41 protein-coding genes are annotated in these 43,646 nt (G+C 39.9%); 24 read left to right on the top strand and 17 right to left on the bottom strand.

Features of this window, described 5'->3' with window-relative positions; all coding sequences use genetic code 11:
• Nucleotides 1-126: 126 nt before the first annotated feature.
• On the top strand, nt 127-483 hold the full coding sequence (locus tag H6G75_RS27900; RefSeq protein WP_190983154.1) for a Spx/MgsR family RNA polymerase-binding regulatory protein: 357 nt from the start codon (nt 127-129) through the stop codon (nt 481-483).
• A gap of 95 nt (nt 484-578) precedes the next feature.
• Here the strand turns inward: H6G75_RS27900 and H6G75_RS27905 are convergent, their stop codons facing one another.
• The 6 genes from H6G75_RS27905 to H6G75_RS27930 form a co-directional block, all read right to left on the bottom strand.
• Nucleotides 579-1,907 (bottom strand): serpin family protein, encoded by a 1,329-nt coding sequence (locus H6G75_RS27905; RefSeq protein WP_190983155.1) that lies wholly within the window; start codon nt 1,905-1,907, stop codon nt 579-581.
• 275 nt (nt 1,908-2,182) lie between these two features.
• Nucleotides 2,183-4,027, bottom strand: a complete 1,845-nt coding sequence (locus H6G75_RS27910) for a lipopolysaccharide assembly protein LapB (protein ID WP_190983156.1) — start codon at nt 4,025-4,027, stop codon at nt 2,183-2,185.
• A gap of 279 nt (nt 4,028-4,306) precedes the next feature.
• Nucleotides 4,307-4,927 (bottom strand): hypothetical protein, encoded by a 621-nt coding sequence (locus tag H6G75_RS27915; protein WP_190983157.1) that lies wholly within the window; start codon nt 4,925-4,927, stop codon nt 4,307-4,309.
• Nucleotides 4,928-5,063: 136 nt separating this feature from the next.
• Complete coding sequence (locus H6G75_RS27920) at nt 5,064-6,623, bottom strand: Hsp70 family protein (protein WP_190983158.1); 1,560 nt, start codon at nt 6,621-6,623, stop codon at nt 5,064-5,066.
• A 72-nt stretch (nt 6,624-6,695) separates the two neighbouring features.
• Nucleotides 6,696-7,328 (bottom strand): hypothetical protein, encoded by a 633-nt coding sequence (locus tag H6G75_RS27925; protein ID WP_190983159.1) that lies wholly within the window; start codon nt 7,326-7,328, stop codon nt 6,696-6,698.
• Between the two features lie 11 nt (nt 7,329-7,339).
• Nucleotides 7,340-7,552, bottom strand: coding sequence for a DUF2997 domain-containing protein (locus H6G75_RS27930; RefSeq protein WP_190983160.1), 213 nt, complete (start codon nt 7,550-7,552; stop codon nt 7,340-7,342).
• A 303-nt stretch (nt 7,553-7,855) separates the two neighbouring features.
• Here H6G75_RS27930 and H6G75_RS27935 point away from each other — a divergent pair, with 303 nt between their 5' ends.
• Together H6G75_RS27935 and H6G75_RS27940 are read left to right on the top strand one after the other, a co-directional pair.
• Nucleotides 7,856-9,112: an STM4015 family protein gene (locus H6G75_RS27935; RefSeq protein ID WP_190983161.1), complete on the top strand. Its 1,257-nt coding sequence runs from the start codon at nt 7,856-7,858 to the stop codon at nt 9,110-9,112.
• Nucleotides 9,113-9,143: 31 nt separating this feature from the next.
• Nucleotides 9,144-10,352 (top strand): STM4014 family protein, encoded by a 1,209-nt coding sequence (locus tag H6G75_RS27940; RefSeq protein WP_190983190.1) that lies wholly within the window; start codon nt 9,144-9,146, stop codon nt 10,350-10,352.
• On the opposite strand, the gene H6G75_RS27945 is transcribed toward H6G75_RS27940, so the two are convergent.
• Nucleotides 10,331-10,717 carry a four helix bundle protein gene (locus tag H6G75_RS27945; RefSeq protein WP_190983162.1) on the bottom strand — a complete coding sequence of 129 codons (387 nt, stop codon included), beginning with the start codon at nt 10,715-10,717 and terminating at the stop codon, nt 10,331-10,333. The two genes, H6G75_RS27940 and H6G75_RS27945, sit on opposite strands and share 22 nt — an antisense overlap.
• A gap of 180 nt (nt 10,718-10,897) precedes the next feature.
• Between H6G75_RS27945 and H6G75_RS27950 the strand changes: the two genes are divergently transcribed.
• The 4 genes from H6G75_RS27950 (at nt 10,898) to H6G75_RS27965 (ending at nt 15,305) form a co-directional block, all read left to right on the top strand.
• Nucleotides 10,898-11,689, top strand: a complete 792-nt coding sequence (locus H6G75_RS27950; RefSeq protein ID WP_242051663.1) for an STM4013/SEN3800 family hydrolase — start codon at nt 10,898-10,900, stop codon at nt 11,687-11,689.
• Nucleotides 11,690-11,789: 100 nt separating this feature from the next.
• Nucleotides 11,790-13,181: an STM4012 family radical SAM protein gene (locus H6G75_RS27955; RefSeq protein ID WP_190983164.1), complete on the top strand. Its 1,392-nt coding sequence runs from the start codon at nt 11,790-11,792 to the stop codon at nt 13,179-13,181.
• Between the two features lie 20 nt (nt 13,182-13,201).
• A complete protein-coding gene (locus H6G75_RS27960; protein ID WP_190983165.1) occupies nt 13,202-14,248 on the top strand; it encodes an ankyrin repeat domain-containing protein in 1,047 nt (348 codons plus the stop codon).
• Between the two features lie 193 nt (nt 14,249-14,441).
• Entirely contained in the window at nt 14,442-15,305 is an 864-nt protein-coding gene (locus H6G75_RS27965; RefSeq protein ID WP_190983166.1) for an STM4011 family radical SAM protein, read from the top strand.
• A 227-nt stretch (nt 15,306-15,532) separates the two neighbouring features.
• Here the strand turns inward: H6G75_RS27965 and H6G75_RS27970 are convergent, their stop codons facing one another.
• Entirely contained in the window at nt 15,533-16,036 is a 504-nt protein-coding gene (locus H6G75_RS27970) for a DUF2808 domain-containing protein (RefSeq protein ID WP_190983167.1), read from the bottom strand.
• A 473-nt stretch (nt 16,037-16,509) separates the two neighbouring features.
• Here H6G75_RS27970 and H6G75_RS27975 point away from each other — a divergent pair, with 473 nt between their 5' ends.
• The 3 genes from H6G75_RS27975 to msrA all read left to right on the top strand — a co-directional run bounded on the left by H6G75_RS27975 (nt 16,510) and on the right by msrA (nt 18,986).
• Nucleotides 16,510-17,679 carry a cell wall metabolism sensor histidine kinase WalK gene (locus H6G75_RS27975; RefSeq protein WP_199338055.1) on the top strand — a complete coding sequence of 390 codons (1,170 nt, stop codon included), beginning with the start codon at nt 16,510-16,512 and terminating at the stop codon, nt 17,677-17,679.
• A gap of 153 nt (nt 17,680-17,832) precedes the next feature.
• Nucleotides 17,833-18,306: an N-acetyltransferase gene (locus H6G75_RS27980; protein ID WP_190983168.1), complete on the top strand. Its 474-nt coding sequence runs from the start codon at nt 17,833-17,835 to the stop codon at nt 18,304-18,306.
• Between the two features lie 2 nt (nt 18,307-18,308).
• Nucleotides 18,309-18,986, top strand: a complete 678-nt coding sequence (gene msrA / locus H6G75_RS27985; RefSeq protein WP_190983169.1) for a peptide-methionine (S)-S-oxide reductase MsrA — start codon at nt 18,309-18,311, stop codon at nt 18,984-18,986.
• A gap of 95 nt (nt 18,987-19,081) precedes the next feature.
• Here the strand turns inward: msrA and H6G75_RS27990 are convergent, their stop codons facing one another.
• Nucleotides 19,082-20,251 carry a serine/threonine-protein kinase gene (locus tag H6G75_RS27990; RefSeq protein ID WP_190983170.1) on the bottom strand — a complete coding sequence of 390 codons (1,170 nt, stop codon included), beginning with the start codon at nt 20,249-20,251 and terminating at the stop codon, nt 19,082-19,084.
• A gap of 297 nt (nt 20,252-20,548) precedes the next feature.
• Here H6G75_RS27990 and H6G75_RS27995 point away from each other — a divergent pair, with 297 nt between their 5' ends.
• The 5 genes from H6G75_RS27995 to folE all read left to right on the top strand — a co-directional run bounded on the left by H6G75_RS27995 (nt 20,549) and on the right by folE (nt 26,584).
• The gene (locus tag H6G75_RS27995; RefSeq protein WP_190983171.1) at nt 20,549-22,090 is read left to right on the top strand and encodes an FAD-dependent oxidoreductase; all 1,542 of its coding nucleotides are present in this window, start codon (nt 20,549-20,551) and stop codon (nt 22,088-22,090) included.
• Nucleotides 22,091-22,325: 235 nt separating this feature from the next.
• The gene (gene hemB, locus H6G75_RS28000; protein WP_190983172.1) at nt 22,326-23,336 is read left to right on the top strand and encodes a porphobilinogen synthase; all 1,011 of its coding nucleotides are present in this window, start codon (nt 22,326-22,328) and stop codon (nt 23,334-23,336) included.
• Nucleotides 23,329-24,561 (top strand): NAD(P)-binding domain-containing protein, encoded by a 1,233-nt coding sequence (locus tag H6G75_RS28005; protein ID WP_190983173.1) that lies wholly within the window; start codon nt 23,329-23,331, stop codon nt 24,559-24,561. Before hemB ends, H6G75_RS28005 begins: the two co-directional genes overlap by 8 nt.
• 123 nt (nt 24,562-24,684) lie before the next feature.
• Nucleotides 24,685-25,701 (top strand): GTP-binding protein, encoded by a 1,017-nt coding sequence (locus H6G75_RS28010; RefSeq protein WP_190983174.1) that lies wholly within the window; start codon nt 24,685-24,687, stop codon nt 25,699-25,701.
• A 229-nt stretch (nt 25,702-25,930) separates the two neighbouring features.
• The gene (folE, locus tag H6G75_RS28015; protein ID WP_190971085.1) at nt 25,931-26,584 is read left to right on the top strand and encodes a GTP cyclohydrolase I FolE; all 654 of its coding nucleotides are present in this window, start codon (nt 25,931-25,933) and stop codon (nt 26,582-26,584) included.
• A gap of 85 nt (nt 26,585-26,669) precedes the next feature.
• Here the strand turns inward: folE and H6G75_RS28020 are convergent, their stop codons facing one another.
• Both H6G75_RS28020 and H6G75_RS28025 read right to left on the bottom strand, forming a co-directional pair.
• On the bottom strand, nt 26,670-27,620 hold the full coding sequence (locus tag H6G75_RS28020) for a class I SAM-dependent methyltransferase (protein ID WP_190983175.1): 951 nt from the start codon (nt 27,618-27,620) through the stop codon (nt 26,670-26,672).
• A 226-nt stretch (nt 27,621-27,846) separates the two neighbouring features.
• Nucleotides 27,847-28,200 carry a hypothetical protein gene (locus H6G75_RS28025; protein ID WP_190983176.1) on the bottom strand — a complete coding sequence of 118 codons (354 nt, stop codon included), beginning with the start codon at nt 28,198-28,200 and terminating at the stop codon, nt 27,847-27,849.
• A gap of 598 nt (nt 28,201-28,798) precedes the next feature.
• Here H6G75_RS28025 and H6G75_RS28030 point away from each other — a divergent pair.
• Complete coding sequence (locus tag H6G75_RS28030; protein ID WP_190983177.1) at nt 28,799-29,431, top strand: hypothetical protein; 633 nt, start codon at nt 28,799-28,801, stop codon at nt 29,429-29,431.
• A 271-nt stretch (nt 29,432-29,702) separates the two neighbouring features.
• Here the strand turns inward: H6G75_RS28030 and H6G75_RS28035 are convergent, their stop codons facing one another.
• Nucleotides 29,703-30,413 carry a mobilization protein gene (locus H6G75_RS28035; protein WP_096582981.1) on the bottom strand — a complete coding sequence of 237 codons (711 nt, stop codon included), beginning with the start codon at nt 30,411-30,413 and terminating at the stop codon, nt 29,703-29,705.
• A gap of 643 nt (nt 30,414-31,056) precedes the next feature.
• On the opposite strand from H6G75_RS28035, the gene H6G75_RS28040 reads away from it, so the two are divergent.
• Complete coding sequence (locus H6G75_RS28040; protein ID WP_190983178.1) at nt 31,057-32,424, top strand: NAD-dependent succinate-semialdehyde dehydrogenase; 1,368 nt, start codon at nt 31,057-31,059, stop codon at nt 32,422-32,424.
• Nucleotides 32,425-32,517: 93 nt separating this feature from the next.
• Nucleotides 32,518-34,161: an acetolactate synthase large subunit gene (locus H6G75_RS28045; protein ID WP_190983192.1), complete on the top strand. Its 1,644-nt coding sequence runs from the start codon at nt 32,518-32,520 to the stop codon at nt 34,159-34,161.
• A 109-nt stretch (nt 34,162-34,270) separates the two neighbouring features.
• Here the strand turns inward: H6G75_RS28045 and H6G75_RS28050 are convergent, their stop codons facing one another.
• From H6G75_RS28050 to H6G75_RS28060, 3 genes are all read right to left on the bottom strand, one after another.
• Nucleotides 34,271-35,098: a hypothetical protein gene (locus H6G75_RS28050; protein ID WP_190983179.1), complete on the bottom strand. Its 828-nt coding sequence runs from the start codon at nt 35,096-35,098 to the stop codon at nt 34,271-34,273.
• A 208-nt stretch (nt 35,099-35,306) separates the two neighbouring features.
• The gene (locus tag H6G75_RS28055) at nt 35,307-35,705 is read right to left on the bottom strand and encodes a hypothetical protein (RefSeq protein ID WP_190983180.1); all 399 of its coding nucleotides are present in this window, start codon (nt 35,703-35,705) and stop codon (nt 35,307-35,309) included.
• A 5-nt stretch (nt 35,706-35,710) separates the two neighbouring features.
• Entirely contained in the window at nt 35,711-36,325 is a 615-nt protein-coding gene (locus H6G75_RS28060; RefSeq protein ID WP_190983181.1) for a hypothetical protein, read from the bottom strand.
• A 281-nt stretch (nt 36,326-36,606) separates the two neighbouring features.
• Here H6G75_RS28060 and H6G75_RS28065 point away from each other — a divergent pair, with 281 nt between their 5' ends.
• A complete protein-coding gene (locus H6G75_RS28065; RefSeq protein ID WP_190983182.1) occupies nt 36,607-36,840 on the top strand; it encodes a hypothetical protein in 234 nt (77 codons plus the stop codon).
• A gap of 114 nt (nt 36,841-36,954) precedes the next feature.
• A complete protein-coding gene (locus H6G75_RS28070) occupies nt 36,955-38,100 on the top strand; it encodes a serine/threonine-protein kinase (RefSeq protein WP_190983183.1) in 1,146 nt (381 codons plus the stop codon).
• Nucleotides 38,101-38,106: 6 nt separating this feature from the next.
• Here H6G75_RS28070 and H6G75_RS28075 read toward each other — a convergent pair whose 3' ends face one another.
• Nucleotides 38,107-39,279, bottom strand: coding sequence for a cysteine desulfurase family protein (locus H6G75_RS28075; RefSeq protein ID WP_190983184.1), 1,173 nt, complete (start codon nt 39,277-39,279; stop codon nt 38,107-38,109).
• A gap of 137 nt (nt 39,280-39,416) precedes the next feature.
• Between H6G75_RS28075 and H6G75_RS28080 the strand changes: the two genes are divergently transcribed.
• Both H6G75_RS28080 and H6G75_RS28085 read left to right on the top strand, forming a co-directional pair.
• Nucleotides 39,417-39,692, top strand: a complete 276-nt coding sequence (locus H6G75_RS28080; protein ID WP_190983185.1) for a hypothetical protein — start codon at nt 39,417-39,419, stop codon at nt 39,690-39,692.
• Nucleotides 39,677-40,075: a type II toxin-antitoxin system VapC family toxin gene (locus H6G75_RS28085; RefSeq protein WP_190983186.1), complete on the top strand. Its 399-nt coding sequence runs from the start codon at nt 39,677-39,679 to the stop codon at nt 40,073-40,075. The genes H6G75_RS28080 and H6G75_RS28085 overlap by 16 nt, the downstream gene beginning before the upstream one ends.
• A 366-nt stretch (nt 40,076-40,441) precedes the next feature.
• On the opposite strand, the gene H6G75_RS28090 is transcribed toward H6G75_RS28085, so the two are convergent.
• Nucleotides 40,442-41,815: an HNH endonuclease domain-containing protein gene (locus tag H6G75_RS28090; RefSeq protein ID WP_190983187.1), complete on the bottom strand. Its 1,374-nt coding sequence runs from the start codon at nt 41,813-41,815 to the stop codon at nt 40,442-40,444.
• Between the two features lie 116 nt (nt 41,816-41,931).
• Between H6G75_RS28090 and H6G75_RS28095 the strand changes: the two genes are divergently transcribed.
• Together H6G75_RS28095 and H6G75_RS28100 are read left to right on the top strand one after the other, a co-directional pair.
• The gene (locus H6G75_RS28095) at nt 41,932-42,162 is read left to right on the top strand and encodes a hypothetical protein (RefSeq protein WP_190983188.1); all 231 of its coding nucleotides are present in this window, start codon (nt 41,932-41,934) and stop codon (nt 42,160-42,162) included.
• A 113-nt stretch (nt 42,163-42,275) separates the two neighbouring features.
• Nucleotides 42,276-43,184, top strand: a complete 909-nt coding sequence (locus tag H6G75_RS28100) for a DUF4351 domain-containing protein (RefSeq protein ID WP_190983189.1) — start codon at nt 42,276-42,278, stop codon at nt 43,182-43,184.
• The last annotated feature ends 462 nt before the right edge of the window (nt 43,185-43,646 follow it).

Consider the following 43,646-nt stretch of genomic DNA (forward strand, 5'->3'; position numbering starts at 1 on the left):
TCCAGTTTTAAGGCTTTTTGTAGTTTCTCTATTTGCTGAGAAGTTAAATGATTTTTTGCTGGCATTATTCCTTTTTTTTACTTAATTCAGCTTTCTATTATACACAATTTAAATGCTGAACAGCTTATGTCTATTCAAGTCTATGGCATCCCCAACTGCGGTACCTGCAAAAAAGCTCTAACTTGGCTGCAAAACAACCAAATTGACTATGAGTTCATCAATACCAAAGAGACTCCGCCCACCCGTGAACAAATCGAAAACTGGGTAAAGTCTCTGGGTTCTGCTCCGATGCGAAATACCTCTGGGCAATCTTACCGCGCTTTAGGCGAACAAAAAAAGACTTGGAGTGAACAACAATGGATTGACGCATTTACACTTGATGCTATGTTGCTCAAACGTCCGTTGTTCGTTAAAGATGGAGTAGCCGTATTGACTGGTTTTAGAGATGAGACATTGGTGCGAGAAAAATTAAATTTGAGTTGAATATTCGTCTTATCTGCCTTGTCTCCCTTGTCTTCCTTGCCCACAAAAATTGTCAAGGTATGGGTTTAAAGATTTTGAACATCTATACCCTTCTTTCAGGTTGGTTCAAAAATTGAACCCATAAACAAAATGCTACCTGTTTGATTATCTCGAATGGCACAGAAGAAGGGACGGTCAACAATCATCCGGAATGGTTCTGGTTTTTCTCTCAAGGATGTGGCTACAATTCCCACTGATGTCGCCGCAGCCGCTTCTGTGCCTTCTTCATTGACTTCTACAAAAGTTTTATGTTTTACCTGGCTAATAGCTAAATTTTCCCCTATTCCAGAAAAGTTAGCTTGTTTACTAAAAGCTTCCTGCATACCTAAAGCTTTTAGTGCATCGTTGAGTGTCACTTCGTAGTCGGTTTTAAACTTGGGTAGGCGAATAAAACCTTCTTGGCTATGGAATTGTGTTAACCATTTTTCCCAGTTCTGGGCATTTAGGTTTTGATAAAAAGATTTGAGATTCGAGTTTTGTTTTGGCAGAAAGATATAAAAGCTGACTTTGCCGTCTTTGCCATAAGGTAAACTTACGGCTTGAAATTGCTCATTTTCATAATATTTATATTCCCCTGTTTGAGACATCATCGGGTGTAGTTTCTGCTGCCCTGATGCGCTGTAAAAAGGATGTTCAGCAGTTTGATTTTTATCAAACTTTTCACTCCATTGTCCTTTAAAGTAAATAGCATTAATTAAAAACAGAACTTGATTGGGTTCGATTTGGTCAACTATTTTGTTGATTTTGCCTTTGGTATTATCGTTCACCCAGTTATTAATGCTGTTTAAGGCAGATGCAGATTTAAAGTCTAAATTAGCGACCTTGGCTTTGTAAAATTCTTGGTTTCTTAGCAAGAAATCTGGACGCAAATTTACATCTTTATTTACCCAAAGTGAGTTAGCAATATTTAACTGCACATTAGCGTCGGGATTTTCTAAACTACTTTTTAAAGCAGCATAATTAGAGTTAATTGCTGGTAGACTCATGCCTTGTAATTCTAGTGTTTTCGCCATTGCCTGTTGGGTAGAACCACTAGCACCGTTGTAGGTCATAGCTAAGGCGATCGCTAAACTAGTTGGTGAAATAAAAATGTTCTTTTCGCTACTTTCTGCTTGCAAAATTTCCGCAAATAGCTTGAAGCCAAATTTGTTATTAGCATTTACTAATTTAGTATCAGCTTTGACAGTTTTTTTTTGCGATGGTAATTCTGGTTGAGGCATTTTAGAGTCGGCAAGAGCATCACTATTACTATTCACTTGAGAACAACCAAGTACACCCAGCAAAACTACACTTGCAGCAGCTAGAACATAGCGTCTTCCTAGACTAGCAGCGTAACGTCTTTGTAGAAAGCTTGCTTTCATCCCGCTTAACTTTTGCCGATTCATTCTTCCACCTCACTTACCAGAGATTAATTAAGATTGATGCTCAAGGCGTTAATGATTTACTATTGCATTAATTCAAGCATCATCCTGTGATGGTTACAGTTTTTGTAACGGCAATTAAAAGTAAGTAGTGAATCGAGAATGATACCCAGTTGTAGAAACGTTGTCAGGACTTATACATCAAGATTTTCTAGGGAAATTTGGTGTAGGGGTATCAGGGTTTTGGATACATACACCTCTACATCCTTGATTTTTTGTCTTATTGTCTCAGTTTTAAATTACATATCTTGCTGATATGCCGTTAATAATGCAGGGATATGATCATAACCATCAACACCAATAATTGCCATGATTTTAGAACGGTGTTGTTGTAATAAATTTTGGAATACTTCTTTGCCGATTTGTCCTTGTAAAATTGTTAATAAACCTGCTGGTTGTTTCCATTCGCTAGAAGCAATTTGCTCTAAAAGATACATGCCTAAACTACCAGTGTAAATGGCTTTTTCGGCATTTTGTAATTGATAATAGGCTTCCGCTAAGTATGCTAAATTTCGACCTTGAAGATACAAATCTCCCGCAGTTTGGGCTGTTTTAAAACCATCTTCTAAATATTTAATTGCGGTTTGGGCTTGGCCAATTACAAGATAAGCAATGCCTAAACTGCTTAAACACAAAGCTTTACTTTGGATATCTCCTAATCTTTCTAATAACTTTAAACCTTGTTCTAAATAATTAATTGGCATCTCATAAGTTTCGGGTTCAGCTTGTTCTAGTTGTTGCGCCTGCATAACTTCGCTGTAGCCGAGAGTTACCAAAGCGTTGGCTTCACCTGTACGATCGCCTGCTTGCCGACTCAAGATTAAGGCGCGTTGGCTATAATTAATTGCCTCGCCATAATCTTGTTCCTGCACATAAGTCCGGCTGAGGTGGTTGAGGTTGGCAATTTCACAGGGGCGATCGCCTGCATTTCTGGATATATCTAATGCTTGCAAGTGAAAGTTAATCGAACGTTGATATTGTCCTAAAGCTCGTTGCGAATAACCCAAAAGTGTCAAAATCCTGGCTTTTTCTTGAGTTCCTTCGACTTGGCGCAACGGTTCATCTAAATAATCTAAGGCATTTCTTAAATAACTCCCCGAAAAGGAAGCAAATATCCCGCCGTAAAGGGGAAAATAAGGACGTTGGGCAAAGTTTCGCAGAATTTGTAACATCATTTGCGAACCTGCATTACCAAATCTCGCCGCAGTATTACCAAAACCACTGGCTAACTGACTCCAAATCACCGCAAAGGTCAAATAAGTCGAAATTGATAATTTTGAGCCTGCTTGCACATTATATGGTTGTTGGTCAAACCAATTGACTAAACCACGTTGCAAATACTGTAATATCAACGCTAATTCTACCCAGTCACTCAGGGTAACATTGCTTTGCTGTTGGGCAAATTCAATTGCAGATTGTTCTAAAGCTAAAGTCCTAAAAAATGCTTGGGGAAACTCACTGTTAACTTTCTTTGCCCAAGTTCCCCAAGGGCCGTTTTCTCCTGGTACACCGCCAAATCCCAAGTCTCGATTTTGTTCGTACATCCAACTAATCAAGTTGTCTTGGAGTCTTTGCCAAGAGGCTAAACCACGGGTAATCCCTTGTGATATTTGGTCAATATCAGGATCTAATTGAGCAAATTGCTGTAAACCTTTGGCTAACTGCTGTAATTGGGATGAATTGAGTGGTTGTTTTTGATTGGGATCTGTGAAACGCAACAATGTAGCGAGGCGTTCATCGGCGGCAGCTGTGGTAATTTCTCGCACTGCTGTGGCGATCGCTTCTATGGCTTTGTTTTGTTCTGCGTAACGTTGCCATTGATTTTGAATTGTCTTAATTGCCCGGAGACTGCGGTTAGCCTTGGCTTTTTTGAGTTCATCCTGTTCGCTATCCACCTGATTTTGGATGGTGGTGGAGCGATCGCTCAATGCTAACTCAAAGATTTCCCCTGTCCCCGATGTTATACCTTTTTGCAACATCTGGTACACCATCTCCACCGAGCTAACTTTGCCCTGGAGGGTGAGTTGAACAATTTCGTCAATTAAAGCGAGGTAGCGATCGCGCAATGGCAGAGAGTCGGACACTTTAGCTTTGGGAGAACGTCACGTCAATTCTTATTTTAGTGTGAAGACAAGGAAGGAAAACTTTCATTGGGTGAAAAGTTGGCTGATCAGGTTTCTAGCAAATATCGCTGAGGCTTCTAAAATTGAATTTCACGAACCGCCAAGGCGTAGAGAAGCCAGTGCAGTGGGCAGGTAGGTTCCCAGACTTGAAGCAACTGGCGCGGTGCAGAGAGGAAATTATTTGAGTTTGGCGATCGCAATTTTTATTCAACTTCTTTTTCTGGAAAAGCACGAATTTTATCAAACGCTACTACTTGATTCTAAAATTCCTACCAAAATCTTCATTAAATCTGGCAAATCATCGGGAATGCGATACAGCGAAATATCCTGAAAAATCTGCTGCTTTGTTTTTTCTAAACGACCAAAACGCCAAGCATCACCAATTGTTACTGCACCATAAAAAATATCACCTTCTTCTACTTCAGAAATAGCAATTAACTCTACTGCCATCTGCGTAAAGCCTCTGGTTAAGTCATCATTTTTTGCTTCAACTACCAATAAACTTAGATTGCTTTTTAGGAAATAATCTAAATTCCCCTTTAACCAGTTGTTTACTGTCAATGAATACTCAATCCGGATTTGACATTGACAATAACGAGCAACTTCCAGCAATGTAGGTGCTACAAGTGTTTCACGTCGTGCTGTCTCGCTGCTCAAGCTAACTAGTGGTAAAGATTCATCAATTCGCTGTTGTAATTCTGGCAAGCGTTCTAAATTGCGATCGCTACGTGGTAACTCCATTCGTGTTTTTAGCAAACTATAACCCAATTCCGCTAAAATTTCGTCTGCTTCATAAGGCATTTCAAAATAGGAGCGAAATGTGTAAGATTGCCCTTCTTGCAAAAGATGAGGACGAGTCATAATTTTTTGTTTGCAGCTACACATTAAATTACTATTCAATTTTAGCGTTTTAAGTAGCTATAGTAATCCTAAATGAGTCTTGAAAAACATAGATATGGAAACGAACCGCCAAGACGCAGAGGGCGCAGAGAGAAGATTATTTGAGTTTAGCGATCGCACCCTTTTCCACTAACATTTTACCTGTCAATAAATCCTTAACTGTTACTACTAATACCCGTTGTTCGTTGACTTCAAATTGTGCTTGGATTCTGTCGATTCCGGTTTGTCCTGGTGGTTCAAGATAAGCAACGCATACTTGTTGATGATGAGTTTCTAAAGAACGATAGCTATCTTGTTTGATTAAGTGGCTACTCGTCATTCGGCCTTGTTCATCATAAGCAACTTCCGCTTGGGAAACTTCGGCAACTTCACCGATGTCAAGGCGAATTTCTCGCTGTCCTTCAATAGCTACTTGCAATGTTAAAGCTTCAGAACGCGCCCCTGGATATTTTGCTCCTTTTTCAATTAAGGTGAAATAAGAATAAGTTTTACTGTGGGGTTCCCAAAGGCGAATCGCGTAACTGTGGCGGAGATAATCATCAATGGCTGTCATTTCGCTTAATGCTAATGCGCCATGTGCGACAGCTTCAAAGGGTTTATCTAACTTGACTTTTTGTCTACCAAAATAGGAAATTACTAATTGTTGAATGGCGGGGATTTGACAAGTACCGCCGACGAGTAACACTTGTTCTATAGATGATTTACTGATACCTTTAGCAAGTGCGATCGCTAATACTTCATCGATGGCTTGTCTTAACTGTTCTAATAATTGTTGATTTTCTAAAATTTCGCCTAAATCGTCCCGATGTAACTGCAATTCATGGGACATAAAATTTTCATCATCAAACCAAGCTTCCTTGGCTAAATCTGTTGTGGAAAGTTGAATTTTTACCCTCTCTGCCACTTCCAATAAATTCATAAAACCGATTTCCCCGACTTCCTCGCGAGAAGAACCGATTTTGTGTAAATAATGTTCTACAATCCAAGTATCAATATCGACACCGCCAATAAAAGCATCTGATTTGGCGAGAACTTCAGCGCGTATTGCTTGCTGTTCGGCTGCAACACTCACAGTCCGCACTAAACTTAAATCCAGAGTTCCGCCACCAAAATCCACTACCAAAACCACACTACCAGGACGCTTGACGGCATAACCAAGGGCGGCGGCTGTTGATTCATCCACAATTTGCACTGTGGGCATATTGAGTTTATCGCCCAAGTCCCGAAACCAGTCAAGATACCTTTCAAATGCACCCACAGGAACGGTAAAGATAACGTGACTTGGCTGCAATTGCTGTTCAACTTGCTGCCAAATCTCCTTCAAAAACAATTCTGAAATAATCTCTGCACTATAACTATTACCATCCAACAGTCGCGGAGGCGGTACAAAATCTGCCGCTAAATCCCGTTTAAAAGCACGAAAACAGCGTTCTGGCTGGGCAAACCCCAAGCGTTTAGCGCGTACCCCTTCACCAAACAAAATGCTATTTTGTCCCTCAACAAACACCAAACTTGGTACAACACTTACCTGTTCCGTCCCCACCTCAAACCGCCGCGACATCCCCTCAAATCGCAAAGTCCGCGGCCTTTGGGTAATCAAATCCGTGGTACAAACAACAGTATTACTCGTACCAAAGTCAATTATTACTGTAGTCATTAGTTATTAGTCATTGGTCATTGTTACAGACTTATCCCCCTCGTCCCCCTCGTCCCCCTTGTCCCCCTCACTTCACCTCCCCCCCGGCAAAGTCCGACTCACCTTAGCAGGGCAAAGAATTCTCCCTTGATGCTGATAGCCGACAAATCGGATGTAAACCAATTCACCTTCGGTAATATCAGCTTTGTCTGGTTGATGAAGTTGGGAGTTATAAGGTACTTGTTCCCAAGGTTTACCAATGAGTTCGTAGCCCCATTTACCAAGGAGGTTATCTAGAGGGGTAAACATAGAAAGCAGATTTTTTGCAGGTAATTCGGGTTTCACACTCACCATTTGATGAATGCTGGGATAGTTGGTTAGTAATGTCTGCAATTGTTCAAAGGTAGTAACGCGCAGTTCTTCGGTGAGTTGAAGTTGCTGCTGTTGCAATTCTTGATGCAGTCGCAAGCCTTCTTGGTGTAGTGCTTCTTTTTCAGCAGTAATTTGGGCTACTTTTTGGGCTAATTCTGAGTATTTTTCTTGCCAGGTGAGGATTTCAGCTTCTAGGAGTTGAATTTGAGATTGCTTGTTGATCTGCAAGATTTTCGCACTGTTGATAACTCTAATTATCAACAATGGGGAACAAATTGCGATCGCCATCACAACCAAGCTTTCTACAGAAAACATTCCGATATCTTGGATATCTGATAAGATATCTGCAATCATTTCCGCCCCTCCTATTTTTGCTTGAGAGACTGTTGTTCTGTTCCTGTAACGTTTTCTTCTCCTTCGTAATATTCAGGAAGCAGTTCTTGGCTTTCTACTTCTCCTAAAGCACCCTCAATTCCCGATGTTGCATTGGTACAACTTACACCAGAACCATTAATCACTGTCTCCGTAATTTTGCCGTCTTTACCAATGCGATACTCAATTTTTTGATACTCAGTCATAACTCAAGTATTGATATTTTCTAGGTTTTACAGCACTACGCAGCTACTTCGTTGTATCACTTTTGCCAGTAAACGGCAATCGTTAACCAGCACAAGCACAAATCAATTATACTAAAACAAATGTACTACTTTAAATAAGATTGCACAATTCTCAAGAACAGTATGTCCAGCATATAAATGTATAGGCAGAACAAAGCAATGGAGATTGAATACATACACCCTTAAACCCCTACACCCTTACACCCAGTTCTAATAGACAAACTTTGTATACAAACCCTAAAAAAACTCAACAGGTGAAGCAAGATGACTAACAATCAAAATCAACCCCAGGATTATGATGCTGTATTAGGAGGACAATCACCACCGCCTATAGATGGGGTTGTGCTGGGAGGAATTGAGGGAATTAAGCGTTGTTTATCAAATCCTGTGGTGAATGTGCGAATAGCAGCACTTAGCGAAGCCTTGAAATATGGTGACGCTGGGTTGGATGTTTTAATTCAAGGTTTGCAAGATGAATCAAGATTAGTAGAACGTTTTGCTTATCGACTATTAAAGCCAAGAACAGAATCGCAAGTCAAACAAGCTTTGCAAACATATAAACCTTGGAAATTAGAAGAAAGATTGACTCGGTATCTAGGATGTCATACCACTCAATTTGCTAATCGGCAAGTGATAGAATTCAATGCAAATATAGGTATTGTTGAACCTGTTAATCAAGCTTATGCTATACGATGTTCCTATGATGACTATGAAGAGGATTTAGCAGATAAACTTAGTAAACTTGCTCAAGCACCCAACGCCGAAAAGTTGGAAGCTTTAGTATTAGGTTTATGGACAGACACTTATGAAAATAATGCAAGTTTAATTATCCAAGCTTTAGTTAATGTCAAGCAATATTTCCCCAACCTCAAGGCTATTTTTCTGGGCGATATTCTGAGTGAAGAATGTGAAATTTCCTGGATTCAACAAAGTGATATTAGTCCTATTTTACAAGCATATCCCCAACTCGAAATTTTACAAGTTCGTGGCGGTGAAGGTTTACAATTCAGCCCACCAATCAAACACGATAATCTCAAAGCATTAATTGTAGAAACTGGGGGGTTAAGTCGGGATACCGTCGCACAGATTTGTAATTTAAATCTGCCAGCATTAGAACATTTAGAATTATGGTTTGGCTGTGAAGATTATGGCGGAACCTGTTGGGTTGAAGATATACACCCAATTATTTTTGCTGACAAGTTTCCCAACTTAACTTATTTAGGATTATGTAATAGTCAATTTAGTGATGAAATAGCCAGTGCTATTGTGAGTTCCCCAATTCTTAACTCTATCAGCGTCCTTGACCTTTCACTGGGAACTTTGAGTGATGCAGGTGCGGAAGAATTACTGAATTGTGAGGCGATTAATTATCTAGATATTCTCAACGTCTCGGACAACTTTTTATCTGAGGAAATGATTGAGAAATTATCAAATTTGGATGTGCGTGTCATAGCAACTGATCAGAAAGCAGAAGAGGATGATAGTTACATTCACAGCCGCTATTGTTCTGTGGCTGAGTAATTTATTAAGGGTGCATTGTATATATCAGAAAATGCTAAACTTTATCCTCATCGCTAACCCTGAAAATCGCCGTGTCGGTTTCCTCCAACAAGCACTAACTCATTTCAACTTACCACCAGCCACGGTAGTAGATTACGCCGATTTAATTTCCGGTAAACAAAACCTCGCACAATTCAACGCACCCAACACCATTATCCGCTTCGATTCTCCTGAGAAAAACTTTGATATTGATAAAGCCATCATCGCCGCAGGTTTCAATGTATCAGATAACGGACAACATCAACGCATCAGTCCCGGCGAAGCTATGGAATTAGAATTCGATAAAGGACGCATCCTCTACCCGCGACAGTGGTATTTAGGCTGGCGATATCTCCTGCAAAAATGGGAATCTCAACTTACTCCCCTCCAGGGTGAGTTTATGAACCATCCCCAAGACATTGCAGTGATGTTTGACAAACCAGCTTGTCACGAAAGATTCAGCCGTAACCATATCCCCGTTCCTCATTCTCTTGGAAAAATTCACAATTACGAACACTTGCGCGAACAAATGCAAACCCAAGGAATAGAACGAGTATTCGTCAAACTTTCCCACGGTTCCGCCGCGTCTGGAGTTGTTGCTTATCGTGTAAATTCCCGTTTTGAATCAGCTATTACCACTGTCGAAAGAGTGCGAGAAAATGGCGAAACTCTACTTTACAACTCCCGGAAAATTAGTCACTATACTCGACATGAAGAAATCGCCGATATCATCAATATCTTAACAGCAGAAGGCATACAAGTTGAAGAATGGCTACCCAAAGCACATTTACAAGGATGCGGTTTTGATGTGCGTGTGGTGGTGATTAATGGTGAAGCGCAACATATAGTTGTTCGCCTTGCTAAAAGTCCGATGACAAATTTACATTTAGGAAATGAACGGGGAGATACAGAGGAGTTTTTAGCAAAAATTGGTGTTGAGAATTGGGAGATGATGAAGCAAACTTGTGAACAAGCAGCAGCGTTATTTCCTAATAGTTTATATTGCGGAGTTGATTTACTAATTTTACCAGATTGGAAAACTCACGCGATTTTAGAGATTAATGCTTTTGGCGATTTATTACCTGGTATTTTGTGGAATGGAATGGATACTTATACGAGTGAAGTTAAGGCGATTTTGGGAAGGGACAAGGGGGACAAGGGGGACAAGGGAGACAAGGTGGACAAGGTAGACAAGGGGGATTATTCGCCGATAATCCATTGATTTGGATTGTTGATCATTTTGACTAAGCCTTTAAGGACTTGATTGTAGGTTTTATATAATTCTCTACCTTGCTGAATATCTATGTAGGAACATTTAACAGCAAATTTAATCCATACTTGAGTTTCCGCAGCTTCCGCCTCACAATCACTAAGTTTAGCAATAAAAGCAGCTTTATATCTTCGTTTTCTCCAAGCCTCTGCTAAATTAGCACAAACAGAACGAGATGAACGACGAATCTGATCTGTTAACGAATATTTTTCTTCTCGCGGGAATTTTTGCGACATCTCAAAAATTGTCATTGCTGTTTCAAACGCTAACTGAAATACAACCAAATCTTCATGACTATAAAATGACTTTTGATTCACAAATCAAACACCCTTTACTCTCTCCTCTTATATTTCCCACTTTTTTCTTGATTTCTCACCCCCTTGTCTCTTCTGTCTACCTTGTCCCCCTTGTCTACCTTGTCTACCTTGTCTACCTTGTCTCCCCTGTCTCCCTTGTCCCCCTTCCCTTGTCTCCCTCATCCCCCAACTATGTTCAATATGAATGAAATCGTGGGAACTCACGACATCTTATTTATCACTCTAGACACACTGCGTTATGACGTAGCTAAAAAGTTATTTCTTGAAAAACGGACTCCTAATTTAGCAAAAGTTCTACCCAAAACGGGTTGGGAAGAACGACATTCACCAGGAAATTTCACTTATGCGGCGCATCATGCTTTTTTCGCTGGCTTTTTACCTACTCCGATAACACCAGGAATTCACCCCCGAATTTTTGCTTTAGGATTTGAAGGAAGTACCACCACAACTGATAAAACTTGTGTGTTAGATGGTTCAAATATTGTTAGCGGATTAGCTGCAAAGGGATATCATACAGTTTGCATTGGTGGTGTAGGTTTTTTCAACAAACGCAATCCTTTAGGTAATGTATTTCCTTCGATGTTTGCTGAAAGTTACTGGAGTCCAGAATTAGGTGTTACTCACCCCAAATCTACAGAAAATCAAATAAATCTGGCGCGAGAGATTTTAGAAAAAACGCCAAATCATCAACGCCTATTTTTATTTATAAATATTTCCGCTTTGCATCAGCCAAATTATTTTTACCTTCCTAATCCAAAGGATAAAATCGACACCATTGAATCTCACGCCGCAGCTTTGGAATATGTAGATAGTCAATTAGCAAAACTCTGGAATATTATACGCCAAAGACATTCTACATTTTGCATTCTCTGTTCTGACCACGGGACAACTTATGGTGAAGATGGTTACACTGGACATCGACTCAGCCATCCCGTTGTTTGGACTGTTCCATATACAGAGTTTATTTTATGAAAACCTCACGCAAAGGCTCATACTTCGACTTCGCTCAGTAACCGGAGGTGCAAAGAATTTCTCTGTGTCTCTGCGTGAAACTTTATTCTCTTTAAATCCTATGTTAACCATCCAAAATCTAAAATCTAAAATTTCTCAGTCTCCCTATCAAGCATACGTTTATTCTTACCCCCACAAAACAGCTTATCGTCCTTTAACGCCGCCGATATATCTCCCCGAACTTTGGACGCAGCAAGATAGACAAGCCTTATTTCTTTATATACATATACCGTTTTGTGAAATGCGTTGTGGTTTCTGCAATTTGTTTACCACAGTCAGCCACAATGAAGATTTTATCAGTCAATATGTCCGCACATTACAGCGACAGGCGCAACGGATGAAAGCGGTGTTGGGTGATGCGTCATTTGCGAGGTTCGCTATTGGTGGGGGAACTCCGACTCAGTTAACCATTCAGCATCTTGCAACTGTTCTTGATATTGCTGAAAATACGATGGGTGCAAAGTTACAGGAAATTCCGATTTCTGTGGAAGTTTCACCAGAAACCGCAACTGAAGAAAAGTTAAAGTTGTTGCGATCGCACTCCGTTGACCGTGTTAGTATTGGTGTCCAAAGTTTCATTGAGTCGGAAGTCTTAGCAACCCAGCGTCGTCAATCTAATACTCAAGTAGAAGCCGCATTGACAAGAATAAAACAAGCTGGATTTCCCACTTTGAATATTGACCTGATTTACGGTTTACCCGGTCAAACCGTCAATACTTGGTTGCAATCAATACATAGTGCTTTGCGCTTTCAACCAGAGGAAATTTATCTATATCCCTTGTATGTACGGCCGTTAACAGCTTTGGGACGCACAGATAAAGAATGGGACGACATTCGTTTAGCTTGTTACCGCCAAGGGCGATCGCTCCTGTTATCTCAAGGGTATACTCAAGTATCGATGCGGATGTTTCGACAAGGGGGACAAGGGGGACAAGGTAGCAATTTTTCTCCCTTGTCTCCCCCCTCTCCCTTGTCTCCCCCCTCTCCCCTGTCTCCCTCATCTCCCGTCTACTGCTGTCAAGCCGACGGTATGATTGGTTTAGGTTGCGGCGCACGTTCTTACACCAATACTCTGCACTATTCTAATGAGTATGCGGTGGGTGCAAAGGGAATCAGCGAGATTTTGCAAGCATATATTCAAACAGCCGATGAGTTATTTGAATACGCGCACTATGGTTTTCAACTAGATGCAGAAGAACAACGTCGGCGATATATTTTATTATCTTTACTTTCTGATGAAGGATTAAATTTCGTTAATTATCGCCAGGAATTTGCTAGTGAAGTAGACGCTGATTTTCCCGAACTTTCAGAATTGCTAATTTTAAATTTGGCGATAAAAGATGAAGATAGTTTTCACTTAACTGAATTTGGTATTGAACGTTCTGATACTATCGGCGCGTGGTTGTTTTCTGAAAAAGTTCAGGAATTAATGCAAGGTTATGAGTTGAAATAGTAGATTCTTAAATTATCTATATGTTGGCAATTGTGATGAGTGGAGAAGACTTGAGTGATAAATATTTCTATTGGTGGTGTTACTTTGCAATTACTTGGTTAATGCTGGGTGTGCTATTAGAGATTTTAGCAGATTCTCGTGGACGCATACACTACGCAGCAGAAAAAGGAGATGTTGAAAAAATTAAAAAGCTGTTAGATAAGGGTGTAGATCCGAATTTCCGTAAAATGATTAATAGTCCCACACCAATTTATTATGCGGCTGCACAAGGACACAGAGAAATTGTAGAAATTTTAATTAGATATGGTGCGGATGTTAATCTAGGAATTGAAGAAGATGATACTTTTAATCCTCTTCTAGCTGCAACAATTAACCAGCATCACGATGTCATAGAAGCACTAATACAGCATGGTGCAATAGTGGGAGTTCATTTAGCGGCTTTTTATGGAGATATAGATACAATCAGAGCCTACTTATCTCAAGGAGGTAACATTCACAAAAGATGTAATTCGGGTTTATCATTACTCCATTTAGCATCACTTAATGGACAAAGAGATACTGTAGAATTTTTAATAGAAAATAATGCAGATCATAATGTTAAAGATAGCAAGGGTGAAACTCCATTACGTAAGGCTGTAAAGAGAGATCACTGTTCTGTAGTGGAATTCATGATTGATAGAGGCAAAGATTTTCTCAATGCTGACGAAAAAATAGCCTTGCTACATTATGCAGCATCTGATAACAGTACAGAAGTTGCAAAATTTTTGGTATTAATAGGTGAAGATGTAAATACACAAATAAATACAGGAACTCCTTTGCATCATGCGGCTGCAAACAACAGTAGAGAAGTTGCAGAACTTTTGATATCAAATGGTGCAGAAATGGATATTTTAGATAGGTCTTTCGGACAAGCACCATTGCATAGAGCAATTGAATGGGGAAATTTAGAAGTAGTAGAGTTACTCGCTACTAATGGAGCAAATATCAATAAAATATCTCGTTCAGGTGAATCTCCTCTTCACATTGCATTAAACAAATATAACAATTCTATTTTTAATAATAAATGACGTAATTTGTATAAAGAAATTATCAATACACTCCAGGAATATGGAGCAATAGACTACAATTATGGAGATTAATTGCTAATGAATAAATATAAATAATTATTAAAAACAACTTAATTTATAATAGGCGATCGCTACTGCACAGTAGCCGAATAATTTAAAAAATCAAAATGGGTATTTTTATCTTTCAACTAATATGCACCTCACTATTCTTTATCGCGGCTCTTTAATCAGTTGCAACTACGGTTGTGAATATTGCCCCTTTGCTAAACGCCAACAAACAGCCGCAGAATTAGCAATTGATAAACAATCTTTAGAAAAGTTTGTCAATTGGATTTCCCAACATCCCCAACATCAATTTTCAATTCTGTTTACTCCTTGGGGAGAAGCTTTAATCCATTCTTGGTATCAGCAAGCCTTGGTAAAATTAACTCATTTACCCAACGTTAATAAAGCTGCAATTCAAACTAATCTCTCTTGTCAGCTAGATTGGGTAGAGGAATGTAATCTAGATAAATTGGCACTTTGGGCTACTTTTCACTCAGAATGGGTATCACGCGATCGCTTTTTATCCAAATGCCTTCAGTTAAACCACAAAAATGTTAAATTTAGCGTCGGAGTTGTAGGCTTTCCTAAGTTTAAATCAGAAATCGCCGCTTTACGTCAAGAATTACCAAGCCACGTTTATCTGTGGATTAATGCTGTCAAAGCTGAACTCCCCAATTTATCACCAACAGACAGAGAGTTTTTCCAATCTATCGACCCATTATATGAATTAAATACCAAACATTATCCTAGCTTTGGTCATTCTTGTCGGGCTGGAAAATCAGTAATTTCTGTTGATGGCGATGGGACAATACGCCGTTGTCATTTTATTAAATCACCAATTGGCAATATTTATGATTCTGATTGGGAAACAGCTTTATCTGACCAACCTTGTACCAACCAAACTTGTCATTGTCACATTGGTTATGTCCATCTTGATTACTTAAATATGAATCAAGTTTTTGGTTCTGGACTTTTAGAAAGGATTCCCGATGATTGGGCTATCCACAAATAATATAGCAGTCCTAGTTGATATGTGAACAACAAAGACAAGGGAGACAAGGGGGACAAGGTAGAACAGGGACAGAGATGTTTATAAATCGTTTAGGATTGCTATAAGACAGTTGGTGCAAGATTTAGCGATCGCACTAATTTTTCCTGCACCTCTGCACTTTAAAATACACGATATCACTAATTGACACACTCCCCGCCCTAAAAGTGCGGAGATTCTAGGTTTAAGCATCAATTGGCATTTTTATAAGGCAGGTCAATTCTCGCTGTACCTACTGGAATTTCCCCTTGTAAACCAGTTCGTTTCGCTGTGACTCCATAGAGTAATATTCTCCCATCTAAAATTTTTGTTTGTACACCTGTTAACTGCACTTCTACAGACTTACCAGCAGCTATTGGTTTATCAAAAGTAATTGACAAACGCTCTTTGGTGATTTCTGTTTTTGCTGCAATTTCTTTACCCGAATCATCTACCACTCGAACATTAGTAAAACGTTCCATTTGGTTGGGTAGAGAAATCATTAAGTCTTGTACAGACATCCCCAGTACAGCAACTTTAATGAAATGTGTATCATTTCTCACTCCAGAGTTGGTAATACTCGGAACATTAACTGTATACGCAACTTGAGACGATGATACAGAATCTAGCTGTTGAGATTTAGTTGGTGTAGCTATAGCCGTAGAGGCTGTAGTGAGTATTAAAGCAGACAAGCTACCAAATATTAAAGCTTTCATAATCAAACCTCACTTTGGGGTGAAACAATACGTTGGTGTTATGTAATTCATCTACATTAAATACATTAGGTTATCAACATGAAAAAACGCTGAGTAATAAATTAAATTTTATAAAGAGTTCGCTTTAATTTCCGCCCAAAAGATAATTAATTAAGTCCACAAAGCTTATACAGTAAGGGTTATACACACTATAGCCAATAACATTTACTGGCTACACACAGGTTTTAAACACACCTTAGCATAGGGTGTTTTAGAGATTAAATCCCTACTTGATAACGGGGGAATTCCAATGATTTATGTATTACTAATAAAAGAATGCCAAATATTTCTGAATAAGCTTTCAGCAAAAGCTTTAACTCTATTCAGGAAAAACTCATTTTTCTGGAGGAAACATCGATTAAATTTGAACTGTGGAAAGTGCAAGATGTAAATCTACCTTGTCTACCTTGTCTTTTTTGTTCACGTATCAAGATATGCCAATAAATTTTGCGGAAAGTGTTAAAAGAAAATTACCTCAATTGTTGATCGCAAAAATTGACCCGGATTCACTGCATTTCCGGTTGACTGTTGGCATTATCTTAATTGTGACATTTGGAATAATTAGCTTTACACTCTGGGCTGGTTGGGAAATTAGAGGATGTTTGATAATTGCTCATAATAATGCGGACAATTATCAACTGTTAACTGTTATGCAGAATTTGGGAATGATGAGTATTATTTCCCTGACTATGACCACAGTTTTGACTACTTTATTTATTAAGCGATCGCTCTTACCATTACAACAGATCAATCAATGGGCAGAAACCTGCACAACGGAACTCACTCCCCAGCAGTTAGGCTTAAATCAAACACCAAGCGAAATTCAAGAATTAGCCCAGACATGGATAGAATTTTTAACCAAAATTTCTGAAGCCAAAGAACAACAACGCCAGTTATTCAGTGATTTAGCCCATGAGTTACGCACACCGTTGAGTGTGGTTTATGGATATCTGCAAAGAAGTCTCCAACGTAGCCATAATTTAGCTGCTTCCCAAAAAGAAACTCTCGAAATGGCTGTTTCTGATGCAGCAAGAATGAATCATATCCTCCAAGACTTACTAGACTTAGCACGAGCAGATAACAGTGCAATTCCCTGTCCTCACTACACTGAACCACTCTTACTCAATGATGTAGTTGTAGCCGTCGCCGAGATAACAGAAAAATTTCATCATCGGGAAATTCAGCTAGAAATCGCTCCCTTTCCAGTCCAAGTCAAAGCCGAACGCCAACAGCTAATGCAAATATTAAACCATTTGATTACTAATGCTGTGAAATATTCCGCTAATGGTGAACCAATTATGTTACAACTCACTCAAATTGATGGTTGGGCCATGATTCAAGTCAGCGACAAAGGATGTGGTATTCCTTTATTAGAACAGTCCCGCATTTTTGAACCATTTTATCGCCTAGATTCTTCTCGCACCCGTGCTACAGGCGGGACTGGTATGGGTTTATGTATCGTCAAACGCCTTGTAGAGTGCATTGGCGGTACAATTGAACTCCGCTCGGAACTTGGGAATGGTAGTAGTTTTATTTTGAAATTACCTGCTTTAGAAGTAAAAGGAGGAAAACCAGAAAATCTCATTCCCTACCTGCACGAGTAATATCGTGTCTGGTAAAAGACTATCATAAAGACCGCAGGGGGCAGGGGGCAGGGAGCAGGGGGAGAAAGAGTTTTGTCTTTCTGCACAGATGTGTTGAATCATCACTGATTTGCCGGACATGATGTAAGTTCAGAAATCAAATTTGATTGCTATATGAACATTAACTTTAAACCAGGAGCAAATAATGATATTGAAACACTTTTAGTTTTAATCCAAGAGTTTTATCAACTCGATGGTTATCTCTCCTTTAATACAGTTGTTGTGCATCATGCGTTGATTCAACTGCTGAATGAAGAGTCTATAGGCCGCATCTGGTTAATTCAACACCAAAATCAAGCAATTGGTTATGTCATTCTCTCATTTGGCTATAGTTTGGAATACGGAGGACGGGATGCTTTTATTGATGAAATATATATTAATTCAGCTTATCAAGGTCAAGGCCTCGGCAAACAAACAATTAAGTTTTTAGAGGAGGTATGTATTTCGCTAAATATTCAAGCATTACATTTAGAGGTTGAAAAAGAAAATACATCTGCCCAAAATTTTTATCATCGAGTGGGATTTAAAGATAGCGATCGCTATCTCATGAGCAAAAAACTAAATCAATCATCGAAGGAATCTATATAATTATGTCAAATAGCGACTTAAAACTTTCTCGCAACCTCATACGCAACTTATCCATCATCACTTTGAGTTTCATACTCTTGTATGGTGCATCGCGGATATTATTTCCCACTCCCGCCAGCGATATTTCCACCACTACACCCCAAACCAAGCAAGTAGCCGTTTTTGGTGGTGGCTGCTTTTGGGGGATGGAAGCAGTATTTGAGCATCTCAATGGTGTGTCTGATGTGGTTTCTGGCTTTTCTGGCGGTGATGCAATGACAGCAGACTACTCACTTGTGAGTTCTGGCATTACTAATCACGCAGAATCAGTAAAAATCACTTATGATCCCTCCAAAATTTCCTACGAACAGTTATTAAAAGTTTACTTTTTAGTCGCCCATGACCCAACACAGTTAAATCGCCAAGGGCCAGATTCTGGTAGACAATATCGTTCAGTAATATTTTTTGCTAACGATGAGCAGAAACAAGAAGCACAAAAATATATTACTCAACTTAATCAACAGAAAATCTTTGATCAGAAAATTGTCACCGAAATCAGTCAATTAAAAGGTTTTTATCAAGCAGAAGAATACCATCAAAACTATATTGCACGTCATCCTGATAGTCGCTATGTTGTAGTTAACGACTTACCAAAATTGGCTAAACTTCAAACTACTTTTCCTGAAATTTATACTAAATAGGATTTGCTGAAAAATTGATCTGTGCGGGTGTTCAGATCCCCGACTTTTTCAAAAAGTCGGGGATCTATAACCTCTCTACAACAACTCCTACAGCCTTAAAATATTGACTTCAAAGCGAGAAATGCAGTAATCCACAAAATTACACTTATGGGTGCGCCAACGAGGATTCCCGCGATCGCCCAACCGCGTTGATGTTCTTTAAAATGTTCAATACTGCGCCATTGTCTACTTCTCCAAGCCCATTCATTGCCTTTTGCCCCCATTGCGATCGCCATAAACCAACCGATCTGCGGTACAAAACAAAATAAGCCACACCATACCTGATTAGTCCATAACCATAACCAAGGTAATAAAAAAGCCCCCCAATTCCATCCCAAAATCTCTTCTGGTACTGGTTCTGTAGAATTAATCCCACAACCAGAATTATTAATTATATTTTTGCTGACAGGTTTGACAGCCAAATTAGATTTTAAAGCCTCAATTGCTTGGCGGGCATTGCTAAAGCGGTTTTCCGGCGCAGGTTCAGTCATCTTTTGTAACCAGCGCATAAAACTAGAACTCACGTTAACTTTATCAGCAAATTGCAACCGCAAATCTTGTTGCGGTAAATCACCGGGGGGAATACCCGTTAATAAATGAATTAACGATGCGCCCAAAGCATACAAATCAGATGCAGGAACAGCCCTACCACCAAATTGTTCCATCGGCGCATAACCATAAGTCCCAACCACCGTAAAAGTCACGCCTTCTTTAGCAGCTTTATCTTGGACTGCACCAAAATCTACCAAATATACCTGATTATCTTCACCCCAAATTAAATTACTGGGCTTGATATCCCGATGCAACACACCAGGATTCAACTCATGCAGATATATCAGAATTTTTAAAACCTCAGTCGCAATTTTCCGGGCGTGCTTTTCTGTGCAGCGTTTACCAACTGTCAGTTTTTCTTTGAGTGACTCCCCAGGAATATATTCTTGGACTAAGCCAAACCACAATGTGCGGTCATCAACACAAAAGTAATCAATGTATTGCGGAATGCGCGGATGTTTGAGTTGTTTGAGAATTTGGGCTTCTCGCTCAAACAACTTCAAGTCATCCCACTGCACAGTTCCGCCGAACGCCAAAAGTTTGACCACAACTAATGATTCTTCTCCATCAGCAGCTTGTAAATCTTTGGCAAGCCAAGTTTGGCGAATGCCATTATTACCGAGTTGCTGTTGGATTTGATAACGGTGGTGTATTATCTGTTCTATTTGCAGCATCAAACACCTGCTGGCAATTTACGCTAAGGTGATTCCCCTACTATTCCAGGATAGACATTACACAGAGAATTTGGGGGCAGATGTTTACCAAAAACCCGCAGTAAGACGAAAAATCAAGGTTTTAGGAAGGGTGTCAGGGTGTAGGGGTATAGGGTGTACTTATTCAAAACCCTTATACCCTATACCCTTTCACCCCCACACCCAGTCTCGACAAACAATCTTGTGCGTAAGTCTGTTTCGATTCATAAACTTCAGTACTAAGCTAATAAAAGTTTGGGTGTTGTTGCGAGAAAAGTTGTGAAACAAACAGATGTTGTCGTTATCGGTAGCGGTATTGGTGGTTTAAGTTGTGCGGCGATGTTGGCTAGGTATGGCTTTGATGTGATTGTCTGCGAAAGTCATACCATTGCTGGTGGTGCAGCCCACGCTTTTGAACGTCAAGGATATAAATTTGACTCCGGGCCATCTCTGTATTCGGGATTATCTTACAGCCCTTCACCCAACCCGTTGCGGCAAGTACTAGACGCTATTGGTTCACAACTGCCGTGCGTCAATTACGATACTTGGGGTTGCTGTTTACCAGAAGGTGATTTTGACACATCGGTAGGGGCAGAACAATTTTGTGATGTGTTAGCCAAACTACGGGGAGAAGATGCTGTCATTCAATGGCGAAAGTTACAACAGGTAATGGCACCTTTAGCCCAGGCTGCGATCGCACTGCCGCCGGCTGCGTTACGTTTGGATATAGGCGCAGCTGTCACTATCAGCCGTTTTGCGCCTACTTTAGCCCGTCACGCCGCCAATGTCCTCAAATTAACTGGATCTTTCTCTCGCATCATGGATGGTGTTGTCAGTGACCCATTTATCCGTAACTGGCTGAATATGCTGTGTTTCCTCCTTTCTGGGCTACCAGCTTCAGGAACTAACGCCGCAGAGGTAGCGTTTATGTTTGCTGACTGGTATCGCCCAGGAGTCCAGCTAGATTATCCAGTTGGCGGGAGTGGCACTTTAGTAAATGCTTTGGTGCAGGGGTTGGAAAAACACGGCGGTGAGTTACAGCTAGGGGCGCATATTGAACAAGTATTAGTCAAAGATAACCGGGCTATTGGTGTGCGTTTGCGTAACGGTGAAGAAATTCGGGCGCGGCGGGCTGTAGTTTCTAATGCCTCGGTTTGGGACACACTGAAGTTAGTACCGCCAGAAGCCTTGCCAGACAAGTTTCGCCGCCAAAGGCAAGCAACACCAGAGTGTGATAGTTTTATGCACCTCCACTTAGGGATTGATGCCCAAGGTTTGCCAGCTAATTTAGCCTGTCACCACATCATCGTGAATGATTGGGAAAAGGGCATCACTGCACCGCAAAATCTGGTTTTAGTATCGATTCCCTCAGTTATTGACCCGTCTCTTGCGCCTCCAGGTAAGCATGTAATTCACGTTTATACCCCAGGGAATGAACCTTATCGCCTTTGGGAAGGGATGGACAGGAAAAGTTCAGAGTATGAACAACAAAAGCGATCGCGCTCTCAAATTATGTGGCAAGCTCTAGAACGTATCATTCCCGATATTCACTCTCGTTGCGAAATCACATTGGTTGGTACACCCCTCACCCACGAACGCTTTTTACGCCGTCACCGTGGTTCCTATGGCCCAGCTATTTCCGCCGATGTTGGTTTATTCCCCAGTTCCCTGACACCCCTATCAGGCTTGATGTGTTGTGGTGACTCAACATTCCCCGGTATCGGTTTGCCAGCCGTCGCCGCCAGTGGCATGATAGTCGCCAATACCCTCGCCCCCGTCAGCCAGCATTTAGCAATGCTCAAGGATATTGGTTGTATTTAATTTACGTAGTGAGACGAGAAATCAAGGGTTTAGGAGAGGGCGAAGGGGCAAAATTAAGTCAAAAGTTAAAAGTCAAAAATTCTCTGACTTTTGAACTTTGACTTCACCGTAAGAGTATAGGTGCTTCAAAACCCATACACCCTCACACCCTTTCACCCTTTCTCAACAGATTACCTTTGTGCGTAAGTCTTATATATTTATAATAATGATTATCATTTTAATTTAATTTCAGCCTATGTCCGTCAAACCATTAAACCTCCTGCAACGTCCCCGGCGGTTGCGTCGGACTGAAAAGTTGCGCCAGATGGTGAGGGAAACAACTCTGAGTGTGGATGACTTGATTTATCCGATGTTTGTGATGGAAGGCGAAGGGCAGAAAGTAGAAATTGCTTCTATGCCAGGATGTTATCGATACTCTCTGGATTTATTACTCAAAGAAATCGCCGAAGTATCTAGTTTGGGCATAAATGCGATCGCACTTTTCCCCGTCATCCCCGAACATAAAAAAGACGACACAGGTACAGAAAGCTACAACCCAGAAGGATTAGTACAACAAACAGTCAAAGCCATTAAACAAGTTGTCCCCGATATTGTTGTCATCACCGATGTCGCCCTTGACCCCTTCACTACACATGGTCATGATGGCTTAGTTGATGAACGAGGCACAATTTTAAATGACCCCACGGTAAAAGTGTTAGTGAAAATGGCACTTTCCCAAGCCGCCGCCGGAGCAGATTTTGTTGCGCCTTCTGACATGATGGATGGAAGAATTGGGGCAATTCGTCAGGCTTTAGATGCAGACGGTTACATCAATGTCGGGATTTTGGCATACTCCGCTAAATACGCCTCAGCCTACTATGGCCCCTTTCGAGATGCGTTAGATTCTGCCCCGAAATTTGGTGATAAAAAGACCTATCAAATGGATGCAGCCAACGCTAGAGAAGCTATCAAAGAAGTAGAACTAGACATTGCCGAAGGTGCAGATATTGTCATGGTTAAACCTGCCCTCGCCTATCTAGATATTATTCAACAAATTCGCATAGCCACCCAATTACCAGTAGCAGCCTACAACGTCAGTGGCGAGTACGCCATGATTAAAGCCGCCGCTCAAATGGGTTGGATAGATGAAAAAAAAGTAATTTTAGAAAGTTTGACGAGTATGAAACGTGCTGGTGCAGATTTAATTTTGACCTACTTCGCCAAAGACGTAGCGTTGATCAAGAAGTGTGAAGTGTCCCATGACTAACAACATTGACTTGGCTATTGTTGGTGCAGGGCCTCATGCTCTCACCTTAACTACTCATCTATTGCAAAAACGGCAGTCAATTAGGGGTAAGTTTTCGGTATTTGACCCTAGTGGGATGTGGTTGAGTGGTTGGAAGCAGCAATTTACCGCTTTAGAAATTCCCCATTTGCGTTCTCCCGCCGTCCATCATCCCGACCCCAACCCGTTTGCTTTACGCAAATTTGCGGAATCTCGTCCTCAAGAATTATTTCCGCCCTACGATTTACCAGGGACAAAGTTATTTGAGGATTTTTGCCAAGATGTGATTCGAGCTTGGCAGTTGCAAGAGCAAGTAATTCCTTTAGCAGTCAAGGGTATTACACCTTTCGTTGAGCATTTACGCCCCAAATTTCGCCTTGATTTGCAAGATGGACAAGAGGTAATTGCTCGGCGGGTTGTATTGGCTACTGGTGGTTTTCAAATTCAATTACCAAATTGGGTTAAGGAAATCCCCACAACTTACCCACCAGACAAACTTTGCCACTCACAAAATATTGACTTACGCAAATCACACTTGACTGGTAAGAAAGTATTGATTGTCGGTGGTGGTTTGACAAGTGGACATTTGGCTATCGGCGCAATTTCTCGCGGTGCAAAGGTGCATTTGCTGATTCGGCGAAATTTAGCAGAGAAGTTGTTTGATGCGGAATCCGGATGGTTGGGGCCGAAGTATCTCAAAGATTTTTTTGCTCAATCAAATTGGGAAAAACGCTGGACAATGATTCAGCAAGCCAGAAATGGTGGTTCTATGACACCAGCGATCGCAACTCAACTACGGCGACAAGTGCGGACTGGTAACATCAGAATTGACGAACAATGTCAAGTTATCAAGGCTGAATGGTTGGACGAAAATTGGCGCGTCGAATGTAGTGATAATAGCCAGCATAAATTTGATTACATTTGGCTTTCCACTGGGACTAAATTTGATGTCACCACTGAACCCCTATTAACAGATATCCTCGCAGCTTATCCAATCCCCGTCATCAAAGGTTTGCCAGTGTTAGATACTAGTCTGCGTTGGCCTGGCTGTGAATTATTTATTATGGGTGGTCTCGCCGCTTTACAAATAGGCCCAACAGCCAGAAATTTATCAGGTGCAAGAATGGCTTGTGAAAAAATTGTTCCAGCCATTGTCAAACCAAGTGTCTCCTTTTCTCCCAGCCTGAGTACAGCCAAAGCCAGTTAAAGCAATGCAGTTAAGCCTTGGCAAGTTAGACAGCTTTTGAGTTAACATGATAACGATTATCATTATGACTTAATTAAGTCATTTTTTGACCTCAGTAGCAACTCGTTTTTAACACTGACGATTATGACCCAACTAACAGCACCAAATACTAATCCTAGTTTTGATATTCCCAAACAAGGAATGCCCGTAACAATTATTACTGGATTTTTGGGCAGTGGTAAAACTACACTACTCAATCAAATTCTCAAAAATAAACATGATTTAAAAGTTGCCGTTTTAGTTAATGAATTTGGCGATATTAATATCGATAGCCAACTATTAGTTTCTTTAGACCAAGATATGGTCGAGTTAAGTAATGGTTGTATATGCTGCACTATCAATGATGGTTTAGTTGATGCTGTTTATCGTGTGTTAGAAAGAGAAGACCGCATCGATTATCTAGTAATTGAGACGACTGGTGTGGCTGACCCATTACCAATTATCTTAACTTTTTTGGGAACAGAACTCAGAGATTTAACTAACCTTGATTCCATTATCACAGTCGTAGATGCCGAGGCTTTTAATCCGCAACACTTTGATAGTGAAGCAGCTTTAAAACAAATTACTTATGGTGATATGATTCTCTTGAATAAAACTGACCTAGCGACTACTGAAAAAATTCGAGAGGTAGAAGGATTTATTCATGATGTCAAAGATGGTGCGAGAATTATACACAGTAAATATGGTGAGGTTCCACTACCATTGATTTTAGGTGTTGGTTTAACACCTAAACATGAGTATATTGATGATGATCATGAACATGAACACCATGAACATCACCATCATCATCATCACGGACATCACTCTCATCATCTAGAAAATGATGGATTTATCTCTATTGCTTTTGAGAGCGATCGCCCTTTTGATGTCAATAAATTTGAAAACTTTCTCACAGAAGAAATGCCAGAAAACGTATTTCGTGCTAAAGGCATTTTGTGGTTTAGCGATAGTGAGTTACGCCATGTTTTTCAACTCAGTGGGCCACGATACAACTTACACGCTGATGAATGGAGAAACACACCCAAAAATCAGCTAGTGTTTATCGGTAGAAAGTTGGATAGCAATCAAATTTATACACAACTTCACAAATGTTTGCTATAGTTAATATTGTTAAGTGATGTTCACAATTAGTTAATAGTCATATCTGGCTACGACACTTTTAACTAATTGTTGAAGAAGAATTCAGAAGTCAGAATACATCCATCAGAATCAATTAGTGGAAGATTCAGACCCGCTACTAATCGTACAGAATTCAATTCTGAATTCTGAATCCTGACTCCTGACTCCTGAATTCTATTTTGGTAAATTTATCCCAATTAAACCAATAACAATGACTCTATCGATTCGTCCCGATACTAATTCTGCTGCTCAAGTAGTGTCATCTTTACCTACTCAGCAATTACCAACTGTTACAGAAGCAGAAATGGTGCAGGCTGTACGTACATTGCTAATTGGATTAGGAGAAAACCCCGACCGCGAAGGGTTAATAGATACCCCCAAGCGTGTTGTAAAAGCATTGAAATTTCTCACCAAAGGGTATCATGAATCTCTAGATGAACTGCTAAATGGAGCAGTTTTTACTGAAGATGCCAATGAAATGGTATTAATTCGGGATATTGATATTTTCAGTTCTTGCGAACATCACATTTTACCGATTATTGGTCGAGCGCATGTTGCCTACATTCCCAATGGTAAGGTGATTGGATTATCAAAAATTGCTCGTATTTGTGAAATGTATGCACGCCGTTTACAAGTCCAAGAACGTCTGACTTTACAAATTGCGGATGCGTTACAAGGTTTACTCAAACCGCGAGGGGTAGCAGTTGTAGTCGAAGCCACTCATATGTGTATGGTGATGCGTGGTGTACAAAAACCTGGTTCTTGGACTGTGACAAGTGCAATGCGCGGTGTGTTTGCGGATGATGCACGCACTCGTGAGGAGTTTATGAATTTAGTGCGACACAATGTTAATTTTCATTCCTAAGTTTCATTTGTAGTAGACGTTTAGTGGTGATGTAGAGACAGAAAATTTTTGTCTCTACATTTTTTATCGAATCAGCACTCAGCAATTATGCAGGCTTTTTCCCGATAATTGTCCGGTGACGGGGGTCACTGGCGACTTCAATTGTGGGTGAAAATCCTGCTTCCTCTAAGGCTGCTGGAATGTCGAAACCGTAATAATCATCACTCCACGGTTCCGTACTTTTCATTAAAGTATACAGAGCAGGAGGGAGATTTTGAATGACAGGCGATCGCGGGTTATTATCTACCAAGGCAATATAACCACCGGGTCTGAGTAGTCGTTTAGCTTCCGCGAAAATTTCTTTGCTGGCGTAGCTTGGCAATTCATGACAGACAAATTGGAGTGTCACCAAATCAAAGGAATTATCTGGTAAGCCTGTATTTTCGGCTTTAGCATGAACCCATTGGGAAATTTCATTATTCACATCCCTCGCCTTAGCCACAGCCAGCATATAGGGTGACAAATCTAAACCCACAGTCCGAATTGGCTGCTCTTGTTTCTGTTGATAGTATCGATGCAGCGCCATCGTCGATAAACCTATCGAGCAGCCAATGTCCAAAATTTCCCTCACCTCCAAAGGGCCGTAAGCTGCCAAAACATCATGAAAAGTTCCTCTGAGTCTGGCGTGAGCCGCTTCCCAAGTCAGGTTTTCTTGCGGCCAAACACGCAAAGACATAGCATAGGTAGCTGACTCCGCTTCAAAAGCCGCTTCCCAACAAAGATTACCCTCAGCGTAAGCATGGAATGGTACTTTGTAATATTCTGGATACACAATTTCTGGGTTAGTAACTGCCCCTAGCAGTTGTTTTGTCATCAGCCCTTGTAAAGCTTCAGAGTTTTTGCGCCAGGGAATCCCATTTTTTTCTGCTGTTGTGATTAATACTTGCCGAGCTTGGTATTTCATCACATTGTAAATAGGTTTGGTCTGGATTAGCAGATTAACGAACTTGGAGAGTATGCTTTCACCAGCCCAATCAGGTTTGACTTTATTTTTCATCACTTTGAGGAAATGAAGCGATAATTGCCTATACCTATTTTAAGTTTGATTGCTGCTTTCAAAAGCATCGTTTTTTCTATTCTTGCGTTTAACTTCCCCAATTTAAGACTCTTGTATCATTTAACCTCATTCGGTAGGGTGCGTTACGGCTAATTCTCACCTTCCTAAGTTCCGAAATCCTTACATAGCCTTAACACACCCTACTTAATATTTACCTTGAGATTAGCTAATAACCATTTTTATCTAAGAGCGTTTCAAATTCTGCTTGCAAAGCCCTAATATCTGCAAGTCTGGCTACAACTAAATTATTTTGTCCTGCGTCACTTAAACGTGCTTTCCAATATTGAATACTCTCAGAATGATTTACCCAAAACTTAACTACTGTGTCTACTACTTGGTCTAAATCCCAGCCCCATTTTGCGGGTACAGGTTCGACTGTTGCGATAAACGCATCAAGTGTACAGATGTGTGTGCCTAAGTATTCCACACCTGCATACTGTGGTTTTTCTATACTCTGTTGTTGATGGTTGAAAAACTGCAAAACGGGCGATACACCGACAATATCGAAAGTATATTTCATTGAGTTCATCCCAATAATTTACTACTTACAAGGAGATTTATCTGGTGAGAATTATGCTTGAAAAGCGTCTAATATCATCTCTATAAAAAGAGGATTTTTAGCTTATATCTGAGGAGGTAAACTTCCTTATTTATTAGCACTCTAAGGTAGAGAGTGCTAATTTTGAGCCTATTTAATTGCTGTATTACTAAAGAGTTTCCGGCATATTTTTCTAAAAGTAATCTAGTTTTAATATTTTTTTAATTTTCGGATTTAAAACTTGTATTTTGTCAATCACTTGCTGGTAAGCTGCTGTATCTAGAGCATCAGAGGTCAATAAATGCAAAAACCGCAGCCAGATGATTAATCAGCTACGGTATGGTAGTTATGCTGTAGGTATTATTTCTGAGGGTGTGCTTAAATCACAGCATCTTTGACTTTACGTTTTTTAAGAAACTGGATATCAATAACCGCTCAAATAACAAGCAAAACCAATAAGCAATGATGAGTAAGTGCGATTGCTCCCAGTCAAGGGATAATTACAATGACCTAGATAAGTGAGTGCGATCGCCCCAAATCCAGCGATAATTACAATGCCCTCAAAGTAACTAAATCAGCAATGATGAGTAAGTGCGATCGCCCCAAATCCAGTGATAATGACAATGCCTTAAAAGTCAGCAAATCAGCAATGATGAGTGTGATCGCTCCAAGTTCAGCTAAAGTGATAAAGATAATGTCAATAGAACTAAACGTTAAAGTAAACAATCCAGTACTTCTGAAGACACTTATTGAAAAAAGTTATTCTTTATTGGCTGAAATTGATTTAGTAGAGCAACCTAAATTCAAAGTATTATGCTGTAATCAAAGTATGTCAGATAGTTATTTAGATAAATTAGCTCTAGATCATCAACCGTTTGAAGTAACGATAGAAATAGCAGAAGCAAAAGTGTTTATTAATATTTTTAGTGCAGGTAATTCTCAATTTCTAGATAAAGAAGGAGGATTTTGGGTATATTTTGAAGCAGGAGGTGAAATGTTAACGCAGTCGGTATTTATGATGACTATATTAGCAATAGCCTATGCTAGTTTAACAGACGAAAAAATTGTGGATGAAGCTTCTCTTTTGACTAAAGAAAGATATTTATTGCCTAATGATTATCAAAAAATAATACATATTTCAGACAAATTAAACAAAAAGACTTTTCAAGATTATTCTCTACAATTTTGTCATGAGAGAGGAATACTGATTTGAAATATTAATGTATCAATTTGTAATTTCCTCAACTTGGTACAAACATTTATAATTTCTAACTTACTTTCGTATGAAAGCGAAAAATCAATGATTTGGGCGAGGGTGAAAGGGTGTATGTATCTAAAGTAATTACACTGTTCGGCTGATGCTCATGGCGAAGCCCTACACCCCTTCACCCAGTCTCAACAGAAAATCTTTGTGCGTAAGTCCTAATTAGGCTAAGGCCACAACACTAAAACTACTTGTGTTGTGGATAAATATCGACTCAATTTTAAGCCTGCTTTACTTCTTCATACCAAATGCCAACTTTTTCAAAAGCAGCGTAAGCCAGCTTGAGAAAATGTACGACTCGCTGTTTGCTCAAAATACCAAATTCTTTGTATTCTCTTGCTTCTGAGAAAGTCATCCGAGTTTGGTCAATGATGTTTCTTTCTTTGTATGCCAATTTCGGAAAGTCCACAACCTGAACGTTATGTTTCTGTACTAACTGTTGCATGTTCGGGTCAGAATCAACGTGTTCCCAGTCGTCACATAGTCCGCAATTTCTCACGAGGACATGGGGAACTTTATCACCATAGCTATTGATTGACTGGACAAATAAATTGAGGCTGTCATAGCCGCCTGTAGTGACAAACCACTTGCAAAAACTAACTCCTTCGGCGCTTCCCAGTTCGAGTAACTGGTTTTTATCAATCCAGTTTTTGACGGCGCGATGGCTTTGGGCGGCGAGATTGACAATTACAGGCTTAGACATTGCCATTTCAAAGATTCTATCGGCTTTGTCGGCTTGGCGTTCATCTTCGGTAAAAACGGCATACTGACACATACCTTTATAAACGCCAGCCACGTCAGGATTTGATCTATCCGTCTCTATGGGGACAAAGGGAATTTTCTTATCTAAGCAATATTGAATCATTGTCCGGGTGACTAGGGACTTTCCTACCCCACCTTTTTCACCATCTATTAAATGAATTGTTGGCATAATAGCTACCCCTAATACTGTTTGAAGTTATTTAAAATATCTGCTTGTGTTTTGGAAGCCTTTGGTGGCTTCTGCTGCAACTTTTATACCATCTGTTGAGAAATACTGCTGATTTTTCGTGAAATTAACGTTTATCTATAGGGTTTTTTTAGACTTTTTGCCTGTCATGTTACCGATAAGGGTCAAAATTTAAATAATCCTATCATCAAAGACTGACAAGGTTTCGATACAAACTTTTACATTTGGTGGGGGGAACAAGAGGCAAAAAAATACCAGACTCTACTTTTAGAGTTTTGCGAGTAGCACTTTAATATTTTCGGTGTTATCTTAAAATCCTGGCTTTATGTGAGGCTGTGCGCTTGATTATTTAGCGATCGCACCCACAAACATCATGTACTATATCTAGTAATTTTTGCCTAGTAATTGAGCAAAAAAATCTCATCCATAAATCATTGAATCTGTCCTGTATCTACCTAAAAATACAGTCAATTAGTGTATCTATTGTTATATATTTAATTGCGAAATTGTAATATTAAGCAACCAATTTTGAGCAAGAAGTCTACAATTTGGGTGGTAGCTTCTATAACTAATTTGTGTAAAAATAGGCGGCTACCTCAAGCTGTTTTTTAATGGGGGTCAGGTAATGGCTATCGCCACCATCAATCCCGCCACTGGGGAGACGCTCAAAACTTTTGAGCCACTCAACGATGTAGAAATTGCCGCTAAACTAAATTTGGCAAATCAGGCTTTTGAACAGTACCGTAAGACGAGTTTCCCACAGCGATCGCTTTGGTTGCAAAAAGCTGCGGAAATTTTAGACCAAGAAAAGGCAGACTTTGGCAAAATCATGACGCTGGAAATGGGTAAACCATACAAAGCAGCGATCGCTGAAGTTGAAAAATGCGCTGCTGTTTGCCGCTATTATGCGGAAAATGCTGCTGATTTTTTAGCGGATGTGACTGTGAAAACAGATGCTAGTCACAGCTTTGTCTGCTATCAACCATTGGGGGTAATTTTGGCAGTGATGCCGTGGAATTTTCCCTTTTGGCAAGTTTTTCGCTTTGCTGCACCTGCACTGATGGCAGGTAATGTTGGTTTACTAAAACATGCGTCGAATGTACCGCAATCAGCTTTAGCAATTGCCGATATTTTCCAACGGGCTGGTTTTCCTGAAGGTGTATTTCAAACTTTATTAATTGGTGCTGCAAAAGTAGCTGATTTAATTGCTGATGACCGAGTAAAAGCTGCTACCTTAACTGGAAGCGAACCTGCGGGTGCATCTTTAGCCGCCAACGCCGGCAAACACATTAAAAAAACTGTTTTGGAATTGGGGGGAAGTGACCCATTTATTGTTTTAGCCAGTGCGGATATAGCAGCCGCAGCCGCGACAGCCACCGCCGCCCGGATGTTAAATAATGGACAATCTTGTATTGCCGCGAAACGCTTTATTGTGGAAGAAGCGATCGCTGATCAATTCGAGAAGTTATTGTTAGATAAATTCCTGGCTTTAAAAGTCGGCGATCCTATGCAACCAGACACCGATTTAGGGCCACTCGCCACACCAGATATCCTCCAAGAGTTAGATCAGCAAGTACAAGTTGCCAAACAAAGCGGCGGTAAAGTCTTGACTGGTGGGCATCCTATATCAGAACGTCCAGGTAACTTTTATCCACCGACGATCATCTCAGATATTCCTGTTGACGCGCCAATTGCCCAGGAAGAATTTTTTGGCCCAGTCGCCTTGTTATTTCGAGTGCCAAATATTGATGCAGCGATTACACTGGCAAATGCTACACCCTTTGGTTTGGGTGCAAGTGCTTGGACAAACAACGACCAAGAACGTTCACGCTTAATTGCCGAAATTGAAGCTGGTGCAGTCTTTATCAATGGTTTAGTTAAATCTGACCCCCGCTTGCCCTTTGGCGGTATCAAACGTTCTGGCTATGGCCGAGAATTAAGCATTCAAGGCATACAAGAGTTTGTCAATGTTAAAACTGTTTGGGTGAAGTGATTAGTCCTTTGTCATTGGTCATTCGTCATTGGTATTAACACAAAGGACAAATGACCAATGACGATATTTCGTGCATCTTATGAGGAACTTAAAATGAATACAGCAGAACTATTAGTAAAGTGTTTAGAAAATGAAGGTGTAGAGTATGTTTTTGGACTACCAGGTGAGGAAAATTTACACGTTTTAGAAGCAATCAAACACTCTACCATTAAATTTATTACGACTCGTCATGAACAAGGTGCGGCTTTTATGGCCGATGTTTATGGACGTTTAACTGGTAAAGCTGGGGTTTGTCTTTCTACCCTTGGCCCTGGGGCAACAAATCTCATGACTGGTGTGGCGGATGCCAATTTAGATGGTGCGCCGTTAGTAGCAATTACTGGACAGGTGGGAACCGATAGAATGCACATTGAATCTCACCAATATTTAGATTTAGTGGCGATGTTTGCCCCGGTAACTAAGTGGAATAAACAGATTGTGCGACCGAGTATTACACCAGAAGTAGTCCGCAAAGCCTTCAAGCGATCGCAAACCGAAAAACCCGGTGCAGTACATATTGATCTACCAGAAAATATCGCCGCTATGTCTGTGGAAGGGAAACCTTTACAGCGCGATAAAATTGAAAAAACCTACGCATCTTTCGCCAGCATCCGCGCTGCCGCCGCGATGATTTCTCAAGCCGTCAATCCCTTAATTTTAGTTGGTAATGGTGCAATTCGTGGTCAAGCTAGTGATGCGGTGACACAATTTGCCACCCAAATGAATATCCCTGTTGCTAACACATTTATGGGAAAAGGTGTAATTCCTTATACTCATCCTTTGGCGTTATGGTCGGTCGGGTTACAGCAACGGGATTTTATTACCTGCGGTTTTGATAATACAGATTTAGTCATTGCGATCGGCTATGATTTAATTGAATTTTCTCCGAAAAAATGGAATCCTGACAGCAAAATTCCTATCGTACATATTAGTACAGCTGCGGCAGAAATTGATAGTAGTTATGTTTGCAATGTCGAAGTTATTGGTGATATTTCTGATTCTTTGTTTGAAATCTTAAAAGTCGCAGACCGCCAAGGTAAACCAAATCCTTATGCGATTAGTTTACGCGGTGAAATTCGCGCTGATTATGAACAATATGCTAATGATGAAGGTTATCCGATTAAACCGCAAAAATTAATTTACGACTTGCGGCAAGTGATGGGGCCAGATGATATTGTAATTTCCGATGTTGGCGCACATAAAATGTGGATGGCGCGTCATTATCATTGCCATAGTCCCAATACTTGCATTATTTCTAATGGTTTTGCCGCAATGGGGATTGCAATTCCGGGTGCGTTAGCCGCCAAACTGGTATATCCCAAGCGCAAAATTGTCGCCGTGACTGGTGACGGTGGCTTTATGATGAATTGCCAAGAATTAGAAACAGCGTTGCGCGTGGGTACTCCCTTTGTCACCTTAATCTTTAATGATGGTGGCTATGGCTTAATTGAATGGAAGCAAGAAAACCACTTTGGCAAAGGTAATTCCTCTTTCGTCCATTTTGGTAATCCCGATTTTGTCAAATTAGCTGAAAGTATGGGTTTAAAAGGCTATCGCGTGGAATCTAGCCTCGATTTAATCCCGATACTTAAAGAAGCATTAGCACAGGATGTACCCGCAGTGATTGATTGTCCTGTAGATTACAGAGAAAATCGCCGTTTTACTCAAAAAGCCGGTGAGTTGAGTTGTGAAGTGTAGTTCTTAGAACTGACGCACAAAGGTTGTGTATTGAGAATGGGTGTAAGGTTTTTCCACATAAACCCCTACACCCTTCTCAAAAACCTGAATTCCGCTGTCAGCAACGTCTTTATGGCTGATATCGATTCATCCTTACCCAATCTTGCGTTGAGCCAACATTAGGATTTTCACCATAGTCATTCGTACCGTATATTTGTCCTTGCCGATTGATCCAATAGTAGTTGTGGTTTGCGGGTAACTCCACGATGGGATAACCGTAAGGATTTGTCCAAGTTGTCACATTACCCAAGTTCTCACGGAACTGGAAATTTTGACGGTCTATTGACTCATGGCGTTGACGGGTGACTTCATCCCAAGTATTTTGAGACCATTCGCGGTATTCTCGATATCTTTGTCCTTCAACTTGGGAAATTTGGAGGTTCTGCGCCATAATTCCTTGCATTCCAAACGCAGCCCCGTTGGTAGCGGAAACTTGAGATGCTACTTGGGGCAACCATGAAGCATAATGAGGCCACTGTAATTGATGGGAGGCGGCACAAGTCATCACCATTGTACAGATGTTGTAGCTATACGCCACACTACACTTAGCTATGCCTTGGCAGAAAATACCATTGTGTATGTATGTGCAGTCAAACTCATAAGCGACAGAACATCCCGCAATTGGTTGCGCTGGGCGGGGTTGGCTGATTCTGAGATCATAAGGCTGCATTGCCATGAGTTTCTCGTACACAAACTGCCCAGGATTGTAGTTTACAGGTAGCCCAGAATTCCCTACCATAATTGTCAAAGCTGCATTGTCTGGAGAAACTAAGACAACAGCAAACTGGCCATCCTCAACCACTCGCCAACCACTAGGCATTGCATAGTTAAAGTAATTTCCATATCGAACTTCCAGTGAGCCAGGGTTAGGAGAAAAAGGCTGATTATTGTTATACATTTGGCTTGGTGGCAAAGGTTGGCATTAATACTGGATACATCTTGGGTATGGAGTTTTACGTATAAGATTACAAAATTTCCTTGAAGAATTATGGCTTTGTATAAACACGAAATGAACTTTCTCCAGCAGAGTAGCACAGAGAATAGGAGCGATCGCACTGGGACTAAGTAAATATCTTACTGATTGAGAAGAAAGACCCTAACTATGTTTATTTGATATTTATTTCAAAGGTAATGCCTTTAAGTTTTGGGTGAGGATAAGTTTCAACATAAGATTTAATGATTTGTTGAAATATATCTGCATAACTTAATGCTGCTGCTAATTGTTCCCAACTGGGAGTACGAGAAAATTTAATTCCTCTTTTTTTAGCTGCTTGACGACAAGCACGGTAAGAACCATACTGTTTGAGTAATTCAGCTTTATCAATTAACTTTGGTGTATTTGCAGGTAAAGCTGCTATGGGCTGTTCATCTATCTGTAAGCTTTGCTGTTGCAGTACATTAACCGCAACTTGGGCAACTGTGTAGATGGCTGCGGAGTTGTGCAACTCTTGAAGCTGATTCTCTTTTAGCTCTTCTAGTAGTTGAGTGATTCGTTTTTTACCCATAAGTTTTATTTATCTAAGAGAGAGCGTCCTTGTGAAGCTGAGTCTGTGTACATTTGTGGTTTTTCCAGACGCTCTTCGTCAGCATCAACTTCAACTTCACCAGGAAGATATGACTTAGGGACAGTCTTCAGTGTTGGGGTTTCTGTTTCTTCAACTTTATCTTCACGCCACCACAGCACAATTGCTTTGATGGCTCCTAGGAATTTAAAAAATCGACTGGGAGTAGACAAATAACCCCAGTGAGCTTTTTCTGGATTATCAACATCGGACACAGAATCAAACGCATCTGAAAGTTTGTCTAAATATCCAGCCATTGACCTAATTTCACGCTCTAGGTCTGTAACAATCTGCCGATTATTAGAAGCAAGTTGTTCTTTTTCTAGTTTGAGTTGGCTAATCATCACTTGTAGGCGTTCTACATCTGTTTTTAACCGCAAGGCAGATTGTTTATGTTCTTCATTTCTGCGGAGCAGTTGTGAACGACTACGATTTGTAAAAATTAGACAGTCTCGCATTTCTTTATACAATTTGTCAGCTTCAGTATTGCTGAGGCTTTCAACTGTTTTCGGAAACTCTGTCGCGGAGCGAAAACGAGCAGACGGTTGATTCTGTCCAGTCATAGTATCATTGAATTAATCGTGATATTGTTTTATACGAAGCTTTGCTTTTACCCGCTTGGGGTTAAAAGTCTTAATTAAATGTCAAAATTTTAACTTAACAGAGCAGCATAATATATGAGTAAATATATCATGCTTAAACTAGTAACCTGCTAAAAATGTCACTATAAAATTTGTTACTCAACTAGACAGCGTTAGTTCTGACTATTTTGCAATAGCAGATCCAAGGTTAAAATAATTGTTCTGTAACCAATTAAGCGATCGCCTAGTCCAAACATCAAACTATGAATTATCACATTTGCGATTTGGAAGCGACTCCCGAATGGCTAAAAATGGAATCAATTGATTACATCGCCGAATGTTTAGAGGTTTGTGAAACTCTAGAAATGGTGGCTGACTTACGAGAAATCTTTCCTCGCCAGACACTACGTTCGGCAAGTATCAAGGTATGTGAAGTGCAGCGCCAAAGGTTAATTAACTGGTTGCAAGTGTTGAATCAACAGGAGAAAGTCGCGTAAAATTCTCCCCAGAGGCAAAATCAGCAGTTATTTGAAGTTACATTTAGCAAATATCAACACTCTTCTGTCAAGTAAAAGGGACAATAAAAACAAGTCTCCTTCAGTTCGCAAAGCATGAGCTACTGCCTTAATCCTCGGTGTCCCAAACCAGAAAATCCAACTGATGTTAAGTTCTGTACGACTTGTGGTTCTAAGCTTCTCCTCAAAGAACGCTATCGTGCCGTTCGTCCGATAGGACAAGGTGGTTTTGGCAGAACCTTTTTAGCTATCGATGAAGATAAACCCTCAAAACCGCGCTGTGTGATTAAGCAATTTTATCCGCAAGCCCAAGGTACAAACACAGTCAAAAAAGCGGTGGAGTTATTTAACCAAGAAGCCGTGCAGTTGGATGAATTAGGTAAACATCCACAAATCCCGGAACTTTTGGCATATTTTACCCAAGATGATCGGCAGTATTTGGTGCAAGAATTTATCAATGGGTTAAATTTAGCGCAGGAGTTAGCCCAAAATGGGACTTTTAGTGAAACGCAGATTTATCAACTATTGCATGATTTATTATTGGTGTTGCAGTTTTGTCATGCTAGACAAGTAATCCACCGTGATATTAAACCAGAAAATATCATTTTACGTGAGAGCGATCGCAAACTAGTTTTAGTTGATTTTGGTGCGGCGAAATCGGCAACGGGTACAGCTTTAAATCACACTGGTACTAGTATTGGTAGTCCTGAATATGTGGCACCGGAACAAATTAGAGGTCGAGCAATTTTTGGTAGTGATATTTATAGTTTGGGAGCGACTTGTATTAACTTATTAACTGGGCGATCGCCTTTTGATTCTTATAATACTAATAGTGATACTTGGGCTTGGCAACAATATTTAGCTACTCCTGTGAGTCTTCATTTAAGTCGCATTCTCAATAAAATGCTAGAAAGCATTCCCGCTAGACGCTATCAAACAGTCGATGAAGTTCTACAAGACTTAAATACCCAGTCTCCGCCAACAAATAAACCACATATACCAGTAAAATCACAGGTACAGTCATCCCCAACGTTACCACCTCAAATTGTCAGCAAAACACCAAGCCAAATTGATTTAGAATTGGAAGAATTAAAAACTCAATTTATGGGTGGGAAACCTCAACCAAATCAAGTACAGCCAAAAAATCCCACATCCCAATCTACAAGTAACAGCGAAATAGATCAAGAATTAGAAGAATTAAAAGCTAAATATTTAGGTAACAATAACTCACAAAATCCCTGATAAATTTTAATAAAGTTTTTGAATCTCATTTATCGTATTGATGAGTATACAAGATGCTTTTTCAACTTCTGCTTGAGTTGTAAATTTACCAAGACCAATTCGCAATGATCCATCAATGATATTTTCTGGAAGGTGCATAGCTTGTAAAACATGAGAAGGTGCAACCACGCCTGATGAACAAGCTGCACCTGTGGAAATAGCTAATTGCTGACGAACTCGTGCAATGATGGCGGTATTAGAAATATCGGGGATGGAAATGTGTAAATTACCTGATAAACGGTTGTTTAAGTCTCCATTCACTACTAATTCGGGAATTGCGGCTTGGAGTTGGTTTTGTAGCTGATTTCGTAAAATTGCGATCGCATTTTCATCTTGTTCCATCTCCAAGCGTCTCAATCTGCAAGCTTCCCCCACACCGACGATTCCGGGGACGTTAAGTGTACCTGATCTGAGTCCCTGCTGATGTCCCCCACCGTAAATCATTGGTGGGAGAAGATTATTCTTCCTCACTACTAATACACCAACTCCTTTGGGTGCGTAGAGTTTATGTCCAGAAATCGCTAGATAAGTAATCCCCCAGTCTTGGAAATTCAGGGGAATTTTGCCGACGGCTTGGGATGCGTCGCATAGAAAGGGGATATTGTGAGAGGATGCGATCGCGCCAATTTTTTTGATGGGGTAAATTGTCCCGACTTCATTGTTAGCCGCCATCACACAGAGTAAAGCCGCACCATCAGCACAGACTTTTTCCAGATATTCTAAATCAATCTGTGCTTGTTGATTGACTTTTAACCAAATAATTTCCGCCAGTCCTTTTTTAACTAAGGCTTTGCAAGTATCTATCACGGCTTTGTGTTCCACAGGGGAAACAATGATTTTGGCGGGGGTATTTTGTTGTGCAATTTGGTAATCGAGCGAAGTCGAGATTTGTCCTTGAATTACTAAATTAATGCTTTCCGTTGCGCCAGATGTAAAAATAATTTCCTTGGGTGAGGCGTTAATTAAGTCTGCTATTTGTTGACGGGCTTGTTTAACTGCTTTCGCGGCTGCATTACCATAATCATGATCTACACTATTGGCTTTACCAAAGGCGGTAGTCATATAGTACATGACTTTCTCGGCTACTCTAGGGTCAACGGGAGTAGTTGAGTGGTAGTCTAGGTAGATTATGTTAGTCATTTTTAACGCGGAGTAATGCAGAAAATGATCATAACAACTCTCTTAACTCTCTGCGCCTCTGCGTGAGATTTCATCACCCTAATAAAGCATGGTTTCGGTATTATAGGGTTATCGGGTTCTAGTTAGCGAGTCAGGTTATGGAAAGCATAAAGATTAGAACACATATCGGTAATGATGGAATTTTGCAAATCCAGCTTCCACCTGAGATTGCTAACCAAGAATTAGATGTAGTAATTGTCTTTCAGCCTGTGAGTCCAGAACCATCACAGACTACAAACAAAACACCCCAAGAATTAGGTTATTCTCATAGGTTTTTAGAAAATGTCATAGGTAGTTGGGAAGGTGAACCCCTGGAAAGAGCAGAACAGCTTCCCTTTGAGAATCGGGAGGAGATTCAATGGCCTACCTCCTAGATACAAATGCGTGTATCCAAATTCTTAATTCATCAAATTCACCTGTTACCCAAAAAATTCTGACAATTCCTGCTCAAGAAATTTACATCTGTACAGTTGTTTATAGTGAACTGTACTATGGAGCTTACAAAAGCAAGAATGTTAACAGAAACCTCAGTCATCTGGAAAATTTATTGGCTGAGTTTACTGATTTATCACTAGATATTCAAGCAGCAAAAATCTCTGGAAAGATTCGCGCTCATCTTGATACTTTGGGAACTCCAATTGGAGCTAATGACTTGTTAATTGCTGCGAACGCTTTAGCAAATGATCTCACGTTGATCACCCACAACACCCGTGAATTTAGGCGTATTGACGGGTTGAAATACGAAGACTGGGAATAACTACAGCTATATATAAAGTAGTGTACCTATTATCTGAACTCCCTAAACTCTTTGCGTCTTTGCGCCTGTGCTAAGTCTATCTCATGGTTGCCCCAGAAGCGGTAAGTTGAGAGGGTGCGATCGCCTAAACTGTCCCAGGCTTTTTGAAATTCTGTAACTGCTTGTTCGCAAAGTTCTTCACTATAGGCTAACCATATTACTAATGTGGGTTCATAGCGTTGCTGATTAAAAATATGAATTTTTCTTACGCATTCGCCGCCAGGTGTTCCGCTTGCGGTAGGCGCAAAGACGCAAAGTTATAAAGAATAATAAAAGGTAATTTACTATTTCATGTTCTGATTAAGCAACGTCTAGATTTATTCTTTTTTAAACGTAAATCCAATCAGGACTAAAACCTTGGAGAGTTGCTAAAGAAATTAAAGGTTGGATAGTTTTTGTATAAACATTCATCAGGATTTCTAAATTTAATAAATCATCTGGTTGATCAACTTTCAACTCTGCCACAAAAGATTCAATATCATTTAACCATTTTGCTTGAGAGACATTTTGCTTATAAATCGTTAAGCCTAAATGCTGTAATGATACAAAATCACCTAAATATACTTCTGACGGTAAATTATTAGACTTAGAAGAATTAACAGATTTTGTGGTCGGAATTAAATTCCATAATTGATCATGAGCTACAAAAGACCAAGGCAAATAATGATCTAAAGAAATTTCATTCTTATTTAATTTGATTTTAGAATAAATACATTCAATCTCCCGATGTTCTAAAATGGTTTTCCAATATTTAGTTTGATTACCTAGAGAATCTCTCTCTTGTGGCATAAATAACTTATTAACTACATTAGGTGTGCTGGGGTTTCTCTGCTGCATATAATTCAACCATTCCCAGGAAGCCCAACCCCTAACTATTGTGTAATTTTCCTCTAAATACTGAATCCAATCAGGATGTAAAATAATGGCGTTACAATTTTTTTGATCTTCAGAATTGAAGCAATATAACGGCTTTTTAGTATCGGCTTGATTGTTGGCTAAATTAATAATAGTGGGATTAACATTATAATCTTTTAAGCCCCTTGTTTCTTGGGCAAAGAAAGGACGAATTAGACGATAAGACACATAGCGATTAATTGAAATAACAATATCATCGAGATTTTGGTTATTAATAGCTGTCCGCAAAAGTTTTTTATCTGTATCTCTAAACTTTAAAATCGGTTCTGTAATTTCTAGCTCAAGAGCATCTAATTTATTAGCAATTTGGTCTTGCTGCCCAAAAGACAATTTAAAATAATTGTGCGGATACCAAGCATTAGCTAACATCTCAACAATGATTTCTCGAAAGCTAAGAGGCGATAAAGTATCAAAATTTCTTCTCTTAAGAATATCTAATATTGATATAAAGTAAAGATATTTATATGAGTTAGTAATATTGTTAAATATTTGAGATAAAACTGTAACATTAACTTTATCTGACAGTGGTAAATCCTGATTCATAATGGGATTTCTAAATAAAATTAAATCTCCTAAATATACTTGAATAAAATCATTTGCAGCTGATTGATTAATCTTATTTAACGCCTTGACAATTTCTGCAACAGTTTCAGCCGTAGGATCAATTTTTTCATGATACCAACGGAAGACAATCGGACGTTCAACACCTAAACCCGCCGCCAGTTGGCTTTGGCTGATGTCGTAAGTCTCTAAAACCTGTTTAAGTGCTTGTCCTGCTTTTCCCATATTTTCCATTATCACAGGATAGCGATCGCAACTTTGTTAACTTTTATGATAACTAATTTGCTATATTCGTTATCACTTATGATAACAAAACAAAGATCATGTTAAACAGGTGCGTTATGGCGGAAGAATTTGTGAGGTTAGAAGATAACAGCAGCAATCAAGTCCAGGTGAGGCGAGAAAAGATAAAGCACATATTAGTCGGTAGTCCTGAATTAGTTAGGAGAACAATCTATCAGCTACATACTACAGGTTATGCAGAGGTTGGCTCTTGGTCAAAACCCGTCATAGCAGGAAGTTTAGGCGAATTAGGCGATGTAGTAAGTGTATTAATTAGACAGCAAGGTTAGGAAATCAAACCCGTCGAGAGTTGGTGCGATTAACTGAGGTAGTTAGACAATTCTGATTGCACCAACTCTTGATTTAAGAGAATCATTAACTTTCAATTCGGAGTAACAGCGAAGTGACGCGCTTCATACATGACAAATTCGCCAAAGACTATCTAGAAGAACTATTAAAAGACTACGGAGAAGTCAAAGCATCAGAAAAAGTCTCAGGAGAAATCAAAGAAATAGATGTCTTATTCACACCCAACAAACAGCAAACACCTAACTTACAAATCCTGGGTTTACTAGGAAGATTTGCTGAAAATCCAGCCATCATAGAACCCTTTCGTAATCCAGCATCCACCGATGAAATCTGTAATTGTATACTCAAATTATTAGAAGTCAAAGCCTCACTGCGACGAGAAGCTAAAACCAACAAAACCAAACTTCAAGACGCAGAAATTCCCCAATTGTGGGTGCTAACTCCCACAGTATCCGAAACTAGACTATCTAGCTTTGGAACAGTCCAAAAACCCGATTGGATATCAGGAGTATACTTTCTCCCTGATGCACTACGCACAGCAATTGTCGCCATACATCAACTACCACAAACACCCGAAACACTATGGCTGAGGCTTTTAGGTAGAGGAAACGTACAATCACAAGCAATTATGGAATTGCAAGCGTTACCATTAAATCATCCATACCAACAAGCCACCCTCGAATTAGTTTACAACCTGCGGGAAAACTTAAGGATCAATCAAGAATTAGAAACAGACGATAGGGAGTTAATTATGAGATTAGAACCACTTTATCAAAGAGATAAAGAACAAGCTATATGGCAAGGAAAGCAAGAGGGACGGAAAGAAGGAGAACAAGATTTAATACTACGCCAACTCAATCGCCGACTTGGAGAAATTAACCAATCATTAATAGAGCGAATTCAAAAATTATCAATTGAACAATTAGAAAATCTCGGAGAAGCATTACTAGATTTTTCTAACATTGCTGATTTAGAAACTTGGTTAAACCAACAACAAGAATAAATTATTATCAAACAGTGCGTTATGCTTTGCTTTAACGCACCTGACTTAATAACTGTTATTTTTCTTCATAAGGATTAATCCAGTTTTCTACCTTTAAATTAGAAACACGGGAAAATTCCCTAACATTGGCTGTAATTGGCTAAGTCTTCATCCAGTGTTTCAAGATTAGAAAGTGTTTCTAGGAGTGATTTTTTCTGAATAGGAGAGATGATAGTGAAGGGAACGCCATTTTGAATAGACCTATCTTTAAAAGAAATTTAATGAGAGGATAAGCATATCCAAGTAAATTTACGCAAACAAAATGACAAGTCCTTTAGAAAGAATAGAGTCACATCCACAAGAATCAAAACGATTGATTGGGATTAAGTATGAGGATTTTACCTCATTAGTAATATTAGCAGAACAAAGGCATATAGAGAAACAAGCTCTAATGCAAAAAAATAAGATTCGTTTAATTGCTGC

Origin of the sequence: Nostoc sp. FACHB-280 (assembly GCF_014697615.1) — a bacterium.
Classification (GTDB): Bacteria; Cyanobacteriota; Cyanobacteriia; order Cyanobacteriales; family Nostocaceae; genus Nostoc_B.

Coding starts and splice junctions, on each gene's coding strand:
- H6G75_RS27900 (WP_190983154.1), top strand. CDS start 127: ATGTCTATTCAAGTCTATGGCATCCCCAACTGCGGTACCTGCAAAAAA.
- H6G75_RS27905 (WP_190983155.1), bottom strand. CDS start 1,907: ATGAATCGGCAAAAGTTAAGCGGGATGAAAGCAAGCTTTCTACAAAGA.
- H6G75_RS27915 (WP_190983157.1), bottom strand. CDS start 4,927: ATGACTCGTCCTCATCTTTTGCAAGAAGGGCAATCTTACACATTTCGC.
- H6G75_RS27920 (WP_190983158.1), bottom strand. CDS start 6,623: ATGACTACAGTAATAATTGACTTTGGTACGAGTAATACTGTTGTTTGT.
- H6G75_RS27925 (WP_190983159.1), bottom strand. CDS start 7,328: ATGATTGCAGATATCTTATCAGATATCCAAGATATCGGAATGTTTTCT.
- H6G75_RS27930 (WP_190983160.1), bottom strand. CDS start 7,552: ATGACTGAGTATCAAAAAATTGAGTATCGCATTGGTAAAGACGGCAAA.
- H6G75_RS27935 (WP_190983161.1), top strand. CDS start 7,856: ATGACTAACAATCAAAATCAACCCCAGGATTATGATGCTGTATTAGGA.
- H6G75_RS27940 (WP_190983190.1), top strand. CDS start 9,144: ATGCTAAACTTTATCCTCATCGCTAACCCTGAAAATCGCCGTGTCGGT.
- H6G75_RS27950 (WP_242051663.1), top strand. CDS start 10,898: ATGAATGAAATCGTGGGAACTCACGACATCTTATTTATCACTCTAGAC.
- H6G75_RS27955 (WP_190983164.1), top strand. CDS start 11,790: ATGTTAACCATCCAAAATCTAAAATCTAAAATTTCTCAGTCTCCCTAT.
- H6G75_RS27960 (WP_190983165.1), top strand. CDS start 13,202: ATGTTGGCAATTGTGATGAGTGGAGAAGACTTGAGTGATAAATATTTC.
- H6G75_RS27965 (WP_190983166.1), top strand. CDS start 14,442: ATGCACCTCACTATTCTTTATCGCGGCTCTTTAATCAGTTGCAACTAC.
- H6G75_RS27970 (WP_190983167.1), bottom strand. CDS start 16,036: ATGAAAGCTTTAATATTTGGTAGCTTGTCTGCTTTAATACTCACTACA.
- H6G75_RS27975 (WP_199338055.1), top strand. CDS start 16,510: ATGCCAATAAATTTTGCGGAAAGTGTTAAAAGAAAATTACCTCAATTG.
- H6G75_RS27980 (WP_190983168.1), top strand. CDS start 17,833: ATGAACATTAACTTTAAACCAGGAGCAAATAATGATATTGAAACACTT.
- msrA (WP_190983169.1), top strand. CDS start 18,309: ATGTCAAATAGCGACTTAAAACTTTCTCGCAACCTCATACGCAACTTA.
- H6G75_RS27990 (WP_190983170.1), bottom strand. CDS start 20,251: ATGCTGCAAATAGAACAGATAATACACCACCGTTATCAAATCCAACAG.
- hemB (WP_190983172.1), top strand. CDS start 22,326: ATGTCCGTCAAACCATTAAACCTCCTGCAACGTCCCCGGCGGTTGCGT.
- H6G75_RS28005 (WP_190983173.1), top strand. CDS start 23,329: ATGACTAACAACATTGACTTGGCTATTGTTGGTGCAGGGCCTCATGCT.
- H6G75_RS28010 (WP_190983174.1), top strand. CDS start 24,685: ATGACCCAACTAACAGCACCAAATACTAATCCTAGTTTTGATATTCCC.
- folE (WP_190971085.1), top strand. CDS start 25,931: ATGACTCTATCGATTCGTCCCGATACTAATTCTGCTGCTCAAGTAGTG.
- H6G75_RS28020 (WP_190983175.1), bottom strand. CDS start 27,620: ATGAAAAATAAAGTCAAACCTGATTGGGCTGGTGAAAGCATACTCTCC.
- H6G75_RS28025 (WP_190983176.1), bottom strand. CDS start 28,200: ATGAAATATACTTTCGATATTGTCGGTGTATCGCCCGTTTTGCAGTTT.
- H6G75_RS28030 (WP_190983177.1), top strand. CDS start 28,799: ATGATGAGTAAGTGCGATCGCCCCAAATCCAGTGATAATGACAATGCC.
- H6G75_RS28035 (WP_096582981.1), bottom strand. CDS start 30,413: ATGCCAACAATTCATTTAATAGATGGTGAAAAAGGTGGGGTAGGAAAG.
- H6G75_RS28040 (WP_190983178.1), top strand. CDS start 31,057: ATGGCTATCGCCACCATCAATCCCGCCACTGGGGAGACGCTCAAAACT.
- H6G75_RS28045 (WP_190983192.1), top strand. CDS start 32,518: ATGAATACAGCAGAACTATTAGTAAAGTGTTTAGAAAATGAAGGTGTA.
- H6G75_RS28050 (WP_190983179.1), bottom strand. CDS start 35,098: ATGTATAACAATAATCAGCCTTTTTCTCCTAACCCTGGCTCACTGGAA.
- H6G75_RS28055 (WP_190983180.1), bottom strand. CDS start 35,705: ATGGGTAAAAAACGAATCACTCAACTACTAGAAGAGCTAAAAGAGAAT.
- H6G75_RS28060 (WP_190983181.1), bottom strand. CDS start 36,325: ATGACTGGACAGAATCAACCGTCTGCTCGTTTTCGCTCCGCGACAGAG.
- H6G75_RS28065 (WP_190983182.1), top strand. CDS start 36,607: ATGAATTATCACATTTGCGATTTGGAAGCGACTCCCGAATGGCTAAAA.
- H6G75_RS28070 (WP_190983183.1), top strand. CDS start 36,955: ATGAGCTACTGCCTTAATCCTCGGTGTCCCAAACCAGAAAATCCAACT.
- H6G75_RS28075 (WP_190983184.1), bottom strand. CDS start 39,279: ATGACTAACATAATCTACCTAGACTACCACTCAACTACTCCCGTTGAC.
- H6G75_RS28080 (WP_190983185.1), top strand. CDS start 39,417: ATGGAAAGCATAAAGATTAGAACACATATCGGTAATGATGGAATTTTG.
- H6G75_RS28085 (WP_190983186.1), top strand. CDS start 39,677: ATGGCCTACCTCCTAGATACAAATGCGTGTATCCAAATTCTTAATTCA.
- H6G75_RS28090 (WP_190983187.1), bottom strand. CDS start 41,815: ATGGGAAAAGCAGGACAAGCACTTAAACAGGTTTTAGAGACTTACGAC.
- H6G75_RS28095 (WP_190983188.1), top strand. CDS start 41,932: ATGGCGGAAGAATTTGTGAGGTTAGAAGATAACAGCAGCAATCAAGTC.